We start from the raw sequence: 50,746 nt of genomic DNA on the forward strand, positions 1-50,746 counted from the left end.
ACACCGCGACGACGTCGTTGGCGCCCTTATCTGGATGATGGAAAACCCGAGCGCCTCAGGCCCGTTCAATGTGGTGAGCCCTAACCCGGCAACCAACGCAGAGTTCACCCGAAGCCTGGGTAAGGTTTTGCACCGTCCCACGCTTTTTCCGGCGCCAGCGCCGGTACTCAAGATTGCGCTGGGAGAAATGGCGCGGCTTCTTCTGACTGGCCAGAAGGCGGTTCCGGAAAAGCTGATCAACCAGGGTTTCCAGTTCCGGTATCCCGATCTGGAGCCGGCACTGGCTCAATCCATTGCTCCCGGAGCATCCCGGTGACTTTTTTCAAAAAAGACGTTGACAGGGTTTCGAAGCTTTCTTAATATACGCGCCACCTCGACGAGGCAAGGTGTTGAAAACGTTGCGTCCCCTTCGTCTAGTGGCCTAGGACTCCGCCCTTTCACGGCGGCAACAGGGGTTCGAACCCCCTAGGGGACGCCAATTTTTCCGCGTTGAAATGTCAGGGAAACCGAAGTTTCCCAATGACATTGTCAGACCGGCTTTTGGCCTTGCTTCCCTTCTTTTCTGTCCTGGTGTCCGTGCTCCTTCTGATCTTTCATCACGAAGATGCCAACACCCACGAAAAAGCCAACCATCAGCAGTACAGTAGCAATACCCGCGATTACAACGGCGTCCATATACATGCTGTTTCCCCTTCCGGCAATTAACTTGATTAAACTCAGGTTACGCCCGGGCTGCCCGCAAGGTATTGATCCAGGTCAACGTATTTGTCAGACCAGCTGTACGCATAAATACTGAACCACAACACATTTCCTTCGATTTTTCCTGCATTTGCAAGGCATTTGAAAGAAACTGCTGCTATAGTCGGAAACAAAGGAAGTGTCCGATCTCCTAACCGGTCTGGGTGGCTGAAGTTCAAGACATGCCAAAACTGTCGACGCGTCTTCAACGTTTTCGCACAGGCTCGCCCCTGTCTTTCAGGCTGCTGGCCTGGATTCTTCTGTTCAGCTCCGCCTTTACACTGGTAGCCTCCGCGCTCCAGATCTACTCCGATTATCGAAAAGACCTCTCACAAATAGACAACCGCATGCAGGTGGTTGAAGCCGGCTATGCATCCAGTCTGGCCCGCAGTCTGTGGGCCCTGGACCAGAAACTGCTGCAAACCCAGATGGAAGGCATACTCAGTTTGCCCGATGTGGTTCATCTGCGGCTGAGGATCGAACCCGATTCCGAGCTGGTTATGGGAGAAATCCCGCGGGACGCCAAAACCACCTCCCACAGTTTCAATCTCGTTCATCAGGGCGATGAAATGTTCAAACTGGGTGAGCTGACGGTGACCGCAGACCTGGACCGGGTCTACGATGAGCTCAAGCGGAAGGTGGGGGTCATTCTCCTGACCCAGTTCCTGAAGACGTTCTTTGTATCGATCCTCATTATCTGGATATTCCAGCATTTCGTGGCACGCCATCTGACTACCATGGCGAATTACGCCCGGGACTTTTCGCTGAAAACCACCTCGAAGCCACTAACACTGGATAGGCCCAACACACCATCCAACCGGAACGACGAATTGGGTCGCGTCACGGACGCCATTAACCAGATGCGCGAGCGACTGAACGCGGATATGGAGCGCCAGCAAAAAGATGCGGCGGAAATCCGGAAGTTTTCCAAAGCCATTGAACAAAGCCCCTCCTCGGTCCTGATCTGCGACCGGCAGTGGCGCATCGAATTTGCCAACCAGAAATTTACCCAGTTAACCGGCTACGAGGCTGCTTCGATCATTGGCAAACACCCTGGCGCACTTGGGGACAATGATATTGAAAACCGTGAAAGCCGACACCTGTGGCAATCCATCCGCCTGCAGGTGCAGCGCGTCGGGGTCTGGCAGGGTGAAGTGAACAGCGTGCGCCGTAATGGTGAACGCTTCTGGGAGCAACTGATTGCCACCCCTATCAAGGACGAATCCGGCGGCACCACCGGTTACCTCATCCTGGGTGAAGACATCAGCATCCGCAAACGCTATGAACAGCAGCTCCTGCGCCAGGCCAACTACGACATCCTGACCGGGCTGCCCAACCGGATGCTGGCCCTGGACCGTCTGAAACTGGCACTGGCCCAGGCACGTCGGGAAAGTACCCTCGTGGGCGTGATGTTCCTCGATCTCGACAACTTCAAGCACATAAACGACACCCTCGGCCACGATGCCGGAGACAACCTGCTGATTGAAGCGGCCCGTCGAATTTCCAGCTGCCTCCGTGGCACCAGTACCGTTGCACGGCTGGGGGGCGATGAGTTCCTGGTCATCCTGCCGGGGCTGACCGGCCCGGAGGCTTCGTCGCAGGTGGCAGAGCGTATCCTGAAAACCTTCTCACCGCCCTACATACTCAATGGTCAGGAGGTTTTTGTAACCACGAGCATCGGCATCGCTATTTTCCCGACGGACTCTGACAACAGCGGCACGCTGCTGCAGCACGCCGATGCCGCCATGTACCAGGCCAAACACAAAGGCAAGAGTTCCTTCGCGCATTTTGCCCCGGAAATGACCGAGGTCTCCCACGAGCGCCTGAAGATGGAATCCAGCATGCGCAGGGCTCTGGAGCTGAAGGAATTCGAACTGTATTTCCAGCCGATCGTGAATACCGATTCCGGCACCCTTTGCTCGGTGGAGGCACTGCTGCGCTGGAACAACCCGGCCATGGGCATGGTGATGCCCGATCGATTTATTCCCCTGGCCGAGGAAACCGGCCTGATAACGCCCATCGGCGAGTGGGTTCTTGAGGAGGCTTGTCGGGCCGCCGTGGGATGGAAGCAGGCCGTCGGAAAAGACATTGGTATTTCCGTGAACGTGTCCCCACGCCAGTTCCGGGATCCCGGCTTTACCGAGGCCGTGATGCACGCCCTCTCTACCAGCGGTCTGGCACCGGAACAGCTGGAACTTGAAATTACCGAACGACTGATTCTGGACAACTCCATTGAAACCGCCGAAATCCTGCGCCAGCTCGACAAAGCCGGGATCCGGCTGTCAGTAGACGATTTTGGTACCGGCTACTCGGCCCTCAGCTATCTGAAGAGCTACCCGTTTGATACCCTGAAGATCGATAAATCGTTTGTTCAGGATGTCATGAAGGAACCTGAAGATGCTTCACTGGTGCGGGCCATTATCAACATGGCCCACAGCCTGGGCCTGCGGGTGATCGCTGAAGGAGTGGAAGAAGAGGCTCAGACCCACTTCCTGAAAAAGGAAGGTTGCGACTTCTCTCAGGGTTACTTCTACAGCCGCCCCCTGCCGGCACCGGATTTTGAAGCCTGGCTGGCCAGCAATCATCGGGTATAGATCGAAAACCGTTGGAACCTGACTCCCATGGAAGACACCGTACTTGTCGTGAACTGCGGCAGCTCATCCCTGAAACTCGCCTTATTCGATGACCAACACAGAAAGCTGGCATCCGCTCTCGCTGAGCGTCTCGGTCAAAACGACGCATTTGCTCGCGTTGAAGGCCAGGAAGGAACCATTCCTCTGGACCCGGGCGCCAACCATGATCAGGCGCTGACTGCACTGGTTACAGCATTCCGGGATCAGGGGCTGATGGCGTCCGCCCCGACGGCTGTTGGTCACCGGGTGGTTCATGGTGGCGAGACTTTCCGTGAAGCTGTACTGCTTGATGACGATGTCATCAATGCTATTGAGGACTGCGCTGGTCTTGCACCACTGCACAATCCGGTCAATCTGTCCGGTATTCGAGCAACCCTGGCCCAGTTTCCCGGGGTGCCCCAGACTGCCGTTTTCGACACCGCCTTTCACCAGACCCTGCCCAAAAGGGCATTCCTCTATGCGCTACCAGAGGCCTGGTATCGCGATTGGGGCGTCCGCCGTTATGGGTTCCACGGCACCAGTCATGCCTTCATGGCCGCCGAAACTGCCCGTTTGTTGGGAAAAACACCGGCAACCACCTCGGTCATCTCGGCGCACCTGGGCAATGGATGCAGCATTACGGCCATCCGGGACGGCATCAGTGTCGATACCAGCATGGGCCTTACGCCACTGGAGGGACTGGTAATGGGAACCCGCAGTGGGGATGTCGACCCTGGCCTGTTCGACTTTCTAAGCGGCAAAGGCTTCGCCGCCGATGAGGTTCACCGGATCCTGAACCAGGAAAGTGGCCTTCTCGGCCTGTCCGGCCAGACCAATGACATGCGCTCGCTCTGTGAACTCGCGGATCATGGCCATGAGCCATCACAAACCGCCATTGATGTTTTCTGCTTCCGGCTCGCCCGTTACATTGGGGCCATGATGGCGTCCCTTAGCCACCTCGACGCGCTGGTTTTCACTGGCGGCATTGGGGAAAACAGTGCCCGGATCAGAGCCGAAACCATCAACCATCTCAAGCTCATGGGGTTTGAGCTCAGTCCGGACCTCAACAACCATCATGGCGAGTTCAGCGACGGGCGGATCGAAAGCCCCGACTCCAGGTTTCCCGTGTTGGTGATCCCCACCAACGAGGAACTGGTTATTGCACGGGAAGCATCCCGGCTTGCCGGCTCGGTCGCCCCGGCCTGACCCACGCGCATCATCAGGAATACCACCATGGCAAAGAGTCTCTTTTTTGCACCGACATCCATAGATTCAGGGCTCACGTCAGTTTGCCTGGGTCTGCTGCGCGCCCTTGAACGGGTAGGCGTCAGCGTTGGCTTCTACAAACCCTTCTGCCAGGCGGTTCACCGCGCAGAATCCATGCACAACGCTGGCCAGGACTCGTCGGTGGCGTTTGTGAGGGCCAGCAGCCACCTGAACCCGCCAGACCCGATTGCCCTCAAGGAAGCGCAACAACTGCTCAACAGAGGCAAAGCCGACTACCTCCTCGAAACAGTCGTGGGTGAATACCAGAAGGTTGCCCGGGATGTGGATGTGGTGATCATCGAAGGCCTCGTCCCAGACCGCAGCGAAGCCTATATCGCCAGGCTGAACGTGGAAGTTGCCCGCAACCTCGGTTCCGAGGTAATCCTGGTGAGCACGCCCAAAGACCTGGACGCCAGGCAACTGGATGAAGAACTGGACTTCTCGTCGCGCCTGTTTGCCAGTCCCAGTGATCCGGACGTTATTGGCGTCATCCTGAACAAGGTTGGGGAGCCCGAGCAGTCGGGCCTTGAGCCTCGTTCCAACAACAACCACCCTGCCCCCGTCACTGTCGACTACCAGACCGAGTGCACGGTATTCAGCGAGGGCCGCTTTCACCTCTTAGCCGAGATTCCATGGCAGGCGGATTTGCTGGCCCCCAGGGTATCCGACATTGCCAGGGAACTCGGGTTACCGGTCCTCAATGAGGGGCAGATGCACGCCAGGCGGGTCCAGAAGGTATCGGTTTGCGCCCGTAGCATTCGGAACATGACGGAAACCCTCAGGCCTGGCACTCTTCTGGTCACGCCCGGAGATCGCGAAGACATCGTGGTGGCCACAGCTGTTGCCGCTCTCAACGGGGTTCCCCTCGCCGGCCTGATGCTGACCGGTGGCCTGATACCCGACCAGCGAGTGATCACCCTGTGCCACAGGGCCCTGGAAACAGGCCTTCCAGTTCTGGGGTCAGACGCCAATACCTATGAAACTGCTCATATGCTGGCCAACCTGTCGGCGGCCATCCCGATTGATGACCCCAACCGGATTGAAAAGGCGATGGAAGCGGTTGCAACCCGTATCGACACCAACTGGTTGCAACAGCATCTCAAGGTTGCCCGGCAGGACAGGCTTTCCCCTCCTGCCTTCCGATACCAGCTGTCCGAGCGGGCCCGGGCCGCGAATAAGCGCATCATATTGCCGGAGGGCAGCGAGCCAAGAACCGTACAGGCCGCCATCATCTGCCATCAACGCAGGTTGGCAAGGTGTGCCTTGATCGGGAATGCGGCAGAGATAAAACGGGTAGCGGATTCCCAGGATCTGGAACTGCCCGGGGATATCGAGATCATTGATCCAGGGGAGGTGCGACAACGCTACGTCGCTCCGATGGTAGAACTTCGCAAGCATAAAGGACTGACATCAGACATGGCGGAAGCCATGCTCGAAGACAACGCGGTTCTCGGTACCATGATGGTGGCTCTGGATGAAGCTGATGGACTGGTATCCGGTGCCATTCACACGACGGCGAATACGGTGCGCCCTGCCCTGCAACTGATCAAGACCCATGAGCATGCAAAGGTAGTCTCTTCCGTGTTCTTCATGTTGTTGCCGCAACAGGTGGTGGTCTACGGGGACTGCGCCATCAATCCAGACCCCAATGCCGAGGAACTGGCCGACATCGCCATCCAGAGTGCGGAGTCTGCGGAAGCCTTTGGTATTGAGCCGCTGGTCGCCATGATCAGTTACAGCACCGGAGAGTCCGGCAGCGGCCAGGATGTCGAGAAAGTCAGGGAGGCGACGAGGATCGCTCGCGAGCGCAGGCCGGATCTGCTGATAGACGGACCACTCCAATACGATGCAGCGGCCATCGAAAGCGTCGCAAGAAGCAAGGCGCCGGACAGCAAAGTTGCAGGCAAGGCAACGGTCTTCGTATTCCCGGATCTGAACACCGGAAATACCACTTACAAGGCGGTTCAGCGAAGTGCCAATGTGGTCAGTGTCGGGCCAATGCTTCAGGGCTTGCGCAAGCCGGTGAACGACCTTTCACGTGGGGCTCTGGTGGAGGATATCGTGTTTACGGTTGCATTGACCGCTGTGCAGGCCAAGCAGGTGGAAAGTGCGGGGCCGGATCAGGAATAAGTCCTGAGCCCGGCCACTCACTCAGCGCTTGAGGCTCTTCTGACGCTGTTTTTTCGGACGACGGCCCTTCTTCTCGTCGTTGTCCTTCTTGACCCTCTGACGCGGAGTTAGCCGATCCACTTTGCCGGCAAACGGATTTTCACCCGATTTGAACTCGAAGCGAATTGGTGAACCCGTTACCTTCAGAACCTTACGGAAGGTATTCTCAAGATACCGCTTGTATGCGCCCGGCAGGGAATCCACCTGGTTACCGTGAACCACAATCACAGGGGGGTTGGAACCGCCCTGGTGCGCGTAACGCAGCTTGATCCGGCGACCGTGCACCATGGGCGGCTGATGCTGGGCAATAGCATCCTGCAGAATCGCAGTCAGGCGGTTGGTTGGCCATTTCGCCATCGCGGACTCGTAGCAGGCTTGCACCGACTCATACATCACGCCGACGCCGGAGCCGTGAAGCGCCGAGATATAGTGCTTATCAGCGTAATCCAGAAAGTCCAGGCGACGCTGAACCTGTTCTTTCACCCGGGCGCGGTCTTCCGGGTCCATGCCGTCCCACTTGTTGACGGCAATGACTAGCGAGCGGCCGGCATCCAACACAAACCCGATCAGGTGAAGATCCTGATCAACCAGACCTTCCCGGGCATCAATAACCAGGATAACCACATGGGCGTCATCAATCGCCTGCAGCGTTTTTATGATGGAGAACTTCTCCACCACTTCGCTGACATTCTTTCTTCGACGGACACCGGCAGTATCAATCAACGTGTATTGGCTGCCTTGCCGCTCGTAGGGTATATAAACGCTGTCCCTGGTGGTTCCGGGCATGTCGTAAACCACAACACGGTCCTCACCGAGCATGCGGTTGACCAGTGTGGACTTACCCACGTTCGGCCGGCCAACCACGCCAATGCGGATGCCGGGGTAGCGATCTGCACGGTCCTCTTCCTCCCGCTCCTCTTCAGAGGGCAGCAGGATTTCAAGCATGGAGCGGATTCCGCGGTTGTGGGAGGCTGCGATCAGGAACGTGGATTCAAAGCCAAGACTGTAGAAATCCGACGCGGCGATGTCCGGATCTTGTCCATCGGTCTTGTTCACGACGAGATGCGCCTGCTTGCCCGAGCGGCGAAGACTGTCTGCAATCAGCTCATCGCCTGCAGTAAGGCCGGCCCTGCCGTCCACCAGGAATAGCACGATGTCGGCTTCTTCTACCGCCTGCATGGACTGCCGGGCCATTTCCAGGTCAAGGCCCTGCTCGTCACCGGTAAGGCCACCAGTGTCTATAACGATGAAACGCTGGCCCTCATAGCTACCCTCACCGTATTTGCGGTCTCGAGTAAGCCCCGGAAAGTCCGCAACCAGGGCATCCCTGGAACGGGTCATCTGATTAAATAATGTCGATTTGCCGACGTTAGGGCGTCCGACAAGGGCAATAACTGGGGTCATAATTGGGGATCAATCCTGCGGCTTAACCTGGAATACGGCCATCTTTCCGCTGTTGCCAAAAACCAGCAGGTTACCATTGGCAAGGCGCTGTGCCGGTACGCGGATACCCTCATCGTCGAACTCCAGCTGGCCAACCAGCTTGCCATCCTCACGGTCAATGACATGCAGGTAGCCTTCGAAATCGCCCACCACCAGATAGTCTTCATAAACCATTGGCTGGGTCAGCTGGCGCCAGGCAAGACGATCCTGGGTCCAGACTTCCCGACGATCCGAGCCTCTCAGGGCAACAATGTCGCCATTGGCCGAGGCCAGATAGATCTGACCGCCACCAATCATTGGCGAGTAGAGGCTGGACGCCTTCCGGCTCCAGATCTCCTGGCCCGTGCGAATATCAACGAGGGCAAGCTTACCCTGGTAGCCAACCACCATAACGGCGGTCTCAATAACCAGGGGTTGCCCAGTCACGTCAACCAGCCTTTCCAGCTCGGTACGCCCCTGAGGCTGGCCCACTTCGTACTGCCACATGGGCTGCCCCGAGGCTGCTGCCAGAGCGATCAGTTTGCCGCTGGCAAAGGATGCAATCACCACATCACCACCGACCAGAGGTGCAGCGGCGGCCCGCATCGAAAGGACCGGAACGGTTCCGTCATACTGCCATAGCTTCTCGCCATCAGCGGCGCTGAAGCCGAGAACCTTGCCATCAGTGGTCTGGGCAACAACGAGCGAGCCATTGGACTGGGGCGCTGACAGTACTTCCGTCGGCAGAGGCTGACGCCAGACCTCGGAGCCGTCCTCACGGGAAAGGGCTACCAGATCCGCGTTCTCGGTGGTCAGGTAAAGATACTGCCCATCACCGCCGAGACCAGAGAAGATGCGCTCCTCAAATTCTGATTCCCAGACAACCTTGCCGGAATCCGAGGCCACTGCGTAAAGCTCACCATCTGCCGATGCGGCGTAGATCAGATCACCGGTATTCAGGGGTGCCAGGTAGAGAAAATCACCATCATGACCGTCGCCCACGGACATGCTCCAGACTCTCTTGAATTCGGCAGACGCCTCAATCTCGGGAACCGGAAAAGGTTGTTCGAACGTATCGGTCGCGCTACAGCCGGAAAGTGCGGCCAGAAAAGCCAGCCCCAGGAGAAGTCCGCGTTTTGAGATGCTGTCGCGGAGAACCGGCATCAGGCATCCTCCCCGACACCGAGGTCTGCCAGTTTCAGCTCCAGAATACCGCTGCGACCTTGCTGGCTCTGCTCACGGGCAGCAAGATAGGCCTCACGTGCACCCTCCCGGTCGCCTTGCGCCAGCAGGATATCGCCACGTAGCTCGGAGTATATGGCATCAAACGCATCGGCATCACCGGCGCCCTCGATGGTGGCCAGAGCAGCCTCGTACTGGCCTGCGGAGAATTGGGCACGAGCCAGACGATTACGGACCACAAGCGCCAGTGCCTCATGCTCTCCGGTTTTTTCCAATGCCCACTTCAGGGAATCAATGGCGGCTTCGGCGTTACCCTCCTGCATCAACTGCTGACGGGCGAGGATCAGGTTACCGTAAACCGCATAGGCGCTATCCGTATAGTCCTCCCGCAGGGTCTGCGCTACGAAAGCGACGGTCTCGCCACTGGTTTCATCAGCCTGATCACTGAAGGCATTCAGCAGATTGGCAAACTGGTTGGCTGCCTCGGTGCGCTGCTGCGCCTGATGGTTCTGCCAGGCCTGCCAGCCAAAAACAATGGCCAGGGCTGCACCAATGCCGATCAGCAGAGAACTGCCGTTTTTCTTCCACCAGTCCTTGATCGCCTGGACCTGTTCTTCTTCGGTGCGCAACTCTGCCATGGGGACTCCTATCGTTGAATTTTTGCTTTTATATCAATATTTTTGGTCAGATTCAGCTGGCCAGCGACGTTGCCAGAATGTCGGCAAGTTCGTCCTGGGCAACTTCAGTCTGGGGCTCATCAGCTCGTAAGGGCTTCACCCCTGCGGTACCCTTGGCCACTTCGTTCTCACCCAGAATCACCGCATACCTGGCGCCACTCCGGTCAGCCTTTTTCATCTGGCTCTTGAAGCTACCGCCGCCACAATGGGAAACGATCACCCGGTCCGGCAATGCTGCGCGTAATTTTTCGGCCAGCACCAAAGCTGGCGCCAGCGACGCGTCACCCATCGCTGTCACATAAATATCGGCGTTACTGTTCACGTGCTCAGGAACCAGTTCCAGCGTTTCCAGCAGCAGGATAAGGCGCTCAAGGCCCATTGCAAAGCCCACTGCAAAGGTCGGCTTGCCACCCAGCTGTTCCACCAGGCCATCGTATCGACCACCTGCACACACCGTACCCTGGGCGCCGAGGCTGTCGGTAATCCACTCGAACACCGTCTTGCCGTAGTAATCGAGGCCCCGCACCAGCGCTGGATTCACTGAATAATTCACCCCTGCAGCCTCAAGAAGCGCCTTCAGGCGCTCGAAGTGCTCGCGGGATTCTTCGTCGAGATAGTCGTCAAGGCTGGGCGCGTTTTCGAGGATTTTCCGAGTGGAAGGATCCTTGCTATCCAGAATGCGCAGGGGGTTCGATTCGAGGCGACGCTGGCTATCGGCATCCAGGTCTGCCTTGAACTGACCGAGGTAATCCACGAGGGCGGACCGGTAAACCCGACGGGACTCCGACGTTCCGATGGAATTGATCTCAAGCCGGGTATGCTCGGCAAGCCCAAGCTCTTTCCAGAGCCTTGCCGTCAAGATGAGCAGTTCGGCATCAATGTCCGGACCGTTCATGCCAAAACATTCCACGCCAATCTGATGAAACTGGCGATAGCGGCCTTTTTGCGGACGTTCGTGCCGGAACATCGGGCCGGTGTACCAGAGACGGCGGGTCTGATTGAACAGAAGACCGTGCTCTTCGGCGGCCCGAACACAACCGGCGGTGCCCTCCGGGCGGAGGGTCAGACTGTCACCGTTGCGGTCTTCAAAGGTGTACATTTCCTTTTCGACGATGTCGGTCACTTCACCAATCGAACGCTTGAACAGATCGGTCTGTTCCACAATCGGCATGCGGATTTCCTGGTAGCCATACTGGGCCAGTACTCTGCGAACCGTGGATTCCACAAACTGCCAAACCGGCGTCTGCTCCGGCAGGATATCGTTCATCCCGCGAATTGCCTGAATCTTTGCCAATGTTAACCCTTAACTTTTTCTGGATGGTTATGCCGGGAACTGGAAACAATCAGTTGTCTGACCGGGCAATAATCGAATCTTCCTGTTCCTTGCGCCGTGCCACTTCCTCGCGAATCAGGCGCTCCAGATCATCCGTCAATGTCGCGTTGTCCAGCTTCTGGTTCGGCTTTCCCGCCATGTAGAAGAGGTTCTTGGGGCTCCCGCCGGTAAGTCCGAGATCCGCCACTTTCGCCTCACCCGGACCGTTTACGATGCACCCGATGATCGCCACATCCAGAGAATCGTTTACATCCTCCAGACGAGCTTCCAGATCATTCATGGTCTGGATGACATCGAAATTCTGCCGGGAACAGCTGGGACAGGCGATGAAGTTTATACCGCGACTGCGCAGGCGCAGGCTCTTCAGTATATCGAAGCCCACCTTGATTTCCTGCACGGGGTCCGCTGCAAGCGATACCCGGATGGTGTCACCGATGCCGTCCATCAACAGCATGCCAAGGCCAATGGAGGACTTCACGGTTCCGGATCTCAAACCACCGGCCTCGGTGATGCCAAGGTGCAGGGGCTGCTCAATCTGCTGGGCAATCTTACGGTAGGCATCGACCGTCATAAACACTTCCGACGCTTTCAGGCTAACCTTGAAATCCTGGAAGTCATGACGATCCAGGATATCGATGTGGCGCATGGCGGACTCCACCAGCGCGTCTGCCGTCGGCTCGCCATATTTGCGCTGGAGAGACTTCTCCAGCGAACCGGCGTTCACACCAATGCGAATGGGAATGTTGCCGTCCCGGGCCGCACTGATCACGGCACTGACGCGGTCATCGCGGCCGATATTGCCAGGATTGATCCGGAGACAGTCAACACCCAGTTCTGCTACCCGAAGAGCGATTTTGTAATCGAAGTGGATGTCGGCAACCAACGGCAGGGAAACCTGCTCCCGAATCTTCCCGAACGCCTCAGCGGCGTCCATGGACGGAACGGAAACACGCACTATGTCCGCACCTGCCTCCTGCAATGCCTTGATCTGGCCAACGGTGGCCTCTACGTCACAGGTTTCGGTGTTGGTCATGCTCTGCACCGCAATCGGCGCGTCACCACCCACAGGAACATTGCCCACCATGATCTGGCGGGATTTGCGTCTGATAATCGGGGAATCCTGTTTCATGTCTTACTGACCGATATGGAAAATTTGATCAAATTTCAGATTGTCAGGGTGAATTCTGACCGGTTGTTAACAACCCGGTAGCCACCGATATCCACTGGCTCGCCCTGGAAACGGATGGATTCAACCGCATCGACTGCGCCAATCACAACCCTCAAGGGCGTCGGCCCCTCGATATCAATCAGATCCCCGTTACGCTGGAGCGAATTCACCAGGCGGTTACCGGCTGCGTCACTGATCTGCACCCAACAATCGTCACTGAAGCGAATCTGGAGTCGACCGTTGTCCGAAGCATCCGACAGCCCATTCGGGTCTTCCAGAACCGGCTCGGGGGTCTGGACGACCGCAGGAATCTGATCGGTAACAGGCTCGGTTGCATCAGCCGCGCCATCGTCCGTAGCCAGTGTGTTTTCAGGCAACTGATTTTCACCAACGTCAGTTTCAGGCGCTTGAGCCTCAGTTTCTGTTTCAGACTGCTGCACGGTAGGCGCCTCCGCCTCCATAACTGCCGATTCCGACTCTTCAGCACTGGCAACAAGCACAGGTTCGGAGCGCTCTGGCTCGGCCAACGCAGCCGATTCCTCGGCTTCAGCAGGAGCAGGCTCCTCCGGCACTGATTCCGGTTCTGTCGTCGGCTCGGAAGGCGCCGGGCCCTGTGAAGGAGCCAGAAAGGTGAAAGCAAGGTATCCGGCAATGCCCAGCACCACCAGGAAAAACAGAGCCTTGGCAAGCTGACGTTTACGACGTCTGCGACGTTCGATGTCTACCAGCGGATTGGCTTCCTGCTCCTGTTCCCGCTGTTGCCGGATGGGTTCCAGTTCCTGGTCGAGGTCGGCAATCACTGCGTCTGCGTCCAGCCCAACCTGTTTTGCATAAGCCCTGACATACCCTTTCAGAAAGAGTTCACTGTCAATCTGGCTGTAATCTCCCGACTCGATCGCCTGGATTACCGAAGGACGCAAATGCTGCGCTGCTGCGACATCACCGGTACTCAGACCGGTTTTCTCCCGTGCCTTTTGAAGCTGCCGCCCTACGGGCTCCTTCATAGCTGGCTGTGAGTTTTCTTCAGTTGCCATTAGAAATCAGCACCTTATATTGTTGGTATTCGACTGACTCCGGAAATTTGTTTCTGAGTTGAAGCGCAAGGCTCGCCTCCTGGTTTTCATCACTGTAGAAGCGGGCAATGCGGATTCCGGTAAGAAGACTCTCCGGTGAGTGGACCAGACGCTGATTTCGCTGCATCAATGAAATCAGTCGCGAGTAATAGCGTGCCGCGTCGTCGTAGTCGCCAGTCTCTACGGACACCCGGGAGAGCGCCAGCAGGGAACGTGCATCGCCTCGTGTCAGCTCCACTGCGCGGCGATAGGATGTGGCCGCAGCTTCCAGTTCTCCGAGGCGCTCCTGGGTCATGCCCAGGTTAAAGAAAACCGAGCCGCGATCCTGATAACCGGTATCCCGGGACGCAGCACGGAATTGATCCCGCGCGTCTTCCATCCGGTTCTGGCCGAACAGGAAAGCTCCGTAATAAACCCGCGCCCGTGTGTACCCTGGATCCTCGGAAATAGCCTGTTTGAAATTACGCTCAGCCAGTTCTGGCTCACCCTCGGCGTTATAGACGAGCCCCATCGCAGCCCTGGCGCCGGGGTCATCTGAATCCAGTTTCAATGCCCTGTCGAGGTGATGGCGTGCACGTTCAAGATTGCCCTGCCCAATATAGGCCGTGGCAAGTTTCACATAGTTATCGAGCGCTTCCTGCTGATCTGCTTCCCGTGAAAACCGACTGTCGGTAGTGGTAACGCAACCTGTAACCAGCAGGGTCAGCAGCAGGGTGGCCAACACGAATGAACGTCGGTTTGCTGGTGGTGTTATCACGGGTGTCCCCTTCCTCGATTGGGCTGCAAGACGTATCTGGTTCAGGGATTCACCTGCTGAACCTGAATATACCGCTGACTCCGCCGGGTTCTGTCCTCGACCCGCCCGACCAGTTGCCCACAGGCGGCGTCAATGTCATCGCCCCGCGTGGTTCTGATGGTAGTGATGTAGCCAGCCTCGTTAAGAACGTTCTGGAACCGCCGCGTGGCATTCATACTCGGTCTCCGGAAATCGCTCTCCGGAAACGGATTGAAGGGAATCAGGTTGATCTTGCACGGAAGATCCCGCAACAGCACCGCCAGTTCCCGGGCGTGCTCGGGCTGATCGTTCATCCCCTCGATAACGGTGTACTCGATTGTAGCCTTACGCTTGTCTGGCAAACGGGCGAAATACCGCTTGGTGGCCGCAAGCAGCTCTGAGATCGGGTACTTTTTATTCAACGGAACCAGTTTGTTACGCAGTTCATCATTCGGGGCATGCAGGGAAATGGCCAGTGAAACATCGGTAACTTCCGACAGGCGATCCAGCGCGGGCACCACGCCAGAGGTACTGAGGGTCACCCGGCGCTTGGAGATCCCGTACGCCAGATCCTCCATCATGAGGTTCATGGCGTCCACGACATTATCAAAATTGAGCAGGGGCTCGCCCATGCCCATCATGACCACGTTGGTAATCGGCCGATCGGGGCCCGGCTCAAAAGGCATGAAGGCCTTGCGCGCAACCCACACCTGACCAATGACTTCCGCCGCAGTCAGATTACGGTTAAAGCCCCGCTTGCCGGTGGAGCAGAAGGTGCAGTCCAGGCTGCAACCAATCTGTGAGGAAACGCAGAGTGTGCCGCGTTCGCCATCGGGAATCAGTACCGTCTCCACGCTGTTGCCGTTGTCCATGCGCATCACCCATTTGCGGGTGCCGTCTTTGGAGGTTTCGTCGTACACCACCTCAGGACCACGAATCTCGGCAACCTGCTTCAGCTTTTCCCGAAGCGCCTTGCTCATATTGGTCATTTGATCGAAGTCATCGGCGCCACGCTGATGGATCCACTGCAAAACCTGAGTGGCACGAAAACGCTTCTCTCCCAGGGACTCGAAGAAGGCCTCGAGCTTTGCTTTTGGCATTCCCAGGAGATTGGTTTTTTCAGCGGCCGCTGTCATTTCATAACCTCGATCAGATAATCAATTCGGAGGCGACCGGATGATCGCCCCCGATCAACGCAATCAACCCCTCGGGCAGATCTCGTTGTCATTGAAGAAGTAAGCGATTTCGCGCTCGGCAGAAGCCGCGGAATCAGAGCCGTGAACGGCGTTTGCGTCGATGGACGATGCGAAATCAGCGCGGATAGTGCCCGCCTCGGCTTCTTTCGGGTTGGTCGCGCCCATCAGGTCACGGTTTTTAAGGATCGCGCCTTCACCTTCCAGAACCTGCACAACCACCGGACCGGAGGTCATGAATGCAACCAGGTCGTTAAAGAACGGACGCTCTTTGTGCTCTGCGTAAAAGCCTTCTGCCTGCTCCTGGGTGAGGTGCATCATCTTGGCAGCAACGATGTTCAGCCCAGCTTTCTCGAAGCGGCTGTAAATTTCGCCGATCACGTTCTTTGCTACCGCGTCGGGCTTGATAATCGAGAGCGTGCGCTCAGTTGCCATGGTATTTCTCCAGTTTGTGGATGGTTAAAATTCTGGCCTGCGATTATACGCAGTCCGGGGCAAACTTCCTACCGCACTGCGCGGAGGCGACTAACAACATCAACTATTTGCGCGCTGGCAAACGCCACTTCCTCGTTCGTGGTGTAGCGGCCGATGGAAAAGCGCAGCGCACGATGGGCCTGCTGTTCACTCAACCCGATGCCACGAAGCACATATGAGGGCTCTACCGTGGCTGAAGCGCAGGCCGAACCGGAGGATACCGCCAGATCCCGAAGGCCGAGCATGAGGGACTCCGCATCGACGCCTTCAAAGGAAAGATTCATTATGCCCGGGACGCGCCGGGATTCACTGCCGTTGAGAGTGACACCCTCGAGAGGCCGGAGCCCCGAAAGAAACGCCTCCCGCAGGGCTTCCAGCTTCTCCACTTCCTGTTCAAGCGCGGACTGGGCGATCTCGAACGCCTTTCCCATTCCGACAATCTGATGGGTGGGGAGCGTTCCGGAGCGCATTCCTCGCTCATGGCCACCACCATGAATCTGCGCCTCAATACGAACATCTGGCGACCGCCTGACGTACAGGGCGCCGACGCCCTTCGGGCCATAAACCTTGTGGCCGGAAAGCGCCAGCAGATCCACCGGCATGGAGCCAACATCAATTGCCATCTTGCCGGCGGCCTGGGCGGCGTCTACGTGAAAAAGAATGCCTCTCTGGCGCAATTCGGCACCAATGGCGGCAATATCATTGATTGTTCCAAGCTCGTTGTTCACCAACATCAGGCTGACGAGCACGGTATTTTCCTTGAGCGCGTCCAACACCTGATCAAAACCGATGGTTCCGTCGGCTGCCGGCTCCAGCCAGGTGACTTCAGTACCCTGATGCTCCAGCCACTTGCAGGTATCAACAACCGCTTTGTGCTCGATCCTGGAGGTAACGATATGAGCGCCCTGCCGGCCGGCAACCGCCCCTTTGATGGCGAGGTTGTCTGATTCCGTTGCCCCCGAGGTCCAGACAATCTCCCGCGGATCAGCGTGAACGAGACTGGCGACCTTCTTGCGTGCAGCTTCCACTGCGGCTTCTGCCTGCCAACCATAGGCGTGGGTGCGGGATGCCGGATTACCGAATACACCATCCAGCGTGAGGTATTTCATCATTTCATCAGCAACGGCTGGATCAACGGGCGTGGTGGCCGCGTAGTCCATATAAACGGGCTTTTTCATGGATTCCGGAAACTTGTTGGTGTCAGGCCGGCGCCTGATCGGACAGGCGTTCGGTATTGATGGTTTCAGAGCCACTGTCGGACTGGCGGCGATTTTGCCGGTCCGCAACCTGGCGAATTTCATGCTTCCTCATCAGATCTCCGAGACTGATCTCGCTGAGAAACTGATGAATCTGATCACTGAGATCAGACCAGAGGTGGTGAGTCAGACATTTCTCGCCATTCTGGCAATCGCCTTTGTTGCCGCACCGGGTGGTATCCAGCGATTCGCTGACGGCATCAACAACTTCGGCAATGTAGAGATCAGCCGCAGGACGACTGAGCCTGTATCCACCACCGGGACCGCGAATACTGACAACCAGTTTCTGGCGGCGGAGACGGGAGAAAAGCTGCTCCAGGTAGGACAGTGAGATTTCCTGACGCGCCGATATATCGGCCAGACTCACCGGCCCCTGGTCTCCATGCAGAGCCAGATCCAGCATTGCCGTAACGGCATAGCGGCCTTTGGTGGTCAACTTCATAGCGTCAGCCCCATGGCGGGATTGAATCTCAAAAATGCAGAACAGAGTATGAATTGACCAACCATTTCAGTCAAGTATTCAGCGCCGCACCTCTTCGTCGTCTCGCACGCAATCGAAATCCTCCTCGTGGAGCGGTGGCAGTTCGCCATTCTGGTATTCACTGTTCACCTTGCGCAACGCCTTGCACATATTCTCTATGCGGTCATCCACGGCATGCATGTGATCAAGCAACGAGCGCATGGCCCGTGCGACGGGGTCCGGCATTTCTTCTGTAACGCCGTATGCATCGAAGCCCATTCGCTCTTCCATCTCCTTGCGGCGGGCATCGTCTTCGCCCTGGCGTTTGACAATAACGCGGCCAGGGATACCTACAACGGTTGCTCCCTCTGGCACTGCCTTGGTAACCACCGAGTTTGAACCAATCTTGGCACCCTCGCCTACTTCAAAAGGCCCCAGAATCTTGGCGCCGGCACCAACCACCACACTGTTGCCAATCGTGGGATGCCGCTTACCCTTGTTCCAGCTGGTTCCGCCCAGCGTAACGCCCTGATAGAGGGTTACGTCGTCGCCAATCACCGTAGTCTCACCAATAACAACACCCATGCCGTGGTCGATGAAGAAGCGACGACCAATGGTTGCACCCGGATGAATCTCAATGCCGGTAAGCCAACGGGCGATCGTCGAAATGGTCCTCGCAAGCCATTTCAATCCCAAACTCCACAACCAATGGGAAAACCGATGGAAAAGCAGTGCGTGCAAACCGGGATAGTTGGTGAGCACTTCAAAGGTATTCCTGGCGGCGGGGTCCCGATGGAACACGCTGTTAATGTCTTCCCGCAAACGCTCAAACATGGCCATTGTCCTGTTCCGTCGCCGCAGTATCGGCCTCGGTTGATTTGCTGTTGTTCCGTGTGCCCGACGCTTTCTGCACAGCGGTGAGGATGCCCCGGAGGATATTGATCTCCATCTGATCAAGTCTGGCTCGCTGGAACAGCCGCCGCAAGCGCGTCATAAGCTGCCTGGGGTTCTCCCGCCGATGGAAATCAACATCGATAAGCACCTGCTCAAGATGCCCGAAGAAGCCCTCAACATCGTGGACTTTCGCCGGCGGCACATCCCATCCTTCGTCCCCGGGCCGGGTCATCGACTTTAAGTATGGGCTTCCCTCACCGCCTTCAAGGCTTCGGAGGTAATACATCCGCAATTCATAGCACATGACCTGCACCGCCATGGCCAGGTTGAGAGAGCTGTAATCGGGATTGGAGGGAATATGAATATGATAATGACAACGCTGCAGCTCATCGTTGCTGAGACCATGGTTCTCCCTGCCGAACACCATGGCCACCGGGCCACTGCCGGCGTGCTCTGCGGCCGCGGCCGCAGCCTCGGGCGGGGCGCACACCGGCCAGGGGACTTTTCTGCCCCGGGCACTGGTACCCATTACCAGAACGCAGTCGGCAAGCGCCTCATCGAGCGAAGACACCACGTGGGCGCTATCAAGCACATCTGAAGCCCCCGCCGCACGGGCGTATGAAGCCTCGTCCGGAAACGAAGACGGGTTGACCAGCCACAGGTTGCCGAGCCCCATATTTTTCATGGCACGGGCGACTGCGCCGATATTGCCTGAATGGGATGTCTCAACCAGAACGATCCGGATCTGATCCTGGAATGTTTCCGTCCCTTCCTGTGGAAGTGCGCTTTTATGCATTGTTAGCAGGCCCAAGGTTATTGATCAGGGCGGCAATGATAGCAGAAAGCAAAGGCACCCTGCCCCTCCGGAGTACCCGTAACCTCTGGTTATTCGTGCTATTGCTGAGTCAAAAAACATACAAGCGGGGAGATCTTTTGCTATGATACCCGGCCTTCACACACCCGGATAATGAACACTCAGATGCAACCAGCTATTAAAATGGCCCTGCGCGTCGCGCGTCAGGGGTCTGATTATCTGAAAGCCCATTTCGAGCGCCAGGAACCTACCGGCAAGGACGACTCAGAACGCCGTCGTCAGCTGGAACGGGTTGAGCAATCTATTTATGACAATTTTGCCGAACAGCTCGAAAAAGCCTACAAGGACCACAGCATCGCGCCCCTGAACGAAGCGGATGCCGGAACCAGCGAAAAGAGCTGGCATATTTTCCCTGTCCTGGGCCGTGAAAATTTCCTGCGGGGCATTCCGGAGTTCGCTCTGGCCCTGTCCCAGAAAAAGAATAACCGAACTGAAAACCTGCTGCTGGTTAACCCCGTTACCGGCGAGGAATACTCGGCCAGCCGAGGCCATGGTGCGGCGCTCAACAGCCGCCGCGTGCGCGCTTCGGAAATCAAGCTTCCGGAGAAAGCCGCCATCGCTACCAACCTGCTGGACCAGGCTCGAAAGAGCGAGGATCCGATGCTCTGGGGCGAAATGGCCGCTGTACTGGCCAGGGATTCCGGTATGTTCCGTACCTCCGGCTGCGTGGTGCTGGATATCGCCCGTGTGTCCGCCGGATTGATGGACGCAGCCATCATCTTCCGTCCGGAAGCAGCCGAGCTGGATCTTGGCGTCACTCTGGCCATGGAATCCGGTGCCCTGACCGGTGATTTCTCGGGCAATCCGTCCACCGGGAACGCCCGCCAGCTGGTGGTTGCAAACCCGAAGCTGTTCCGCGAAGTGCTCAAGGTCCTGCATCCGTTCCGGGGCCGTCTGCCCCGCTGAACTCCCGGGCTCTCTGAGACACAAAAAAACCGCCACATTGTGTGCAAGGCGTTTACTTTATGTGTTGCCAGGAAAACTGGCAATTTCTCGAAAGCCTCTCTATGAGCGGCCTTCAGTTATCCTGACCACCTAATTTTCTGGAAAGATATCTTTCCAGAAAATTATAAGTGACAAACGCAAAAAAGAAGAGGCGAAACAATGCGTTCCGCCTCTTCTCGATTTTGCCAGCCACACTTAAGGTAAACGCCTTGCATTGTGTGGCGGTTTTTTTATGCCCGGAAATCGGGGAACAACTACGATTACATCCGGTTCAGCCACTCCGGCGGCTGCTCTTCTTCTTCGGCATTTTCCGCGCCTTCTTTTGCCGGCACGATCAGGTCATCTCGAGACACGCCCATCACCATCAGCAGATTCGCAGACACGTATATGGAAGAGTAGGTACCGACGACCACACCAATAATCAGAGCCAGGGCGAAGTTGTTGATTGCCTCACCACCCAGGAAATACAACGCAAAAAGCACGACAAGCGTTGTCCCGGATGTATTGATGGTGCGTGCAATGGTCTGATGAATGGATTCGTTGATGATATCCCAGGGCTCACCCACACGCATTTTGCGGAAGTTCTCCCGGATGCGGTCAGCAACAACGATGGTATCGTTCAAAGAATAACCAATGACCGCAAGCAACGCAGCCAGAACGGTAAGATCGAAGGTCCACTGGAATAACGCAAATACACCCAGAACGATAATGACGTCGTGAGCCAGAGGCACCACCGAGGCAATACCGAATTTGAACTGGAAGCGCATACCCACGTAAATCAGCACCACTGCAAGGGCAATCAGCAATCCGAGGCCACTGTCCTCCTTGAGCTCCTCACCAACCTGGGAACCGACAAACTCGGAGCTTACCAATTCCAGCTCCGCGCCCCCCTCCTCGAGGGTTCGGGTAACTTCAGGTGCCAGCTGATCATTGTCAGCTTCAGCCATGCGCACCAATACCGTGGTGTCAGCCCCGAAGTTCTGAACAGAAAACTGTTCGTAGCCGGCAGCCGTCAGCCTGGAGCGGATTTCATCCAGTTCCGGAGCCTCTGCATATTCAAATTCAACAGAGGTGCCGCCGGTGAAATCCATACCCAGGTTCAAGCCACGGATGGCCAACAGCGCGATAGACACAACGATCAGCGAGATGGAAATTACGGAAGCAATCTTCCGCAAACCCATAAAATCAAACGGTTGCTTTTGATCTTCAGACATTGGCGAGCTTTCCTCCGATCGACAGCTTCTCGACCCTGCGGCCGCCGTAAATAATGTTAACGATGCTCCGGCTGACCATCAGGCCAGAGAACATCGACGTCAGAATCCCGATGCAGAGTGTCACCGCAAACCCTTTCACGGGGCCGGAACCCATTGCGAAAAGAATCACGGCAACCAGCAATGTGGTGATGTTTGCATCAAAGATGGAAACAAAGGCTCGGGAATAACCGGAGTTGATGGCCGTCTGGGGCGGCACGCCCGATTTCAGCTCTTCCTTTATCCTCTCAAAGATAAGCACGTTGGCATCCACCGCCATACCGACGGTCAGAACGATACCGGCGATGCCTGGCAGGGTCAGTGTCGCCGAGAGGATCGACATGCACGCAACGAGCAGCATCAGGTTCAGTGTCAGCGCAATGTTCGCTACCACGCCAAATCCGCGGTAGTAGACAAGCATGTAGAGCAGCACCAGCCCGAAGCCAAGCGCAACGGACATCATGCCGGCGTCTATATTTTTCTGGCCGAGGCTCGGACCAATGGTCCTCTCCTGAACAAAATACATCGGGGCGGCAAGTGCACCGGCGCGCAAGAGCAGCGCCAGTTCTGCGGCTTCCGGAATGGAATCAAGCCCGGTGATCCGGAAACTGCTGCCCAGAGCGGATTGCACTGTGGCAAGGCTGATTATGCCTTTCTCCACAACGCGGTTCTCCACCTCCTGAGGCTCGCCGTCTACCATTCTGGTTTCGGTTTCCGTGCGGTACTCGATGAACAGCACGGCCATCCTGCGGCCAATAGCATTGCGGGTGGCCCGGTTCATCAGGTCGCCACCGACGGAATCCATGGTGATATTGACCTGGGGTTGGCCGTTTTCGTCAAACGCCTGCTGGGCATTGGCCACGTTGTTACCGGTCGCGATCACCTCCTGCTCGAGGCGCGCGGTGCGCTGTGGCTGATCCCGGAAACCAAACTCCTCGGTCTCGCTGCTGGGGGCGTCCTGGCGGGCCTCCATGCGGAACTCAAGGTTCGCGGTTGCACCAAGTACGCGCTTGGCCTGTGCGGTGTCCTGTACGCCAGGCAACTCAACAATAATCCGGTCGGCACCCTGTTGTTGAACGAGGGGCTCAGCAACACCGAGCTCATTCACCCGGTTACGGATCGTTGTGAGGTTCTGCTCCAGAGCATAGTCCTGAATCGCAGTGACCTCAGCCTCGGAGAGCGTCAGGACGAGGAGGAATTCATCACCCTCGGTCTGCTCATCGAGAAGGAATTCGTTGTACTGGTCACGCACCATGTTGAACGCTTCGGTGCGGGAGGCTTCATCACGAAAGCTGAGAACGATCTCGCGGTTATCCTGAACATCTCCGCCACGATAGCGGATCCGCTCTTCCCGCAACTCCCGCTTGATCTGGCCAGACATGGCATCCAGACGCTGGCTGACTGCGGTTTCCATGTCGACTTCCAACAGGAAGTGGACACCGCCACGAAGGTCCAGACCCAGCTTCATCGGGCCGGCACCCAGGCTCTTCAGCCAACCGGGCGTGGAGGCGGCCATATTCAGTGCAACCAGGTATTCGTTTCCAAGAGCAGCCTGCACCAGGGGACGGGCCTGCAATTGGTCTTCAGAGTTGGTGAGACGGATCAGAGCATCCCGATCCTGAAGAGTACTGCTTTTCACCTCGATGCCCCGGCTTTCCAGCACACCAACGGCCCTGTCGAGCACACCGGCATTCACCGCGGTGCTACTGCGGGCGCCGGTAATCTGGATGGCGTAGTCGTCGGGGAAGAGGTTGGGCAAAGCGTAGATAAACCCGATCACGAGCGCGACCAGGATAACCAGGTTTTTCCAAAGCGGATACTTGTTCAGCATGGGATCCCTTGTAGCCGGCCTAGCGGCCAGACTTGGTGTTTCAGCCAGGAAGATTCAAACCGGCCACCAGGGATGGCCGGCTAAATGGCCCCCGCTCAGATGTCCTTGAGCGTGCCCTTCGGCAGCGCCGCAGCAACGGCTACTTTCTGGACCTTGATCTCTACGTTGTCAGCAACTTCCACAACGATGAAATCGTCAGTCACCTTGGTAATTTTGCCGGCAACACCACCAGAGGTCACAACTTCATCACCTTTATTCAGGCCGGACATCAGAGCCTTGTGCTCTTTCGCACGCTTGGACTGCGGGCGCCAGATCAGGAAGTAGAAAATCAGGATGAAGCCGGCGAAAAAGATCACCTGGCCCATAACACCCATTCCCTGAGCAGCCGGGTCCTGCGCCATGGCAAGAGCAGGCATCAGAGCCAAAAGGCCGGCAACGAGCATTTTAATAGCTTTCATTGAATATCTCCGTTGGTTTAGCGAATAGATCAAACATTGCCCAGGGGCGGAACGGTCTCTCCGCGCAGAGCATAGAAGTCGGTTACAAAGTCCGACAATGTACCTGCTTCAATGGCCCCACGCAATCCAGCCATCAGGTTCTGGTAGAACCGGAGGTTGTGGATGGTATTCAGTTGTGAGCCAAGCATTTCTCCACATTTATCCAGATGATGGAGATAACTTCTCGAAAAATTCTTACAGGTATAACAGTCGCAGCGATCGTCCAGCGGCGCGGTGTCATGACGGTGCCGGGCATTGCGGATTTTTACGATCCCGGTTGACGTAAATAGATAGCCATTCCTGGCATTGCGGGTAGGCATTACACAGTCGAACATGTCGACACCGCGACGTACCGCCTCGACGAGATCTTCCGGCCGGCCCACGCCCATCAGGTACCGCGGCTTGTCTTCCGGCATTTTCGGCGGCAAGTGGTCGAGAATCCGGATCATGTCTTCCTTGGGCTCGCCAACCGACAGACCGCCAATGGCGTAGCCATCGAAGCCGATCTCTGTAAGCCCTTCCAGAGAGCGGTCCCTCAGGCCTTCGTACATACCGCCCTGAACGATGCCGAACAACGCCGCAGGATTCCCCTCGTGGGCATCTTTGCTCCGTTGCGCCCATCGCAGCGACAGTTCCATGGAATCTTTTGCCTGACGCTCGGTGGCCGGATAAGGCGTACACTCGTCAAATATCATAACGATGTCCGACCCGAGATCCCGCTGCACCTGGATCGCAATCTCCGGTGACAGCTCCACCGGCGAACCATCTACCGGAGAACGGAAGGTAACCCCGTCCTCGGTGATCTTGCGCATCTCACCCAGACTGAACACCTGGAAACCGCCGGAGTCGGTCAGGATAGGCCCATGCCATTGTGTGAAATCGTGAAGGTCGCCATGGGCCTTGACCACCTCAGTACCGGGCCGAAGCATCAGGTGAAAGGTGTTCCCCAGAATGATTTCAGCACCGATTTCGTGGATATCGCGGGGCAGCATACCCTTGACCGTGCCGTAAGTGCCGACAGGCATGAACGCGGGGGTCTCAACGGTTCCGCGGGGAAACGTCAGCCGGCCACGGCGGGCGCGCCCATCCTCGCCCAGTTTTTCGAACGACATGAAACAGGTTTGTGTCACAAAGCCTCCCCGGCATTATCGTTACCGGCTTCATTGGATTCCACGGTCGCCCCGAGCAACATGCCCCGGCTGGGTTCCTGACCGTTGATAAACATGGCGTCACCGTAACTGAAAAAGCGGTAGCGTTCCTTTACCGCTTCCCGGTAGGCCGACATGACGTTGTCATAGCCGGCAAACGCGCTGACCAACATGATCAGGGTGGATTCCGGCAAATGGAAGTTGGTGATCAGGGCATCCACGGTCTGAAACCGGTAACCCGGGTAAATGAAGATGTCGGTCTCGCCCGTGAACGCCCTCAGGCGACCACCACGGCTGGCCGACTCAAGGGAACGAACCGACGTGGTACCTACGGCAACCACACGCCCTCCCCTTGCACGGGTTCGTTCGATGGCGTCGACGGCATCCTGGGGAACGTTCACCACCTCACTGTGCATGGTGTGATCCTCGATTTTATCGACCCGTACCGGCTGGAATGTGCCGGCACCGACGTGCAGGGTCACAAAGGCACTTTCAATGCCGCAGGCGGCCAGTTTCTCCAGCAAGCCCTCATCGAAATGCAGACCCGCCGTGGGGGCGGCTACGGCGCCTGCTTCCCGGGCGTAAACGGTCTGGTAGCGTTCCCGATCGGTGGATTCGTCCGGACGGTCCACATAGGGCGGCAGTGGCATGTGGCCAATCCGCTCGAGCACCTCAAGCACTGGCTCCTCAGACTCACAGACGAGATGAAACAGCGCTTCGTCCCGCCCCGCCATTCTCAAAGAAGTGCCATCCTCAAGGATAACCTTCTGCCCCTGTTTCAATGCTTTTGAGGCTCGAACATGGGCGATGATGTCATGTTCTCCGGTTACCCGCTCAACCAGAACTTCTACCTGCCCACCGGTCTCCTTCTTGCCAAAAAGGCGCGCAGGGATCACCCGGGTGTTGTTAAACACCAGCAAGTCGCCGGGTTGAAGCAGCTCAGGGAGTTCACTGAATATTCGGTGGTCAAGCTTGCCAGAGAGGCCGTCGAGACAAAGCAGCCTGGACGCGCTGCGATCCTTGAGTGGATAGCGGGCGATCAATTCGTCCGGCAGGTCAAAATGAAAATCGGAGACATTCATGGAATGGACTGTTAACGACGCCGAAGAAAAGAAGATGGTAGCGGCGGGCGGACTCGAACCGCCACGGGTTTTACCCCAACGGATTTTGAATCCGTCGTGTCTACCAATTTCACCACGCCGCCATCGGAGAGTGTTGGGGATTATACTGAGCTAAATCGCGAAAGCAATAAGCCAGCGGACACAACTGCCCGCCGGCTCAGAGTTTTACAATCGATCGAACAGTGACAGCTGCGAAACCTGGGCAAACGACTGCTGGGCCGCCTGCAACACGAAGCTCTGGAAACTCAGGGTGCTGATGGCCTCTGCGTAGTCCACATCCTGCAGCTGGGACCGTATTTCATTGCTGTAGACCGACGAATCCTCCAGGAATGACTTGGTCGATTCCACCGCGTTCATCCGGCCTCCCAACTCGGTCTGTTTAAGGATGATGCTCTCCTGGGCGTTGTCCAGGTTGATCAGGGAATTGGCGATCAGGTCATCGTAATCAGCCTGCCCGCCCGGGCTGCTCTTGTCGATGTTTTCCAAACCATAGACAAGCTTTTCGATTGTTGTGAAAACCGACTGCTTTTCGGCCGTTTTCAAAACAAAATCGAATCCGCCCGTTTCTTCAGCGTTGTAAAGCTCCACCTGCGCTCCGGCGACCTGGATAGTCATCCCATCGGAAAAGGAAACGGGGGGCGTCGGCTCAGTCAGAGGGATAAGAACATTTGTTTGTCGATTTCTCGCCGTTATGGTGCCATCTGCAGCCACACTGACAACTATGTCGTCAGGAAAAACACTGGAAAACGCTGCTTCATCAACCACCATTCCTGAGGAAATACGGGCGTTCGCACTGCTCCCTGACGCTACTTCAGCAAAAAAAGTAGGCTCTGAAGCCGGCACATCAACAAAGATGCCTCTACCATGATCACTGATCGGGACAGTTACACCATCGTCGATTTCCAGCATCCGCTGTCCCTGATCACCCTGGTAAACCCAGTCACCCGACACGTTTTGCGCAAATGGCTGGGTGTTACCCTGAAAGCCGCTAAAAATGTACTCACCTGACGCATCACGGGTGTTGGCAATATTTGCTAGCTGGCCAAGCCTTTCTTTGAGTTCCGAGGCAATAGACCTCCTATCATTAGCTGACAGCGATCCATTCCCAGCCTGCACAGTCAGCTCGCGCACTCGCTGAATCACATCCACAGAACTTTCCAGCGCGCTCTCCTCCTGCTGCAGCCGGTTATCCGCGAGATTCACATTGCGTTGGTAAGTCTCAACTCGGGAGAGTTCCTGATCAAGCTTCAAGATCCGCGCCGCAGCAACCGGGTCGTCGGACGGCTTGTTCACCCGCTGGCCGGTGGAGATCTGTTGCTGAGTGTTATTAAGGCCAGCATTCAGCTCCTGAAGCCGGTTAATACCACCCGAAAAAATCTGCTGTGATGAAATTCTAATCATGTCACATCACCTCAACGTTACCGGAAACTCTGTAACAGGGTATTGAAAAGGTCCTGAGCCACCGACATCACCTGGGCCGAGGCATTGTAGGCGGCCTGATACTGGATCAGGCGGCCGGCTTCTTCATCCAGGTTGACTCCGGATACCGATTCCCGCTGGTTGGTTGACTGCTCCAGCAGGGTTTTGCCGGCATCCACGTCCAGTTGGCTTTGGCGAGTTTTGACGCCAACATCCTCGACCAAGCCAGCATACCCCTCGGCGAAATTTTGAGTGCTGTTGTTCAGAGTATTTGCCGTTCCGAGCGCTGCAAGGAGTTCAGCGTTCCGGTTGTCCGAAACCCCACCACTGTTGAAACTGATGGTAAATACATCGCCCGCACCAGGCTGTCCACTTATCTGAAACTGAAATCCCTGATACGCGCTCCCGGCCGACGGATCCTCGGAGAACAGAGCGTTGGTCACACCAGAGTTGAATACCTGATCTGTCGGGCCTAATGAAACACCATTTGAATCGGTGATTGTGTACGTTAATTGAGAGCCGTTATCTTCAAAAGTAACGGTCAATGGGCCATTAGCTAAATCGCCAGGGGTTTGAAAACCCGGCAATAGCGAATTGGTGTTAGGGTTGCGGACATTAAGCATCGTGCCTTGATCAATTTGCCCCGTGCCAACATTCCCAAGATCTGCTTCTGCCCGGACAGGACTGGCGAAGGCCAAATCTTCTTCCCGATTAACCACCAGCCCAATATTTCCAGCGCCATTTCGGCTTGGCTGAATCGAATATTTATCGCCGGGATAAAAATCCCCACCCTCGATCTTGATATCAAAACCCGGCATCGAAATTTCAGACTGCACAGGATTCGGCAACCTACCCTGTTTTATTGCCTCACCGGTTGACTCATCCACCAGTTCAAAGTTGCGACCATCCCCACTGAACTGCAAGGTGTAACTACCAGCAGCTAGGGCAGAACTATCCGTGATCTCCACAGCAAGCTGACCGGTTTGCGGCGATTGGTTGTTGCCATTCGCAGTCACCCTTCCGCGTTGTACTGCCTCAGAATTTATATCAACGAAAAAGCGGCCACCCAGCTCACCCTCAAGATCCATACCTATTTCATGCTGGCTGTTGACGGCATCTGAAACTGCAATGGCGATTCGCCCCAACTCATCAAAAGCAGGTTTTAATCCTTCAGTATCGAAACGTCGCAAGCCACCGAGTTTTCCGCCCTGAATCTGATCGTCAATGTTCACGATCCGACTACCGTTGCTAAGGGTAAAAGACAGCCGAGTCGGATCCTGAGCACTCTCACCAGTTCCTAAACTAGCGGCATTCCCGCCAGTGACAAGAGATTGCCCATTCCCCAGAGAGACATTGACCTGGCTACCCTCGGTAGGGCTAACCTTGATAGCCACAAGCTCTGACAACTGACGCAGTTTCTCGTCCCGCTTGTCCAGCAGTTCGTTGGGCATTTGCCCCTGGGCAATGCCCGGTGATTCTGAGATCGCCAGGTTCAGTTCCGCAATGCTCTTGAGCAGGGTATTGGCATCCTTCACGCCCTGCTGCATCTGGGTCTTGATGGATTCCCGCTGCTGAATGAATTCCTGGTTAAGGGCCTGGAACCGGTTAACAACCTGTTGCGCCTCGCTCAGAACCAGTTGGCGCTGTGGCAGAGACGTCGGATCCTCGGCTGCGTTCTGAAGGCTGGCAAAAAAGTTGTTCAAGGCATTGCTCAGGCCCGTGTTTTCGCCCCCCAGAAGGTTATCAAGCCTCGAAAGCTCGGAGTTGAGGGCTTGCTGCTCGCCATACAGCGTGCTGTCTTCCCGCACCTGCTGAACCAGGTATTCATTGGCCAGGCGGCGAATGTCCGCAACGCTTACGCCGCTACCAATGGTGCCGGCGCCAGTGCGCTGACCTTCCTGGGTTTCAAACAGCACTTCCTGGCGACTGTAACCAGGCGTATTGGCGTTGGTTATATTGTTGCCTGTGGTATTCAGCGCAGCCTGTTGACTGAGGATGCCGGTCAGACCAATGCCTATCAGCCCTGCCATAAGGTTTACTCCTTCATCCCGTCACTGCCCATGGACAGTGTCATCAGTGAGTCACGGTTCATGATCTGGCGGATCTTGCTGCCGTAGTTGGGGTCGGTGGCGTAGCCGGCTTCCTGGAGTTTCTCCGCAAACACTTCAGGCCTGTCCGCCGCCGACAGCACGTCCCGGTAACGGGGGTTGGATTCGAGGAACGAAACATAGTCCCGGAAGCTGGATTCATAATCCTGGTAGGCCCGGAAACTGGCCTGCTCTTTCATGGGCAGACCCTCGCGGTATTCTGTGGTGGTGAGGGAAACGGCATTACCCTTCCACCGGCTATCCGCTTTGATACCAAAGAGGTTAAAGCTTGGCTCGCCCTGCTCCCCCCGGATCATATGCCGGCCCCAGCCGGTTTCCAGGGCCGCCTGGGCCACCATCAGTTTTGGGTCGATGCCGGTATCCCGGCTGATTCGCTCCGCTACCGGAAGCAAGGCACTCACGAAATGCTCCGGCGAATCGAACCGGTCCGGCAATTCGGACACGTTTTTTTCCGGGGCCGCAGTAAACCCTTGCGCCACCAAAGCGACTTTCTGAACCTGCCCGGGCAAGCTTGCCGAAAGCGCCGGCATACGCCGGTCATAATCCGCGAGGGAAGCCTTGTGGCCAGCCAGCTTATCGCCTTCACTGTCCAGGCCAGGAATTTGTTGGCTCAGTTGCCGGACCAGCGCCTCGGCGAGACCGGTTCCCTGCCCGCCGGCCATGGTCAGACTCACCTGGTTATCAAACATATCGCGATACAGATCCGACTGATTGCTTTTCAGGAAATTACCTTCGGAAAGCACGTCACCGGCCTTGCGCATGGACTTCAGCATCTCAGAAAGGAACAGGCTCTCGAACTGGCGTGCCACCTCTTCCAGCGCCGCCCTCTTGTCCGTCCGGGCCTGCGTTTTCAGCGCGTTCAGCCCGCTGAAATCGGTATATACCCGGGCCTGCTGAAGCGAATAGTCCTGCATCATGCCGCCTAGATAACAATCAGCTCGGCACGCAGCGCACCAGCCTGTTTAAGAGCTTCAAGTACCGCCATAACGTCCCCCGGAGCGGCACCCACCTGGTTCACCGCCTGAACAATCTCGTTCAGCGTGACAGCCGGACCAAACCTGAACATCCTGGCAGGCTCCTCGGTGATTGCAATCTGGGTATCGGGCTCAAGGGCTGTGTCGCCGCCGGCAAACGGATTAGGCTGTACCACCGCGGGATTTTCCTGAATGGTCACCGTCAGGTTGCCGTGGGTTACCGCTGCCGGGCTGACTTTGACATTCTGGCCGACCACGATGGTTCCGGTCCGGCTGTTGATCACCACTTTGGCGGCATCCTGGGCCGGGTCGACTTCAATGTTTTCAAGTATCGAAAGAAAGCTTACCCGCTGGGACGGATCCCGCGGCGCACGCACGGAAACCGAGGTGGCATCGTGGGCATAGGCCATGTCCGGGCCCAGACGATCATTCACCGCCTCAACCACCCGGCGAGCAGTCGTGAAATCCGGTCGCAGGAGATGAACGGTAATGGTGTCGCCCTCCGTAAACGGCGACAAGACCTCACGCTCGATGGTGGCGCCATTCGGGATACGGCCAACGCTGGGAATATTCACGGTAATCCTGGAACCATCCAACCCCTGGGCACCGAAGCCGCCAACCACCAGGCTGCCCTGGGCCACGGCATAAACCTTGTTGTCAGCGCCCTTCAGCGGAGTCATCAGCAAAGTGCCGCCGCGCAGGCTGTCTGCATTGCCAATGGAGGAAACCGTAATATCTATCTCCTGCCCGGCCTTGGCAAACGGTGGCAATGTGGCACTCACGGTTACCGCTGCAATATTGGTGAGTTTCGGGTTAACGCCCTCAGGCAAGGTAATACCGAACTGGTTCATCATGTTCCGGAAGGTCTGATTGGTGAACGGTGCCTTGTCGCCGGTTCCGTCAAGACCAACCACGAGTCCGTAGCCCACCAACTGGTTGTTCCTTACCCCTTTGATCCGGGACAGGTCCTTCAGCCGGTCCGCCATCACCGGTGCCGCACCCACCGTCAGGGCAAGTATCCAGACAAGAAAACGCCGCACGCTCATAGCAGCCACCACTCACTGTTAAAGAAACGGGCAAGCCAGCCCATCTGGTTGGCCTGGTCGAAGTCACCGGTACCGCCATAGGCGATACGGGCATCGGCAATACGGTTTGAGGCAACGGAATTGTCCGGCTGGATATCCCGGGGGCGAACCAGTCCGGTCAGACGGATGTACTCTTCACCATTGGTCAGCGACAGCCACTTTTCGCCCCGGATCCGCAACACGCCATTGGGCAGCACTTCAGTGACCGAGACGGTGATGCTGCCAGCAAGGCTGTTGCTCTGATCCGCGTCGGCCCTGGTTTTAAAATCGCGCTCATTGTTCAGTGACGTGCCGATCCCGAAGTTGCTCTTGCCCAGAATGTTTGGCTCCGGCAACTTGATTTCGTTATCCTTGATGATACGGGTGTCAGCATTCTTGCTGGCACGGGTGGACTCCTGGAGGGTCACTGTCAGTACATCACCCACGTTGAGCGCGACGGTATCCCCGTAAAAGTTATAGTTTCGGGAGACCTGGTAAATCGAACCAGACGCCCTGTCCCTCTGCATCATGGCCTGAGGGCGCACCGGTGCAAACTCGGGGTCATCCGGAATCGCCCGGGGCCGGCTCATGGCCGTGCAACCCTGTAGTAGGATCAGTACCACTAAGGTCGCCAGGGTACTGGCGCCCCGGTTTGTCCGGCTGGATGTCATCGGATTCACGACCTCACCTCTGGCGGCATTAGCCAATGTTGTTGGTAATGAACTGCAGCATCTGATCCGCTGTGGAAACCACTTTCGAGTTCATCTCGTAGGCGCGCTGGGTGGTAATCATGTTCACCAGTTCTTCCACGACCTCCACGTTGGAGGCCTCCAGGGAACCCTGTTCAATGGTGCCAAGCCCGAGCAGACCCGCCTGCCCCTCTATGGGGTTCCCGCTGGAAATGGTTTCCTTGAACAGGTTGTTTCCGATGGCCTGCAACCCCTGGGGATTGATGAAATCCACCAGGGTGATCTGGCCAACGTTCACCGGCGCTGCCTGGTCGTCCGTTATCGCCGTGACCGTGCCGTCGGTGCCAATGGTGATATTGGTGGCGTTATTGGGAACATTGATGGCCGGCTCCAGAAGGTACCCGTCCGGATTGACCACATCGCCGTTGACGTTCAGCTGGAACTGACCGTCCCGGGTGTAGGCAATCTGGCCATCCGGCAGCAGAATCTGCAGAAACCCCCGGCCGTTAATGGCCATGTCCAGCGGCTGCTCGGTAATCTGAAGGTTGCCCTGGGAGAACTGCTTGACCGTGCCCACAACCCGGACACCCGTACCCAGTTGCAGTCCGGAGGGCAGTTCGGAGTTCTGGGTGCTCAGGCCACCGGGTTGCCGGTTGATCTGGTACAGGAGGTCCTGGAAGACCGCCTTGTCCCGTTTGAAGCCGGTGGTGTTGACGTTGGCCAGGTTGTTGGAAATGGTGGACATGTTGATGTCCTGTGCGCTCAAACCGGTCTTGCTGACCCAAAGTGCTGGATTCATGCTGCTTACTCCATACCGGGGGGGGCAATCAGGCGGCCAGTTTTTGCCGCTTCAGGCCCGCCAGGCCACTGTGTTCGGTCGTTACTTAAAGGTTCTGCAACAGCCGTGCCGTTGCTTCGGAATTCTCGTTAGCGGTGGTCATTACCTTCACCTGCATTTCGTATTGCCGGGAAAGCTGCAGATTGGAAATCATCTCTTCCACCGCATTCACGTTGGAGCTCTCAAGAAACCCCGAGACCACTCTGAGGTTTGCATCCGGGGGCTCAGGACCATCGATTGCCTGGTCCGGTTTGCGGCGCACATGTCCGTCGAGGCCCTTCTCCAGAGCATCCGGTGGCGGGTTGACCAGCTTCATACGATCCACCTCAACCAACTGATTCGGCGGGCCGCCAACAGGAATAACAGAAATCGTGCCATCAGCGCCGATTTGCACGTTGTCGAAAGGCGGCAGTGCAACCGGTCCACCATTACCAAGCACAAGCTCACCAGTGCCCAGGCGCACCAGACCATTCACATCGATCTGAAGACTACCGCTGCGGGTAAACACCTCTTCGCCCTGATCATTCTGGATGGCAAGCCACCCTTCACCTTCAACCGCCACATCCAGTTTGCGGCCGGTATCGATAAGGGCGCCTGCGGAAAGGTCTGTGCCGGGTCGTTCTGTCATGGCATAGGCCCGGGTGGGATGGAATTCCCCAAAGACAGGCATGCTACGTGCCTGGGAGAAGTCCTTCTTGAAGCCGGTGGTGCTGACATTCGCCAGATTGTTGGCATGGGCTTGCTGGGCCAGCATGTTCTGCTTGGCGCCAGACATACCGATGTAGAGGGCTTTGTCCATGGGAAAACTCCTGCCGGAATTTTGACTGTTTCCAGTCTTGAAGCAGGAGTCATGCCACGTTCGCAAGTTCGCGAAATTAACGGAGGTTGATGATGGTCTGGGTGACCGCATTGGAGGTTTCGATGGTTTTGGCGTTGGCCTGGTAGTTACGCTGGGCAATGATCAGGTTGACCAGTTCCGCCGATAGGTCGACGTTGGATTCCTCGACCGAGCTGGCCTGAATCGACCCGAGGGTCCCGGTATCCGGAGCTCCAAAGATCGGTTGTCCCGATTCGAACGTTTCCGTCCAGGTTGTATCTCCAACCGGTGAGAGGCCGTTCGTATTATTGAAAGATGCCAAGGCTACCTGGCCGAGAGACTGTGACTGCCCATTGGTGTAGCGGGCGAAAATTACTCCGCTGTCCGAAACGTCGAGCCCGGATAAACGACCTGTAGTGTATCCGTTTTGCTGTTGATCATTGACCCCGAAGGACGCACCGTACTGCGTTGTACCTCCGAGGTTGACAACGAACGCCGAGCTGGTTGGCGGGTCTGGTATGGGAGTCACCACGCTTGCCGGATCTTGAGGTGGACCGTCAGCGCCATTGGGAACGCCGTTGGCATCTTTTGGCTCCCAGTCAGTAATCAGGATTTCGCCATTATTAGAAATGTTTCCATCGGGGTCACGAACGGACTCCAATTCACCACTGGCATTAAATGTTGCGACGAAGGGGTCCTGATTGGTACCGCCCACCGTTTCGCCATCAATTTGGGTGTAAATCGACCACTGACTGCTGCCATTACTGGCTGTCGGTGAAAGGTTTTTGACATAGAACTGCGTCAATTCGTGAGAGTTTCCCAAGCTGTCGTAGATGGTTGTAGAGGTTGCGTGGTTGTAGGTCCGCTGATCCAGTGGATTAAACTGGTTCGTTATCACAGGATCGGCTGCTCCGGCATTGAAATTGGCCCCCAGATTAGGTGTAGTCGGAGGAGACGACAGGCTCTCAGACGACAGACTTTCAATACTGTCATCTGCAGACAGGGTGCTCAGGAATCCGTTCGTCACACCTTCACCTGTTATAGAGGTGGGAGTATTCGGAAAGCTGGTTTCCAATGTAAAACCGCTGTTCTGGCGAATCAGCACGCTTCCATTTTCCACTTCGGCGCTGACGCCACTCAATCCAGGAAGTGAAGTCAGCAGCTCAGCAAAATCGATCGCCGTTGGAGGGTTTCCATTTAAACTGGATCTATCGATAGTGGCACTGCCCGCCTCGCCATTCTCGCCCACAGAAATCGAAAACTCAAAATCTGACTGAGCAAGAGCTGACTCCAGTTCAGTGGCGTCAAGAGTCTGTTCTGTAAGCGCGGACGCATTTAAGCCATCGATGCCGTTGAAATAGTTGGCCAAGTCGTTGGCACCGTACGCCGCCGACAAGGCAGCGGGCGTCTGTCCGCTACTAAAAGTGGAGCCGTCGCGGTAGGTAACTGTGAAGGACTCGTTCAAAATAGCATTAGTCTGCGCGCTGTCCGGCTCGGCAACACCAGGCCGACCAATTAGAAAAGCGCTTCGATTTTCAAGTACAGACTCTCGGGCATCTAGATTGACATCAGTTTCCAGTAAGGTAGTCCGTCTGGGCGCCAAGTTGTTAGAATCTATAACCAGATCACCGCGAATGCCCGAAAGATTTCCATCCGCATCCGCGGTAAATCCCTGTACGCGCATATTTTGGTTGTTGGTAACGAACCCGTCTTTATCGACTCCGAATTGACCTGCTCGTGAGTAACGAGTCTCACCGCCGTTATTCAAAATGAAAAATCCATCACCGCTAATCGCCATGTCGAGGCCATTGTCGGTAAAACTGACGTTTCCCTGACCGAACGACTGTTTTACATCCTGGACCCGGACACCGTCGCCGATCGGGTTGGTGCCTGCGCTCAGGAAACCGCTGGCGTATAGATCGCCAAACTGGGCCTTGCTGCCCTTGAAACCAACGGTACTGGCGTTGGCAATGTTGTTGCCGGTGACGTCCAGATCCACCGATGCCGCGCGAAGGCCACTCAAACCCGTATTAAATCCCATGGTTCACCCCTTGGTGTTTCACCGGTATCAGTTAATTTGTTTTACATCAGACAGGGCGATGGAGCCCATGCCTGCAAGATTCAGGGTAATGGAGCCACCCTGGCCCAGGGACACGCTGTCAACATTGGCACTTACCATCGTACCCAACTGCTGCGGCCCATCCGGGTAGGAAGCCTCGGCCACAATCCGGTAGGCGCCCGGCGGCAAGGGATTGCCGTTGCCGTCCTGGCCATCCCAGCGGAACGAGGTCACCCCTGCCGGACTACTACCCATGTCGATCTGGCGAACCCGCTCACCATTCTGACCCTGAATCGAAAGCCGAAGGCCACCGGTCGATGCCGGCACTTCAACGGTGCCGCTGATCTCACCGTCCGCACCCAGAACCCCGATCTGGGAAGGGGCAAGCACGGTTTTGCCGACCATGGCAGAGGCCTGCAGCGCCTGGCTGGAACGGAACTGACCCACCACATCCTCAACCGTACCGGAAAGGTTCTGCATTTCCTCCAGCGAGCTGAACTGGGCCAGTTGGGAGATGAATTCACCGTTGTCCTGGGGTTCCAGCGGGTTCTGGTTCTTCAGCTGGGCCAGCATCAGTTCCATGAACTCGTTCCGACCCAACTCGCTGGTGCCCTGGCCGCCATTCTGTTGCTTCAGCTGGTACTGGCTCAGAACATCCGACGCGTCTGTTGCATTTACTGCAGTCATGTTGTGCTCCTCACCCTGTTACTGCTGACCGAGAGTCAGAATGCGCTGCATCATGGACTTGGCTGTGTTCATGACATCCACATTCATCTGGAAACTTCTGGACGACGACATCATGTCCGCCATCTCTTCAACCACATTCACATTGGGGTAGTAGACGTAGCCGTCCTCGTTGGCCGCCGGGTGATGGGGCTCGTGGCGCATCTGCAGCTCCGCATCACTTTCGACAATACCGTCAACCCTCACGCCGGCGCCCGGCCCCTCATCGGCAGCCATGGGCAAGCCTCCCTGCCCGGGATTCATCAGAGACTGCTGAATCGCCGAGAAAACCGGCTTCCTGGCGCGATAGGTTTCCCCCGTGCTGGAACTTGCCGTTTCTGCATTGGCAATGTTGGACGCGGTTGTATTCAGCCGCAGTGATTGCGCGGTCATGCCGGAACCGGCGATGTCAAAAATGCTGCCCAGTGACATGAAAATTCTCCTTCGCTAATCCTGTGACTGCGGCTTATTCGCCCTTGAGGGCTTTGGTCAAACCGCTGAACTTGCTGTTCAAAAACTGGAAGCTGGCCTGGAAATCCATGGCGTTGCGCATAAACCGGGTCTGCTCCTGCTGGGCGTCTACCGTATTGCCGTCAACCGACGGCTGATGGGGAACCCGATACATCAAATCGCTTTCCGACGCCGATGGCGAGGTATCCATGTGCGCGTCATGGGTTTTGGCCATCTGGAATCCGCTGACCTGCTCCTGGGCCTTCTGCATCATGGCCTGGAAATCCAGATCCCGCGCCTTGAAACCCGGGGTGTCGGCGTTTGCCAGGTTGTTTGCCAGAACTTCGGCGCGTTTAACACGCGCTTCAACCGCGTGTTGATGAATGCCCAGAGCCGAATCAAACGTAATTGCCATGTTGCCTCCCGAAAACTGCACTGGTATGCCGAGCTGTTTTTGCCGGCTGTGCTCTTTGACAGGACTAAAGCAAGCTGAATGCCAGATTTATGGTCAGGTGTTAATTTGTCAGGAAACCCAGTGTTGGCAGGCCCTGCAGAGAATCCGAGTAGCGGTTACGGGAAAGGAGAAAGGAAAAGGGCAAGAAAAAGCGGCAAGCTGCTTCCCCCGGCAGAAGCCGGGGGTATTCAACAAGGTCTCAGGGCCAATGACTCACAAACTCGTCCACCGCCGGTCTGGGCACAGACGGCTTGGATGCCGAGACCGTACCGGTGTAGAGAAAGCCAACAATCTGTTCATGCTCTTCCAGGCCCAACCCCTGGTGAACCGAGGAGTGGTAGGCAACGCCGCCTGTTCTCCACATCACGCCGAAACCGGCATCCTGAAGGGCAAGCTCAACAAAACTCATGCCGGCAGCTGCCGACATGACCTGCTCGATTTCCGGTACTTTGGGATGCGTCCTCGGCGACGCGATACCAACTATGACCATGGGTGCGCGAAGGGGGGCACGCCGGAGCTTCTCGATTTCTTTCTCATCGCTGTTATTGGCACAGGTGGACGCAAACAGCTCTCCCAGGGCTTCAAGGCCTTTACCCTCGATCACCAGATAGCGCCAGGGCCTGAGCAGTGCATGGTCCGGTGCACGCGCCGCGCAGGAAAAGGCCCTTTCGAGGGTTGTCGAATCCGGCGCGGGTGATTCCAGCCTCGGTTCAGAGGAGCGGTTCAGGAGGAAATCGGTAACTGCGGTCATATCTGCTCGCTGTTTAAAGACTGTTGAAATATAGGTACGAACACAATTCATGGCTGTGAATTGTGGGTTCTACGTAATGCTGTTAGCCTTTAGTCGTAGTCGGGTCTACCAACAATTATAAATGACGCGGTCGTACAACGTTGAGTGGCAACACAATGAGCAACCAGCAAACCTTCAATAACTTTTCCGAATTTTATCCGTACTACCTCGAAGAGCACAGCGACGTCACCTGTCGCCGTTTGCATTTCGCTGGAAGTCTCCTGGTCCTGATAGTCGCCGTATGGGCTCTGGCTTCGGGCAAGCTGTTGTGGCTTCTGGCCTTGCCGGTCATAGGCTATGGCTTTGCGTGGGTTGGTCATTTCAAGTTTGAAAAAAATCGCCCCGCTACCTTCAAATATCCACTGTACAGCCTTATGGGTGACTGGGTCATGTTCCGCGACATGCTCATTGGCAGGATCCGTTTCTGAAATGATGAGTGCCCCGGCAGACCTGCGTAATGCCAGTAGCTCAGCTGGCAGAGCCCTCTCGTCCGAGGCGGCGGGCAACCCGATCGCCATTCCCCCGATGCCCGATTACAATGGCCGGGTACTGGCATACACCTCAACCGCCGCCATTATCGTAACCGGCGTTCTCCAGGGCGCCTTTCCGCAATGGCTTCTCTGGCTGGTTGCCGGGGCCCTCACCTGGCCCCACATCGCCCATGCCCTGACTCGCCGCACTTTCCTCAGGAATTCGCCACGCATCCGTCAGAAAATGCTGATATTTGATTGCGTGGTTGGTGGCGCTTTCATTGGTTGCATCGGGCTGATCGTCATCCCCTCCCTCGCCGTTGCACTGATGCTGATGTTCAGTTGCCTGATTGTTGGTGGTATCCGTCAGTGGGTCCTGGGCACCGGCTTCATGGCGGCCTCCATTGCGGGGGCGGTTGCGATCGTCGGCCCGGCAGACGGACCACACTCGCCCCTGCTGACCAGCATCGTGTCGATTTTATCCACCGGGCTTTATATTTGCGTTACGGCTTACTATTCCCACCAGCAGGCACGGGCGTTGATGCTGGCAAAGACCCAGATCCAGAACCAGCGGGAGCAGTCCATCGCGCTTTCACACAAACTGTCCAAATATCTCTCGCCTCAAGTCTGGCAGTCGATCTTCACCGGTGAGCGGGACGTGAGACTGGAAACCCAGCGCAAGAAACTGGCGGTGTTTTTCTCTGACATCAAAGGCTTCACCGAATTGTCTGAGGAAATGGAACCCGAAGCACTGACCGAACTGCTGAATCACTACTTCAATGAAATGTCGGAAGTTGCTCTCAAGTATGGCGGCACCATCGACAAGTTCGTTGGTGATTCCATCATGGTGTTCTTTGGCGATCCAACCAGCCGTGGCCAGAGGGAGGACGCATTTGCCTGTGTCTCCATGGCCATCGAGATGCGCAAGCATATGAAAATCATGCGGCAGAAATGGCGCAGCCAGGGCATCAAGACCCCGCTGGAAATCCGCATGGGAATAAGCACCGGTTATACAACGGTTGGTAACTTTGGCGCCGAGAACCGGATGGATTACACGATTATCGGCAAGGAAGTAAACCTGGCCAGCCGGCTTGAGTCCCTGGCGGAGCCGGGCGAAATCCTCGTTTCCTACGAAACCTTCGCGCTGATCAAGGACAAGATCATGTGCAGAGACAAGGGCGAGATTACCGTGAAGGGCTTTGTCAAGCCGGTGCCAATTTACGAAGTGGTCGACTTCCGGCGCGACATGGGGCCCAACCGAAGCTTCCTGGAACACGAACATAGCGGCTTCGCCATGTATCTCGATTCGGACAAGATCACCGAGAAAGAGCGGCAGGCCATCCTGACCGCTCTGGAAGATGCTGCAGATCGCCTGCGGCGGGAAGAGGATGTTTCCTGAGGCGCTTCCCTGCGCTCAAACAGAATCCTGCTACTGACGTATCAACCTTGGGCCGGCATCCCCGCCGGTTTCCGTGCTTCGCCACGGATTTATATCCAGCCCGCCCCGCCGTGTATACCGGGCAACCACGGTAAGCGACTCCGGGTTGCACCGCCCCATCAGATCGGTAAACACGGTTTCCACGCAATGCTCGTGGAAATCCTGTTTCTGCCGGAAGCTCACCACGTAACGCAACAAACCGCCCCGATCGATTTTCGGTCCGGTGTAGCTTATGAGGAGTGTCGCCCAGTCAGGCTGACCGGTTACCGGGCAGTTGCTCTTCAGCAGATGGGAGCAGAGCCGTTCTGTCACCACCTCCCCACTCGCTGAAAGCGCCTCAGGCGCGTATTCAAAAACCACTTCGCTGACCGGCTCGTCATCAATGAGCTCGAAGCCCTCCGGCCGGCCAATCGCTTCACCGGATTCGTCGACGCTCAACAGATTCACCTGAACAGCACCGCCGCAGGCGCTGGAAAGATCCTGGGTAATCACCTCCGCGACCTGCTCCCGAGAAGAGTAGACCGCCTGGTTCAACGAGTTCAGGTACAGCTTGAGCGATTTGGACTCAATGATTGCGGGCGAGGCCGCCGGAAAAACAATCTCCGCCCAGGCCACTTCCGGCACGCCGCTTGGACGCAGCCAGGAGATTTCCCAGGCCTGCCACAGATCCTCGCCAAACCAAGGCCAACGGCCATCCTCCAGACCAATGCGGCGGCGATTTTCCTCTCTCGCCACCGGGAAAAGCAGCCCAGGATCGTAGCTGTCCGGGTAGTCGCTTGTCTTGCCAAGCGGAGCGTCGTTAAGTGCCATAGTGGTTCCTGAAATCAGTGGCGAATGCCTTTACCACGCTCCAGCATTCTGAGAGCGATGAATGCCAGTACGGAGATGAAAACCAGAATCATACCAAGAGAAACAAACGGATTAACGTCTGACACGCCCAGAATGCCGTACCGGAAGCCGTTGACCATGTAGAGGATAGGGTTGGCCATGGATACGCCCTGCCAGAACCCCGGCAGTAAATCGATGCTGTAGAACACGCCGCCCAGATACGTCAACGGCGTCAATACGAACGTGGGCACAATGGAGATGTCATCAAACTTGGTCGCCAACATGGCGTTGATAAAGCCACCCAGGGCAAACAGTGCCGAAGTCAGAAATACCGTCAGAACCATCATTGGCAAGTTGTGGATGGACAGGCGGGTAAACGCCAGTGACAACAGCGTGACAATCAGCCCGATGCCAAGGCCTCGCGCCATGCCACCTGTCACATAGCCGGCCAGGATCACCCAGTTCGGCACCGGCGACACCAGAAGCTCCTCGATACTGCGCTGGAACTTCATGGAGAAAAATGAAGACACCACATTGGCGTAGGAACTGGTGATCACCGACATCATGATCAGCCCCGGCACAATGAAAGACATGTAGTCGAAGCCGCCCATCTCCCCAATTCGGGAGCCGATGAGGTTGCCGAAAATAATGAAATACAGGGTCATGGTGACCGCGGGCGGCAACAGGGTTTGCGCCCAGATGCGGGTAAACCGCCGTATCTCCCGGACAACGATGGTACTAAAGGCGGTGAAGAGCGCTTGTGGAGTCATGCTGCACCCTCCACGGTTTGAGTTGACTCCGCAGCATTCTCTTCGACCATGCGAATAAACAGTTCCTCCAGCCGGTTGGCCTTGGTCCTCATGCTGACCACTTTGATGCCCAACCGTTCAAGCTCCACGAACACCTGGTTGAGCCCCTGCCCTTTCTGCACTTCCACCTCGAGAGCACCTTCTCCGTCCAATCGAGTCGGGAAACCATTCAGTTCAGGCGCGGCATCAAGGGTCTTCTCGGTGTCCAGAACAAAGGTTTCCAGGCTCAGTTGCTGCAGCAGGGCCTTTTTGCTGGTGTTTTTCAGAATCTTGCCGTGATCAATAATGGCAATATTGCGGCAAAGGGCTTCCGCTTCCTCCAGATAATGGGTCGTCAGGATAATGGTGGTGCCCTGACGATTCATTTCTTCCAGAAAGGTCCACATGGACCGGCGAAGTTCAATATCTACGCCAGCAGTCGGCTCGTCCAGGATCAACAGTTTGGGCTCATGAACCAGGGCCCGGGCAATCATCAGACGACGCTTCATACCTCCGGAGAGCATGCGTGCCGGGGTGTCCCGCTTCTCCCAGAGTCCGAGCTTTTTCAGATACTTTTCAGCCGACGCCGAGGCCTGTTTAAGAGGAATTCCGTAGTAGCCGGCCTGGGTGGTGACAATGTCGAAGACCTTTTCGAACTGGTTGAAGTTGAACTCCTGCGGCACAACACCAAGGTTCAACTTGGCATCCGAGAGATGGGTGTCGGTGTCATATCCGAACACCCGCACCTTTCCCGCTGTTTTGTTTACCAGGGAGCAAACAATGCCCAGGGTGGTCGATTTGCCGGCCCCATTGGGCCCCAGCAAGGCGAAGAAGTCCCCCTCGGCGACGTGCAGATCAATCCCCTTGAGAGCCTTGAAGCCGTCACCATAGGTTTTGGTGAGGCCCTCAATTTCCAGTGCATTGGTCATAACTCATCCCGATTCGGTGAAAAACGGCAATGAACGGCCCTCGCCGCCAGCCAGAATTTAGATTGCTATTTATTGTGACAAAGTCGCTGATTTCAAGGCCCTTATCGGCCGGAGGCATCCCCGGACCAATAACGGAAACTGCGACAGGAATCCCGATATGAGGCAAATCACGCCCCTATAATGCGGTTACAACAATTTACAAAAGAGGCTGCTGCACCCCGGGTGCAGGCGCGCTGAAACGAAGGGAATGTACGTTCAACCATGAGATCCGTTCACCGCACCCGACTTACGTTCACCCTGCTGGGCACACTTGCTCTCTCCGGCTGTCTGGATGACGGCGGAGGCTCCGGCGACGACAGGAGCACCGGCCGAGTCAATTTCAATGGTTTTAACGGTCTTTCCTATCAGACTGCCAGTCAGTCCGGCACCACGAACACAGCGGGAGAATTCCGCTACTACCCCGGCGAAACCCTCACGTTCAGGGTTGGAGACCTGCCGCTGGTTAGCGATGTACCGGCCAGGCAATACGTAACCCTGCTCGAATTTTTCGAGACCACCCGCACAGGGCTGCAAACGCCAATGGTGGATGATGAGGGTTTGAGCACCCACACGCTGACTGAGCAAAACGTTCTGGAGAATACAACGCTGATGAATCTGTCCCGGTTCCTGATGCTCCTGAACTGGAGCCAGAATGTCGCTGAGGGCGACGGTATCGATATCCGCGACCGGGTTATTACGCAGTTGAACGCGGCCCTTCCGGGCCTGACAGCGCCGATTGATTTCAGTGTCAGCGAATCCGAATTCACGGCCAACAACCCGATGTCCCCCGCCAACCAGCTGCTTGCCGCGATCTGTTTTTACCCCGAGGACGATGAACTCTGTGAAGAGCCGCCAACCCAGGAGGAAATCGACAACGCACCGCCACGACCGGAGAATGATGAAGATCGCGATCCTGACATTGAATACAGTGAAGACCTGCAGGCCAAAAAGGACCGAATCGAAAACGCCGTGCGAACCATGGAAGACATCGATTCGGAGGATGCCCAGACCTATCTCACCCGGGAACTCAAGGCGATCAGTACAACCGTCGCAAACCGATATTTCCTGGATGAAGACGTTGCCAGTCATCCGGCCACTGATACAGCTTTGAAGCAGGTTGCGGTTCGGAAAATCTGGGGCGGACTTTCCCTGGCGGAGCTGGAGGCCATCAGCACACGCCCGCAGGATATCCAGATAAATTCAGCCGACTGGCAGAGCGGAGAGGTTGAGTATTTTGTCGCTGGTCCCTCCGGCGGTGAGTCCGAGCTGCTGCTCAGCTTCCGTCCGGAGGATACCTATCGGTGGGTTCGCAAACAGCTGCGAGTGCTTATCCGCTGATCAGGCCCGAGAGGCTCCAGCGTGATTCCACGCCGGTCACGTCGTAATAGGAAGGATCGAGGCCTTCCGTACCGTGCGGCAGACAATCGCGAACCCGCACGGTTTCTGGCGCTTCCTTGCCTTCGTTATATCTGGCCAGATCAATAATTTTGGCTGTTTTCAACGGCCTTGAGGCAGCATCGGTCATTACCATTACCCGCGGCCACAAACGGCGCTCAGGGGAATGGGAAACCACAATACCGCGCTGACCATCGGTCAGCTCGACCAGACTCCCGGTGGGATAGATACCGATCGCCTGGATGAAATTCTCGACCAGGTCCTCCTGGAACTCGATATTGCGCATCTCATAGAGCAGCGTGACCGCTTTTGCCGGTGTCATCGGCTCGGCATGAGACCGGGGCGCTATCAACGATTCGAAAAATTCCGCGATACCGGCAACCTTGGCCAGCAATGGAATCCGATCGCCGCGGACACCCTCCGGAAAGCCGGAACCGTTATGACGTTCCCGATGCCCCTGAACCACACTCAGCACGGCACGGGAGAGCCCGCCGTTTTCAAGCATCCTGACTCCACGGCCAACGTAACTCCGGTAGGTCAGATACTCCTCTGAGCTTAACTGGCCTTCCCGCGCCAGCAACTCGGCAGGCAGCGTGGTCTTGCCCACCTGGGACAGCAGGCAACCCAGGCCCAAATGGTTCAGCAGCCCCTCGTTCAACCCGAGATGGCGTCCACACACCAGGGCCCAGACAGAGGTATTCAATGCATGCCGGTACAGGTAGCTATCGTGGGCACGGGTGCGACTGAGCCACAATAGAGCGTCTGGCTGGCGAACAACGCTACTCACCATTTTGCTGGTGATCGCAGCGATCGGCCGGAGATCGGGCACGCCATCGGCACGAAGTGTCTCGAAAAGCTGATCCAGCGCGCCTTCCATATCGTCAAGCAGGCGCTTTGAGGTTTTCATTTCCTTCTTGAGACTGGTAACGGTTTCATACGTCACTGGCTCGCGAATACTCAGGGGCGGCAACTGGAGTTGCTCCCGCCCACCCCTGCGCTTGCCTTGCAATGTTCCGAAAGCCGGCTTGCTTCCGCCTTTTACCTCTTTGGATTCCCTTGCTTCCGCCACATCGACCAGAACCCATTTGCAGTGGGATACCAGTGCACGAATGTCATCCTGGGACCGGATATGGAAACCCTGAATCGGAAAGGGGGTCTGATGCCATGGCCTGTCCAGATCAGACACGAACATGCCCACTTCCAGATCATGAACTGCGACTTTTTTCTGTTGGACACCCACGGGCCACCTCACACAACAAACTTTTCGATAGCTACCATTCTGACCGAACCGCCGGAAGACACAATTACAATATCGTATCGCCAGGTAACCCAAACGCGACAAAACGTAACGCTAATGTTCAACAGGAAACAAAATGTAGCAACGTGATGGAAGTCACATATCAACGTCAGAAAGTGTCACTCTGCGTCACATACCGATTCATCAAATTCAGGCAATCGGGACCGCATTGAACCCCGCGGCGCCTTCCGGACATAAACCGTGTACGGAACTGATGATGCTCGCAGATAGTCAAGGTTCAGCACGTCATCACCCTCACCCTCTGCCAAGACGGCAGGGGTACAGGACACCAGCAACTCCAGTTTCCCTTCTATTTCTGCAATACGGGCATCCGGATCCGCCGGATTGATGGACATGCAGCGGGTTGAGCCGCTTGCCGGCTGCCCCGTCTGCGCCACCAGATCCCGGCCCGCTTCGCCACAGGCACGAATACCCTCGCCGCAGGCACTCGCCTCTTCGTCATCGCGGAGGCGCCAGACACGGTCGCTGCACTGGGTTTCCAGCTTCACGGGCGTGGCTTTATCGCCGGCAAACCACCAACCAGGATACTCCGCGCTTTGCCAGGACAGCCGCACGTGTCTTGGCTCACCGGATGAATTCTCAGCCGGAAACATCGCAAAATGTGAGTAATAGCTCGCACAGCCCGATACGGAAACCAGGACAAGGCTTGCAATAATTGGCTTGTAAGCTCTGGAAAAGACTGAAAAGATCATCTGGCTGTTGCATCCCTGACAGCGGTTGGTTGAACACTGCCATTATCCACGGCAGGGGCATTCAATCCGTCTATCAGTCACCATTTTGATCAAACTGGAGGCCGTACCCGTCGTTGGTTTTGCGCACGACCACCATTTCAAGTATCGGTGCTGGAACAGGTAGCCCCTGCACCTGCACGGTAACTGTGTCGCCGAGGTTTGGCGCAAATGGCTCAGTGTCCACAACGATGAAAACACCGCCGTCGGAGATATCGCGGGTCGAGAATATGAACTCGCCGAGCTCCTCGTGAACCACCTTTACTTTCGCACTCATTGCCGTGCGTATGTGCTCTCTTCGATCGTTCCCATCCATTTGAGGATTCCACTACTTTTTGCATAGTTTTTATAGTCTTCCGAAGCATAACACCATTTTCAGAAAAATATGCCAACGGAGAGATTGACTCTGGAGTCAATGGAAATGAGAATAGTTGGCGTTTTTAAAAACTTGCCGATCCTGGCAAAGCAAATTAATACCGGAAACACCCGAAAGGATGGGAATATGCGAATGAAACTGGCTGCTACCGCAGCAATCGCCCTCTCTGCCATGCCCATGGCCGCCTCCGCAGATGGCGAGGTCAATATCTACTCATACCGTCAGGCATATCTGCTCGAACCCCTGCTGAACGCTTTTGAACAGGAAACCGGCATCCAGAGCAACGTGGTCTTTGCCAAACAGGGTCTGGCCGAGCGACTGGAGCGCGAGGGTCGCAACAGCCCGGCAGATTTGGTGATGACCGTTGATATTTCCCGCCTCAACGAGCTGGTAGAACGTGATCTCGTTCAGAACGTCGACAACGAGACTCTGGAAGAGAACATTCCGGAAAACCTGCGCCATCCCGAGGGCAAGTGGTTTGCCCTGACCACCCGCGGGCGCCTGATCTTCGTTTCCAAGGACCGCGTGGAAGAAGGTGAGATCACCACCTACGAACAACTGGCAGACGACAAGTGGAACAACCGTATCTGTACTCGCAGCGGCAAGCACCCCTACAACATCGCCCTGTTCTCCTCCATGATCGCACACCATGGTGAAGCCGAAACCGAGAAGTGGCTGGAAGGCCTGAAAGACAATCTGGCCCGCAAACCCCAGGGTGGCGACCGCGACCAGATCAAGGCTATTGCCGAGGGCGTATGCGACGTCTCCATTGGTAACAGCTACTACTATGGCAATATGCTGCAGGATGAGAACCAGCGGCCGATTGCCGAACAGGTACGGCTTGTATTTCCGAACGCCGAAGGCCGGGGCACTCACGTAAATATCAGTGGTATTTCACTGACCAAGAGCGCGCCTAACCGCGAGAACGCCATCAAACTGATGGAATTCCTGTCTTCACCGAAAGCCCAGCGTATCTACGCTGAGGCAAACACGGAATACCCGGCAAACCCGGAGGTTAAGCCTTCCGGACTGGTTGCCGAGTGGGGTGAGATCAACCCCGACAACCTGTCACTGCAGGAGATTGCAGATAACCGCAATGCCGCAGTCAAACTGGTTGACCGCGTCGATTACGACGGCGAGTAATCGCCAACAGTGAGGGTGGTTTGACCACCCTCACATGCCCTTTGGCGGGCGCTTCCCTCTTCCGGTATGACACCAGTCGTTGCAGGCATCAGGTCAGGTGACTACAATCTGCAGCCTTCAATTGGACAGACTCCACATCCAGGCGCAGGGACACTATGAGCGAGGCCGCAACCAGCGTTAATCCAGGGCTATCCCAGCCCCTGCTGGCTAAGCGTACCTCTCCAAAATGGATGATCAGCGCACTTCTGACCACCGCCATCGTCGCCCTTCCGGTTCTCTCCGTTATTTTTCTGGCGTTTTTTCCCGAAGAGAACATCTGGCCACACCTGATCGAAACCACCCTTCCCCGGTACCTGACAACCACGCTCAAACTGATGATTGGGGTGGGTGCCCTTACCCTGGTTATAGGCCTGGCGTCGGCCTGGGCGGTCACCATGTGCGAGTTTCCGGGTCGCAAATTCTTTGAGTGGGCGATGCTGCTACCATTTGCAGTGCCCGCCTACGTTATTGCCTATGTGTACACAAGCCTCCTGGACTACGCTGGCCCCGTTCAGGGTGCCTTGCGAGACCTGTTCGGCTGGAGCAGTGCCGCAGACTACTGGTTCCCGGAAATTCGCAGCCTCGAAGGCGCCACGCTGATGATCGGGCTGGTCTTGTATCCCTACGTTTACCTTCTGGCCCGCGCCGCCTTTCTGGAACAGTCCCCGTCTCTGTTCGCGGTCAGCCGCAGTCTCGGCCACTCCGCGCTGAGCACGTTCTTCAGGGTGGTTCTGCCCATCGCCCGACCGGCGGTAGCCGTCGGCCTTTCCCTGGTGCTGATGGAAACCCTGAACGATTTTGGTACCGTGGACTTCTTTGCCGTCCAGACCCTGACCGCTGGCCTGTTTGATACCTGGATGAACCTCGGCAACCTCGGCGGGGCAGCTCAAATAGCCACCACAATGCTGATCTTCGTGGTGATCCTGGTTACCCTGGAACGGTATTCCCGCAGACGCCAGCAACAGTTCGCAGCGCGGGACAACCGTGAGCCGATCCAGCGCTTCACCATGTCCTTCCCGCGCCAGATGATTTGCGTAGCGGTTTGCGCCTTACCGGTTCTGTTCGGTTTCGTGATTCCCGGTGCAACCCTCGGGCTCTATGCGTGGGAATACTTCGGTGAAAGCTGGAACCCGGATTTTGTCCGAAACACCTTCAACAGCCTTTTCCTCTCTGGCACGGCAGCCCTCACCACTCTGCTGATTGGTGTCACGCTCGCCTACAGCCGCCGACTGCACAACACCCGCAAGATGCAGGTACTGATGCGCCTTTCCAGCCTGGGCTATGCCATGCCCGGCGCCGTGCTGGCTGTGGGTGTGATTGTGCCCCTGGCAGGTTTTGACAACTGGCTGGATAGCCTGATGCGGGACATATTCGGAATCAGCACGGGCCTGTTACTGAGTGGCTCGGCCTTCGCCCTGGTGTTTGCCTACACCGTGCGATTCCTTGCCGTTTCGGCCGGTAGCGTGGAGAGTGCGTTGCAGAAGATTACCCCGAGCATGGACATGGCGTCCCGCTCCCTGGGCCACACCCCGGGCAACACCCTGGTCAGGGTTCACTTGCCAATGTTGCGAGGCACACTGGTGACAGCGGCCCTGGTGGTTTTCGTGGACTGCATGAAGGAATTGCCGGCCACCCTGATACTCAGGCCGTTCAACTTTGAGACACTGGCGACCTACGTGTATCAGTTCGCCTCTGACGAGCGGCTTTACCACAGCGCCCTACCCGCTCTGATTATCGTTCTGGCCGGCATCATTCCGATTATTCTGATGAGCCGCTCAATCTCCAATAGCCGGTCAATTGCCTGACAAGCTCAGAACGTTACCCGGCTTTTTACATCCTGAACCACGAACCGCCCCTGGAAAACCGCCACAGGATCCCCCTCAGGCATTGTGTTTGGTTCGCCGCAAAAAACCTCAGCCGTCAGATCCAGCCGTCCCTTGCCATGCCGGGCCAGACTTTTGCGAAAACGTTCCGGTACCTCCTCACCCGGCAGTCGGCAGATCACATAGAAGTCCGACGACACGGGCTCGAGGTAGTCGATATTCCCGCTCTGCACCACCACATTGCCCTTCAAGCCAAGATCCCATAGTGCCAATTCAGTCAGACCCCAGGCCGCAGTAACCGCCGCAGAGTACACGCTGCCTCCAAACCCCGTACCCTGGTGGTTCTTGTTGGGTTCCAGCGGCGCACTAAGCAGCAGCGAATGGCCATCCCAGGAATGCAATTGAATCCCCAACGCCCGGGAAAGGGGAATTTCGTCCTGGATACGCTTCTGGAAAAGGGACAACTGGCTCATAACATCCTCCTGATATTCATCCAGTTTAGGCCCGCTTCCTCCTTTTCCCTATGCGACTAACGTCGGTTTTCTTCCAGCAATCGGGATAGGGGGGAGCCATGAGGCTCCACCCCTCCCACACCACCCGGCATGCGGGTCCGCACCGGGCGGTTCGAGACGTTGAGGGTTCACGAGAGTCTCGGCACTCCCAACCGGTCGAAGTAGGCAATCGTCAGG

General features: G+C 56.5%; 48 protein-coding genes and 2 tRNA genes (1 of these 50 only partly in view). 11 read left to right on the forward strand and 39 right to left on the reverse strand.

What is annotated here, in order from left to right; genetic code table 11:
- Together AC13DD_RS18385 and AC13DD_RS18390 are read left to right on the forward strand one after the other, a co-directional pair.
- Nucleotides 1-316, forward strand: partial view of a TIGR01777 family oxidoreductase gene (locus AC13DD_RS18385; protein WP_053115023.1) — the 3' portion only. The gene continues 602 nt to the left of window position 1, outside the view; the window shows 316 of its 918 coding nt (coding positions 603-918); the start codon falls outside the window, past its left edge; the stop codon is at nt 314-316.
- A gap of 86 nt (nt 317-402) precedes the next feature.
- Nucleotides 403-478 (forward strand) — tRNA-Glu (locus tag AC13DD_RS18390).
- 50 nt (nt 479-528) lie between these two features.
- Here the strand turns inward: AC13DD_RS18390 and ccoM are convergent.
- Nucleotides 529-681: a cytochrome c oxidase subunit CcoM gene (gene ccoM, locus AC13DD_RS18395; protein WP_175497402.1), complete on the reverse strand. Its 153-nt coding sequence runs from the start codon at nt 679-681 to the stop codon at nt 529-531.
- Nucleotides 682-920: 239 nt separating this feature from the next.
- On the opposite strand from ccoM, the gene AC13DD_RS18400 reads away from it, so the two are divergent.
- Genes AC13DD_RS18400 through pta form a run of 3 tightly spaced genes read left to right on the forward strand, consistent with a single transcriptional unit; the run spans nt 921 to nt 6,746 of the window.
- Entirely contained in the window at nt 921-3,332 is a 2,412-nt protein-coding gene (locus tag AC13DD_RS18400) for a bifunctional diguanylate cyclase/phosphodiesterase (protein ID WP_482931564.1), read from the forward strand.
- 27 nt (nt 3,333-3,359) lie between these two features.
- Complete coding sequence (locus AC13DD_RS18405) at nt 3,360-4,556, forward strand: acetate/propionate family kinase (protein WP_092032837.1); 1,197 nt, start codon at nt 3,360-3,362, stop codon at nt 4,554-4,556.
- Nucleotides 4,557-4,583: 27 nt separating this feature from the next.
- The gene (gene pta, locus AC13DD_RS18410) at nt 4,584-6,746 is read left to right on the forward strand and encodes a phosphate acetyltransferase (protein WP_008174342.1); all 2,163 of its coding nucleotides are present in this window, start codon (nt 4,584-4,586) and stop codon (nt 6,744-6,746) included.
- A 21-nt stretch (nt 6,747-6,767) separates the two neighbouring features.
- On the opposite strand, the gene der is transcribed toward pta, so the two are convergent.
- From der to trmJ, 13 genes are all read right to left on the reverse strand, one after another.
- Nucleotides 6,768-8,189 carry a ribosome biogenesis GTPase Der gene (der, locus tag AC13DD_RS18415; protein ID WP_482931565.1) on the reverse strand — a complete coding sequence of 474 codons (1,422 nt, stop codon included), beginning with the start codon at nt 8,187-8,189 and terminating at the stop codon, nt 6,768-6,770.
- A 9-nt stretch (nt 8,190-8,198) separates the two neighbouring features.
- Complete coding sequence (gene bamB / locus AC13DD_RS18420) at nt 8,199-9,371, reverse strand: outer membrane protein assembly factor BamB (RefSeq protein ID WP_482931566.1); 1,173 nt, start codon at nt 9,369-9,371, stop codon at nt 8,199-8,201.
- A complete protein-coding gene (locus tag AC13DD_RS18425) occupies nt 9,371-10,027 on the reverse strand; it encodes a YfgM family protein (protein ID WP_482931567.1) in 657 nt (218 codons plus the stop codon). Before AC13DD_RS18425 ends, bamB begins: the two co-directional genes overlap by 1 nt.
- A 52-nt stretch (nt 10,028-10,079) precedes the next feature.
- Nucleotides 10,080-11,360, reverse strand: coding sequence for a histidine--tRNA ligase (hisS, locus tag AC13DD_RS18430; protein WP_273044029.1), 1,281 nt, complete (start codon nt 11,358-11,360; stop codon nt 10,080-10,082).
- A 49-nt stretch (nt 11,361-11,409) separates the two neighbouring features.
- Nucleotides 11,410-12,528, reverse strand: a complete 1,119-nt coding sequence (ispG, locus tag AC13DD_RS18435; RefSeq protein WP_008174332.1) for a flavodoxin-dependent (E)-4-hydroxy-3-methylbut-2-enyl-diphosphate synthase — start codon at nt 12,526-12,528, stop codon at nt 11,410-11,412.
- A 35-nt stretch (nt 12,529-12,563) separates the two neighbouring features.
- Nucleotides 12,564-13,601: a RodZ domain-containing protein gene (locus AC13DD_RS18440; protein ID WP_008174331.1), complete on the reverse strand. Its 1,038-nt coding sequence runs from the start codon at nt 13,599-13,601 to the stop codon at nt 12,564-12,566.
- Nucleotides 13,591-14,364 carry a type IV pilus biogenesis/stability protein PilW gene (gene pilW / locus AC13DD_RS18445; RefSeq protein ID WP_008174329.1) on the reverse strand — a complete coding sequence of 258 codons (774 nt, stop codon included), beginning with the start codon at nt 14,362-14,364 and terminating at the stop codon, nt 13,591-13,593. Before pilW ends, AC13DD_RS18440 begins: the two co-directional genes overlap by 11 nt.
- Before the next feature lie 74 nt (nt 14,365-14,438).
- Nucleotides 14,439-15,551, reverse strand: a complete 1,113-nt coding sequence (rlmN, locus tag AC13DD_RS18450; RefSeq protein WP_008174327.1) for a dual-specificity RNA methyltransferase RlmN — start codon at nt 15,549-15,551, stop codon at nt 14,439-14,441.
- 63 nt (nt 15,552-15,614) lie between these two features.
- Nucleotides 15,615-16,043: a nucleoside-diphosphate kinase gene (gene ndk / locus AC13DD_RS18455; protein WP_008174325.1), complete on the reverse strand. Its 429-nt coding sequence runs from the start codon at nt 16,041-16,043 to the stop codon at nt 15,615-15,617.
- 68 nt (nt 16,044-16,111) lie between these two features.
- The gene (locus tag AC13DD_RS18460; RefSeq protein ID WP_008174323.1) at nt 16,112-17,260 is read right to left on the reverse strand and encodes an IscS subfamily cysteine desulfurase; all 1,149 of its coding nucleotides are present in this window, start codon (nt 17,258-17,260) and stop codon (nt 16,112-16,114) included.
- 22 nt (nt 17,261-17,282) lie between these two features.
- Nucleotides 17,283-17,780 (reverse strand): Fe-S cluster assembly transcriptional regulator IscR, encoded by a 498-nt coding sequence (gene iscR / locus AC13DD_RS18465; protein ID WP_008174321.1) that lies wholly within the window; start codon nt 17,778-17,780, stop codon nt 17,283-17,285.
- A 78-nt stretch (nt 17,781-17,858) separates the two neighbouring features.
- Nucleotides 17,859-18,632 (reverse strand): serine O-acetyltransferase, encoded by a 774-nt coding sequence (gene cysE, locus AC13DD_RS18470; RefSeq protein WP_053115569.1) that lies wholly within the window; start codon nt 18,630-18,632, stop codon nt 17,859-17,861.
- Nucleotides 18,625-19,488, reverse strand: coding sequence for a tRNA (cytosine(32)/uridine(32)-2'-O)-methyltransferase TrmJ (gene trmJ / locus AC13DD_RS18475; RefSeq protein ID WP_075267705.1), 864 nt, complete (start codon nt 19,486-19,488; stop codon nt 18,625-18,627). The genes cysE and trmJ overlap by 8 nt, the downstream gene beginning before the upstream one ends.
- Nucleotides 19,489-19,671: 183 nt before the next feature.
- On the opposite strand from trmJ, the gene AC13DD_RS18480 reads away from it, so the two are divergent.
- Nucleotides 19,672-20,472 carry an inositol monophosphatase family protein gene (locus AC13DD_RS18480; RefSeq protein ID WP_053115017.1) on the forward strand — a complete coding sequence of 267 codons (801 nt, stop codon included), beginning with the start codon at nt 19,672-19,674 and terminating at the stop codon, nt 20,470-20,472.
- A 299-nt stretch (nt 20,473-20,771) separates the two neighbouring features.
- On the opposite strand, the gene secF is transcribed toward AC13DD_RS18480, so the two are convergent.
- From secF to AC13DD_RS18570, 18 genes are all read right to left on the reverse strand, one after another.
- Entirely contained in the window at nt 20,772-21,725 is a 954-nt protein-coding gene (gene secF / locus AC13DD_RS18485; RefSeq protein ID WP_053115016.1) for a protein translocase subunit SecF, read from the reverse strand.
- Entirely contained in the window at nt 21,718-23,592 is a 1,875-nt protein-coding gene (secD, locus tag AC13DD_RS18490) for a protein translocase subunit SecD (protein WP_092032821.1), read from the reverse strand. The genes secF and secD overlap by 8 nt, the downstream gene beginning before the upstream one ends.
- Nucleotides 23,593-23,687: 95 nt before the next feature.
- The gene (gene yajC, locus AC13DD_RS18495) at nt 23,688-24,050 is read right to left on the reverse strand and encodes a preprotein translocase subunit YajC (RefSeq protein WP_053115014.1); all 363 of its coding nucleotides are present in this window, start codon (nt 24,048-24,050) and stop codon (nt 23,688-23,690) included.
- A 29-nt stretch (nt 24,051-24,079) separates the two neighbouring features.
- Nucleotides 24,080-25,201: a tRNA guanosine(34) transglycosylase Tgt gene (tgt, locus tag AC13DD_RS18500; protein ID WP_053115568.1), complete on the reverse strand. Its 1,122-nt coding sequence runs from the start codon at nt 25,199-25,201 to the stop codon at nt 24,080-24,082.
- A 14-nt stretch (nt 25,202-25,215) separates the two neighbouring features.
- Nucleotides 25,216-26,319, reverse strand: a complete 1,104-nt coding sequence (gene queA / locus AC13DD_RS18505) for a tRNA preQ1(34) S-adenosylmethionine ribosyltransferase-isomerase QueA (protein ID WP_053115013.1) — start codon at nt 26,317-26,319, stop codon at nt 25,216-25,218.
- A gap of 35 nt (nt 26,320-26,354) precedes the next feature.
- A tRNA-Leu gene (locus tag AC13DD_RS18510) sits at nt 26,355-26,441 on the reverse strand.
- An 82-nt stretch (nt 26,442-26,523) separates the two neighbouring features.
- A complete protein-coding gene (gene flgL / locus AC13DD_RS18515; RefSeq protein ID WP_482931568.1) occupies nt 26,524-27,759 on the reverse strand; it encodes a flagellar hook-associated protein FlgL in 1,236 nt (411 codons plus the stop codon).
- Between the two features lie 17 nt (nt 27,760-27,776).
- Nucleotides 27,777-29,807: a flagellar hook-associated protein FlgK gene (flgK, locus tag AC13DD_RS18520; protein ID WP_482931569.1), complete on the reverse strand. Its 2,031-nt coding sequence runs from the start codon at nt 29,805-29,807 to the stop codon at nt 27,777-27,779.
- A 5-nt stretch (nt 29,808-29,812) separates the two neighbouring features.
- Entirely contained in the window at nt 29,813-30,799 is a 987-nt protein-coding gene (gene flgJ / locus AC13DD_RS18525; protein WP_273156558.1) for a flagellar assembly peptidoglycan hydrolase FlgJ, read from the reverse strand.
- 8 nt (nt 30,800-30,807) lie between these two features.
- Nucleotides 30,808-31,905, reverse strand: a complete 1,098-nt coding sequence (locus AC13DD_RS18530; protein ID WP_053115009.1) for a flagellar basal body P-ring protein FlgI — start codon at nt 31,903-31,905, stop codon at nt 30,808-30,810.
- The gene (gene flgH, locus AC13DD_RS18535; protein WP_011784617.1) at nt 31,902-32,594 is read right to left on the reverse strand and encodes a flagellar basal body L-ring protein FlgH; all 693 of its coding nucleotides are present in this window, start codon (nt 32,592-32,594) and stop codon (nt 31,902-31,904) included. The genes AC13DD_RS18530 and flgH overlap by 4 nt, the downstream gene beginning before the upstream one ends.
- Before the next feature lie 28 nt (nt 32,595-32,622).
- The gene (gene flgG / locus AC13DD_RS18540) at nt 32,623-33,411 is read right to left on the reverse strand and encodes a flagellar basal-body rod protein FlgG (RefSeq protein WP_011784616.1); all 789 of its coding nucleotides are present in this window, start codon (nt 33,409-33,411) and stop codon (nt 32,623-32,625) included.
- 85 nt (nt 33,412-33,496) lie between these two features.
- Nucleotides 33,497-34,249 (reverse strand): flagellar basal body rod protein FlgF, encoded by a 753-nt coding sequence (locus AC13DD_RS18545; RefSeq protein ID WP_053115008.1) that lies wholly within the window; start codon nt 34,247-34,249, stop codon nt 33,497-33,499.
- A 76-nt stretch (nt 34,250-34,325) separates the two neighbouring features.
- Nucleotides 34,326-36,308 (reverse strand): flagellar hook protein FlgE, encoded by a 1,983-nt coding sequence (locus AC13DD_RS18550; protein WP_273071933.1) that lies wholly within the window; start codon nt 36,306-36,308, stop codon nt 34,326-34,328.
- A gap of 27 nt (nt 36,309-36,335) precedes the next feature.
- Nucleotides 36,336-37,013 (reverse strand): flagellar hook assembly protein FlgD, encoded by a 678-nt coding sequence (locus AC13DD_RS18555; RefSeq protein WP_008174289.1) that lies wholly within the window; start codon nt 37,011-37,013, stop codon nt 36,336-36,338.
- 18 nt (nt 37,014-37,031) lie between these two features.
- Nucleotides 37,032-37,481 (reverse strand): flagellar basal body rod protein FlgC, encoded by a 450-nt coding sequence (gene flgC / locus AC13DD_RS18560; protein WP_273017708.1) that lies wholly within the window; start codon nt 37,479-37,481, stop codon nt 37,032-37,034.
- Nucleotides 37,482-37,515: 34 nt separating this feature from the next.
- Entirely contained in the window at nt 37,516-37,914 is a 399-nt protein-coding gene (flgB, locus tag AC13DD_RS18565; RefSeq protein ID WP_041645182.1) for a flagellar basal body rod protein FlgB, read from the reverse strand.
- Nucleotides 37,915-38,152: 238 nt separating this feature from the next.
- Nucleotides 38,153-38,704 carry a nitroreductase family protein gene (locus tag AC13DD_RS18570; protein ID WP_014576882.1) on the reverse strand — a complete coding sequence of 184 codons (552 nt, stop codon included), beginning with the start codon at nt 38,702-38,704 and terminating at the stop codon, nt 38,153-38,155.
- 155 nt (nt 38,705-38,859) lie between these two features.
- Here AC13DD_RS18570 and AC13DD_RS18575 point away from each other — a divergent pair, with 155 nt between their 5' ends.
- Both AC13DD_RS18575 and AC13DD_RS18580 read left to right on the forward strand, forming a co-directional pair.
- Nucleotides 38,860-39,171, forward strand: a complete 312-nt coding sequence (locus AC13DD_RS18575) for an Mpo1-like protein (RefSeq protein ID WP_053115004.1) — start codon at nt 38,860-38,862, stop codon at nt 39,169-39,171.
- Between the two features lies 1 nt (nt 39,172).
- Nucleotides 39,173-40,612 carry an adenylate/guanylate cyclase domain-containing protein gene (locus AC13DD_RS18580; protein WP_053115003.1) on the forward strand — a complete coding sequence of 480 codons (1,440 nt, stop codon included), beginning with the start codon at nt 39,173-39,175 and terminating at the stop codon, nt 40,610-40,612.
- Between the two features lie 30 nt (nt 40,613-40,642).
- On the opposite strand, the gene queF is transcribed toward AC13DD_RS18580, so the two are convergent.
- Genes queF through AC13DD_RS18595 form a run of 3 tightly spaced genes read right to left on the reverse strand, consistent with a single transcriptional unit; the run spans nt 40,643 to nt 43,196 of the window.
- A complete protein-coding gene (gene queF, locus AC13DD_RS18585) occupies nt 40,643-41,461 on the reverse strand; it encodes an NADPH-dependent 7-cyano-7-deazaguanine reductase QueF (protein WP_053115002.1) in 819 nt (272 codons plus the stop codon).
- A gap of 14 nt (nt 41,462-41,475) precedes the next feature.
- On the reverse strand, nt 41,476-42,249 hold the full coding sequence (locus AC13DD_RS18590; RefSeq protein WP_014576878.1) for an ABC transporter permease: 774 nt from the start codon (nt 42,247-42,249) through the stop codon (nt 41,476-41,478).
- Complete coding sequence (locus AC13DD_RS18595) at nt 42,246-43,196, reverse strand: ABC transporter ATP-binding protein (RefSeq protein ID WP_014576877.1); 951 nt, start codon at nt 43,194-43,196, stop codon at nt 42,246-42,248. Before AC13DD_RS18595 ends, AC13DD_RS18590 begins: the two co-directional genes overlap by 4 nt.
- 261 nt (nt 43,197-43,457) lie before the next feature.
- Here AC13DD_RS18595 and AC13DD_RS18600 point away from each other — a divergent pair, with 261 nt between their 5' ends.
- On the forward strand, nt 43,458-44,573 hold the full coding sequence (locus AC13DD_RS18600) for an organic solvent ABC transporter permease (RefSeq protein ID WP_092032798.1): 1,116 nt from the start codon (nt 43,458-43,460) through the stop codon (nt 44,571-44,573).
- Here AC13DD_RS18600 and AC13DD_RS18605 read toward each other — a convergent pair.
- The 3 genes from AC13DD_RS18605 to AC13DD_RS18615 form a co-directional block, all read right to left on the reverse strand.
- On the reverse strand, nt 44,563-45,870 hold the full coding sequence (locus AC13DD_RS18605; protein ID WP_092032796.1) for a cyclic di-GMP phosphodiesterase: 1,308 nt from the start codon (nt 45,868-45,870) through the stop codon (nt 44,563-44,565). The genes AC13DD_RS18600 and AC13DD_RS18605 overlap by 11 nt on opposite strands.
- Before the next feature lie 176 nt (nt 45,871-46,046).
- Nucleotides 46,047-46,502 (reverse strand): hypothetical protein, encoded by a 456-nt coding sequence (locus tag AC13DD_RS18610; protein WP_286801918.1) that lies wholly within the window; start codon nt 46,500-46,502, stop codon nt 46,047-46,049.
- A gap of 211 nt (nt 46,503-46,713) precedes the next feature.
- Entirely contained in the window at nt 46,714-46,992 is a 279-nt protein-coding gene (locus tag AC13DD_RS18615; RefSeq protein WP_008174275.1) for a PilZ domain-containing protein, read from the reverse strand.
- Between the two features lie 186 nt (nt 46,993-47,178).
- Here AC13DD_RS18615 and AC13DD_RS18620 point away from each other — a divergent pair, with 186 nt between their 5' ends.
- Entirely contained in the window at nt 47,179-48,195 is a 1,017-nt protein-coding gene (locus tag AC13DD_RS18620; RefSeq protein WP_039882044.1) for a Fe(3+) ABC transporter substrate-binding protein, read from the forward strand.
- A 155-nt stretch (nt 48,196-48,350) separates the two neighbouring features.
- Nucleotides 48,351-50,039, forward strand: a complete 1,689-nt coding sequence (locus AC13DD_RS18625; protein ID WP_482931570.1) for an ABC transporter permease — start codon at nt 48,351-48,353, stop codon at nt 50,037-50,039.
- A gap of 5 nt (nt 50,040-50,044) precedes the next feature.
- Here the strand turns inward: AC13DD_RS18625 and AC13DD_RS18630 are convergent, their stop codons facing one another.
- Nucleotides 50,045-50,530 carry a thioesterase domain-containing protein gene (locus AC13DD_RS18630; RefSeq protein ID WP_008174272.1) on the reverse strand — a complete coding sequence of 162 codons (486 nt, stop codon included), beginning with the start codon at nt 50,528-50,530 and terminating at the stop codon, nt 50,045-50,047.
- Between the last annotated feature and the right edge of the window lie 216 nt (nt 50,531-50,746).

This window comes from Marinobacter sp. L-13 (assembly GCF_056857715.1).

Excerpts from the sequence above, each read along its gene's own strand:
- queA (WP_053115013.1), bottom strand. The coding sequence starts at position 26,319 with ATGAATGTCTCCGATTTTCATTTTGACCTGCCGGACGAATTGATCGCC.
- secD (WP_092032821.1), bottom strand. The coding sequence starts at position 23,592 with ATGCTGAACAAGTATCCGCTTTGGAAAAACCTGGTTATCCTGGTCGCG.
- AC13DD_RS18575 (WP_053115004.1), top strand. The coding sequence starts at position 38,860 with ATGAGCAACCAGCAAACCTTCAATAACTTTTCCGAATTTTATCCGTAC.
- AC13DD_RS18545 (WP_053115008.1), bottom strand. The coding sequence starts at position 34,249 with ATGGACAAAGCCCTCTACATCGGTATGTCTGGCGCCAAGCAGAACATG.
- AC13DD_RS18400 (WP_482931564.1), top strand. The coding sequence starts at position 921 with ATGCCAAAACTGTCGACGCGTCTTCAACGTTTTCGCACAGGCTCGCCC.
- AC13DD_RS18630 (WP_008174272.1), bottom strand. The coding sequence starts at position 50,530 with ATGAGCCAGTTGTCCCTTTTCCAGAAGCGTATCCAGGACGAAATTCCC.
- tgt (WP_053115568.1), bottom strand. The coding sequence starts at position 25,201 with ATGTCGTTCGAAAAACTGGGCGAGGATGGGCGCGCCCGCCGTGGCCGG.
- AC13DD_RS18570 (WP_014576882.1), bottom strand. The coding sequence starts at position 38,704 with ATGACCGCAGTTACCGATTTCCTCCTGAACCGCTCCTCTGAACCGAGG.
- cysE (WP_053115569.1), bottom strand. The coding sequence starts at position 18,632 with ATGTTTGAGCGTTTGCGGGAAGACATTAACAGCGTGTTCCATCGGGAC.
- AC13DD_RS18480 (WP_053115017.1), top strand. The coding sequence starts at position 19,672 with ATGCAACCAGCTATTAAAATGGCCCTGCGCGTCGCGCGTCAGGGGTCT.
- flgG (WP_011784616.1), bottom strand. The coding sequence starts at position 33,411 with ATGAATCCAGCACTTTGGGTCAGCAAGACCGGTTTGAGCGCACAGGAC.
- ispG (WP_008174332.1), bottom strand. The coding sequence starts at position 12,528 with ATGAAACAGGATTCCCCGATTATCAGACGCAAATCCCGCCAGATCATG.
- AC13DD_RS18615 (WP_008174275.1), bottom strand. The coding sequence starts at position 46,992 with ATGGATGGGAACGATCGAAGAGAGCACATACGCACGGCAATGAGTGCG.
- flgJ (WP_273156558.1), bottom strand. The coding sequence starts at position 30,799 with ATGCAGGACTATTCGCTTCAGCAGGCCCGGGTATATACCGATTTCAGC.
- AC13DD_RS18440 (WP_008174331.1), bottom strand. The coding sequence starts at position 13,601 with ATGGCAACTGAAGAAAACTCACAGCCAGCTATGAAGGAGCCCGTAGGG.
- AC13DD_RS18530 (WP_053115009.1), bottom strand. The coding sequence starts at position 31,905 with ATGAGCGTGCGGCGTTTTCTTGTCTGGATACTTGCCCTGACGGTGGGT.
- AC13DD_RS18425 (WP_482931567.1), bottom strand. The coding sequence starts at position 10,027 with ATGGCAGAGTTGCGCACCGAAGAAGAACAGGTCCAGGCGATCAAGGAC.
- AC13DD_RS18595 (WP_014576877.1), bottom strand. The coding sequence starts at position 43,196 with ATGACCAATGCACTGGAAATTGAGGGCCTCACCAAAACCTATGGTGAC.
- iscR (WP_008174321.1), bottom strand. The coding sequence starts at position 17,780 with ATGAAGTTGACCACCAAAGGCCGCTATGCCGTTACGGCAATGCTGGAT.
- AC13DD_RS18550 (WP_273071933.1), bottom strand. The coding sequence starts at position 36,308 with ATGGGATTTAATACGGGTTTGAGTGGCCTTCGCGCGGCATCGGTGGAT.
- ndk (WP_008174325.1), bottom strand. The coding sequence starts at position 16,043 with ATGGCAACTGAGCGCACGCTCTCGATTATCAAGCCCGACGCGGTAGCA.
- flgB (WP_041645182.1), bottom strand. The coding sequence starts at position 37,914 with ATGGCAATTACGTTTGATTCGGCTCTGGGCATTCATCAACACGCGGTT.
- AC13DD_RS18600 (WP_092032798.1), top strand. The coding sequence starts at position 43,458 with ATGAGATCCGTTCACCGCACCCGACTTACGTTCACCCTGCTGGGCACA.
- AC13DD_RS18405 (WP_092032837.1), top strand. The coding sequence starts at position 3,360 with ATGGAAGACACCGTACTTGTCGTGAACTGCGGCAGCTCATCCCTGAAA.
- flgL (WP_482931568.1), bottom strand. The coding sequence starts at position 27,759 with ATGATTAGAATTTCATCACAGCAGATTTTTTCGGGTGGTATTAACCGG.
- rlmN (WP_008174327.1), bottom strand. The coding sequence starts at position 15,551 with ATGACAGCGGCCGCTGAAAAAACCAATCTCCTGGGAATGCCAAAAGCA.
- flgH (WP_011784617.1), bottom strand. The coding sequence starts at position 32,594 with ATGACATCCAGCCGGACAAACCGGGGCGCCAGTACCCTGGCGACCTTA.
- flgK (WP_482931569.1), bottom strand. The coding sequence starts at position 29,807 with ATGGCAGGGCTGATAGGCATTGGTCTGACCGGCATCCTCAGTCAACAG.
- ccoM (WP_175497402.1), bottom strand. The coding sequence starts at position 681 with ATGTATATGGACGCCGTTGTAATCGCGGGTATTGCTACTGTACTGCTG.
- secF (WP_053115016.1), bottom strand. The coding sequence starts at position 21,725 with ATGTCTGAAGATCAAAAGCAACCGTTTGATTTTATGGGTTTGCGGAAG.
- AC13DD_RS18620 (WP_039882044.1), top strand. The coding sequence starts at position 47,179 with ATGCGAATGAAACTGGCTGCTACCGCAGCAATCGCCCTCTCTGCCATG.
- AC13DD_RS18555 (WP_008174289.1), bottom strand. The coding sequence starts at position 37,013 with ATGACTGCAGTAAATGCAACAGACGCGTCGGATGTTCTGAGCCAGTAC.
- AC13DD_RS18625 (WP_482931570.1), top strand. The coding sequence starts at position 48,351 with ATGAGCGAGGCCGCAACCAGCGTTAATCCAGGGCTATCCCAGCCCCTG.
- pta (WP_008174342.1), top strand. The coding sequence starts at position 4,584 with ATGGCAAAGAGTCTCTTTTTTGCACCGACATCCATAGATTCAGGGCTC.
- AC13DD_RS18580 (WP_053115003.1), top strand. The coding sequence starts at position 39,173 with ATGATGAGTGCCCCGGCAGACCTGCGTAATGCCAGTAGCTCAGCTGGC.
- flgC (WP_273017708.1), bottom strand. The coding sequence starts at position 37,481 with ATGTCACTGGGCAGCATTTTTGACATCGCCGGTTCCGGCATGACCGCG.
- AC13DD_RS18590 (WP_014576878.1), bottom strand. The coding sequence starts at position 42,249 with ATGACTCCACAAGCGCTCTTCACCGCCTTTAGTACCATCGTTGTCCGG.
- yajC (WP_053115014.1), bottom strand. The coding sequence starts at position 24,050 with ATGAAAGCTATTAAAATGCTCGTTGCCGGCCTTTTGGCTCTGATGCCT.
- trmJ (WP_075267705.1), bottom strand. The coding sequence starts at position 19,488 with ATGCATAAAAGCGCACTTCCACAGGAAGGGACGGAAACATTCCAGGAT.
- queF (WP_053115002.1), bottom strand. The coding sequence starts at position 41,461 with ATGGCACTTAACGACGCTCCGCTTGGCAAGACAAGCGACTACCCGGAC.
- AC13DD_RS18460 (WP_008174323.1), bottom strand. The coding sequence starts at position 17,260 with ATGAAAAAGCCCGTTTATATGGACTACGCGGCCACCACGCCCGTTGAT.
- der (WP_482931565.1), bottom strand. The coding sequence starts at position 8,189 with ATGACCCCAGTTATTGCCCTTGTCGGACGCCCTAACGTCGGCAAATCG.
- bamB (WP_482931566.1), bottom strand. The coding sequence starts at position 9,371 with ATGCCGGTTCTCCGCGACAGCATCTCAAAACGCGGACTTCTCCTGGGG.